The sequence below is a fragment of the Megasphaera sp. DISK 18 genome (genome assembly GCF_001682955.1).
Lineage (GTDB): Bacteria > Bacillota > Negativicutes > Veillonellales > Megasphaeraceae > Megasphaera > Megasphaera massiliensis.
The window spans coordinates 1-57,671 of the sequence record NZ_LUGJ01000034.1 but is presented as its reverse complement, the minus strand read 5'-3'; the positions used below and the strand labels follow the sequence as shown (position 1 = coordinate 57,671).

Genomic DNA, 57,671 nt, shown 5'->3' with positions numbered 1-57,671 from the left:
GTTCGTCTTTGTCTTGGTCTTTGCCGTCTTGCTCACGATGAACCGCAAGCGATTGGCCTTGGGACGAGATTTATAAAAGGGAGGCCTGTCATGAAATATATTCGACTGCTCCTCATGGGACTCTTTTGTGTCTTGGCCTTATCAGGCTGCGGGTTCCTGGAAGGGGAGGAAGACGGAGATAACGTCGTCTACGTCTATAACTGGGGGGACTATGTCGACCCCGATACGATTACACAGTTTGAAGAAGAAACGGGCATCCGTGTCGTCATGGATGAATTCGATACCAACGAAAGCATGTATCCCCTGGTAGCCGCTGGGGCCGAACGCTATGACGTCATTTGCCCGTCGGACTATATGATTCAAAAGATGATTCACAACGGGTTGCTGCAGCCTCTCGACTATTCGCAGCTGCCCAATGCGCGGCAGTATGTGGGCCAGCAGTTCTGGCAGCAGTCGGAGTTTTTTGATCCGGGCAACCGCTATTCCGTTCCGTACTGTTGGGGCACTGTCGGCATCGTCTATAATAAGACCATGGTCGATGACCCTGTCGACAGCTGGTCCATTTTGTGGAATGAAAAGTATAAGAACGAAATCATCATGCAGGATTCGCCCCGCGATTCCTTCATGGTCGCCTTGAAACTCCTCGGCTATTCCCTCAATACGACGGATCCGGCCCAAATTGCACAGGCCAGAGACCTGCTCATTGCGCAGAAGCCGTTGGTTCAGGCTTACGGCATCGACGATGTGAAAGATAAACTCGTCTCCGGTGAAGCGGCCATGGGTGTCGTCTTTTCCGGCGAAGCCCTGCGGATGATCTTGGCCAATCGGAATTTGGAATACGTCATTCCTAAGGAAGGAACTAACCTTTGGATCGATTCCTGGGTCATTCCTAAAAATGCGGCCCACGTCGAAAATGCCCATAAATTCATCGACTTTATGAGCCGTCCCGACATCGCCTTGAAGAACTTTGAATACCTGACCTATTCGACGCCGAATATCGCCGTTCCGGAGATGGAAGAAGATGAAGATTATAAGGATAATCCCGTCGTCTTCCCGCCGAAAGAAGCCTATGCCGGTCAGGAAACGTACCGCTACTTAGGGGAACGGGAAGATAAGTATTACAACGATCAATGGATTCAGGTAAAAGTTTGGTAGACAATCAAAAAGGACTGTCACCCGATGGGTGCAGTCCTTTTTTGATGCCTGGATGGGATTAGATTTTTTTGCCTGTCAGCATTTCATAGGCTTCTTCGTATTTTTCAATCGTCTTGTCGATGACGTCCTGAGGCAGGAGGTAGTCGCTGTCCGGGTTGGCCTTGAGCCAGTCACGGACGAACTGTTTGTCATACGACGGCTGGCTTTGCCCGGCTTTATAGCCTTCGAGGGGCCAGAAGCGGGAGCTGTCCGGCGTAAGCATTTCGTCGCCTAAGACGATGGTGCCGTTTTCATCGAGGCCGAATTCGAATTTCGTGTCGGCAATGATGATGCCTTTGGAGAGGGCGTATTCGGCACATTTTTTATAGAGAGCAATGGTGTAGTCGCGAATCTTTTCAGCGTATTCCATGCCCTTTCCCGGGAAGACTTTGTCGATGTAAGCGGCGCCTACTTCGAGGGAGACGTTTTCATCGTGGTCACCGAGTTCAGCCTTGGTGCTCGGCGTGAAAATCGGTTCCGGGAGTTTTTCTGATTCTGTGAGGCCTGCCGGTAATTTAATGCCGCAAACCGTACCGTTCTGCTGGTAGCTTTCCCAGCCGCTGCCGGTGATATAACCGCGGACGATGCATTCCATGGGAATCATCGTCAGTTTCTGGCATTTCATGCTGTTGCCGACGAACTGTTCCTGCTGGAAGAATTCCGGCATGTCAGCATTGTCGACAGAGATCATGTGGTTCGGGATGATGTCGGACGTCATATCGAACCAAAATTTGGACATCTGCGTCAGGATGGCGCCCTTTTTGGTGATCTTGTTTTTCAGGATATGGTCGAAAGCGGAAATGCGGTCCGTTGCAACCATGATAATGCTGTCACCTGCGTCATAGACTTCACGTACTTTACCGGATTTAAAAGGGGTGTATTCTTTCATCTTGTCTGGCCTCCATGATTCAGAACTATTCAATTATTTTTTGAACACTAATATCATAGCATATTTTAAGGAAATAAAAAAGAAGCCCGAAGGCTCCTTTTTATTTCGTTCCCACAAGGGATGCGTTTTATTTCAGATAATAGGTGATGTTGACTGTCTGGCTCAGGGTGTTGGTACCGGCTTCGACAGGTGTAGATTCAGCATCTTCCATCTTAGCGGACAACATTCTTACGTTGCTGTAAGCGCGGCTGTAGGACGGGCTGTTTCCGGAAATGTTGATTTCCTTTACGGCGCCGAGCTGGGTGCCGGAGGCGGAAGCGGCTGCCTGAGCGGCACGCTGGCCGTTGTGGACAGCTTCTTTAATGAGGTTGTCTTTAATCTGATCGGAATGTTCGTTGGTGAAACGAATGTTATCGATCTGGTTGGCCCCGAGGCTGCCGGCTTTGCTGATGACCTGCGAAATCAGGCTGAGATCGCTGACTTTGACGGTCAGGCTGTTGGTTACCGTGTAGGAGGTGACCTTAGAGCCTTTTACATCATAGTTGGGCGACATGTAGAAGCCAGTGGTCTTCAGGTTGTCTGCCGGGATGCCCATCGCTTTGATGGCGTTGGTGACGTTGTTCATGACTTGATTGTTCTTGGTCCGAGCCTGCTGGGCGTCGGCATCGGTGCTGGATGTACCGATGGTAATATATGCCGTGTCAGGAGCGACTTCCTGCTGGGCATAGCCGGTGACGGTGACGACGGACGGCTGGGGGCCTTCAGCGAAAGCCTGAGGGGCAGTAACAAAGAGAGAGGATGCGAGCATAGCGGCCACGACGAGGCCTTTTAAAGACATTTTTTTCATGTAAATAACCTCCTTTGTAATGATTGTATCGATTATATCATATCTGACAGAACATATCCACTCCCAAAAAGAAAATCAGGACATTTGTCTACTTAGAATGTTACAGAAGTATTGCATTTTTTGGCTGGGCATACTATAATATTTGGAGATACATAAAAGAAGCTAGGGGAGCCTTCGGGCTGAGAAAAGTGCTGGATTACACTTGACCCTTTACCTGATGCGGATAATGCCGCCGGAGGGAAGCTTTACGGGATTATAAAGCTCACCTGCGGGGCCGCACGGTGGGCTTTTTTTGTGGCAATCGTCATTTTCTATATAGGAGGATTTTATAATGGATTACACAACACAAATGGATGCGGCCCGCAAGGGAATCGTCACGCCGCAGATGAAGGTCGTCGCTGAAAAGGAAAAGATGGCTATTGAAAAACTGATGGCCCTCGTCGCCAGCGGCAAGGTCGCCATTCCGGCCAATAAGATGCATGAAAGCCTGTCGGCTGAAGCCGTCGGACAAGACTGCCGCACCAAGATCAACGTCAATTTAGGCGTTTCGCCGGAACACAACAACCACGAAGAAGAACTGCAGAAGGTGCAGAACGCCATCGATATGAAGGCCGAAGCCATCATGGACTTGTCGAACTTCGGCAAGACCCGGGACTTCCGCCGCAAATTAGTCAAAATGTCGACGGCTATGATCGGGACCGTTCCCATGTATGATGCTGTCGGCATGCTCGATAAAGACCTGAAAGACATCAGCGTCGACGAATTCTTTTCTGTTGTCGAACAGCACGCCGAAGACGGCGTCGACTTCATGACCATCCACTGCGGCATGAACCGCAAGACGGCGCAGCGCATCAAAGACAATCCGCGCCTGACTAACATCGTCTCCCGCGGCGGCTCGCTCCTCTTTGCCTGGATGGAAATGAACGACCAGGAAAATCCTTTCTATGAATATTACGATCGCCTCCTCGACATCTGTGAAAAATATGACGTCACCTTGAGCCTCGGCGATGCCTGCCGTCCCGGCTGTACCCATGATGCGACCGATGCCGCTCAGATCGAAGAACTCATTACCCTCGGCGAACTGACGAAACGGGCTTGGGACCACAATGTCCAGGTCATGATCGAAGGCCCGGGCCATATGGTGCTCAACGAAATCGCTGCCAACATGAAGCTTGAAAAACGACTCTGCCACGGGGCTCCGTTCTACGTCCTCGGGCCTTTGGTTACCGATATCGCTCCGGGCTATGACCATATTACCAGTGCCATCGGCGGTGCCATTGCGGCATCGAGCGGTGCCGACTTCCTGTGCTACGTTACGCCGGCAGAACACCTGCGCCTGCCGACCGTTGAAGACGTTAAGGAAGGTATCATCGCTGCCCGCATTGCAGCTCACGCCGCCGACCTCGTCAAAGGTATTCCCGGCGCCCAGGAATGGGACGACGCTATGAGCAAGGCCCGCGTCGAAGTCGACTTTGACACCATGATTGCCCTGTCTATCGATCCGGAAAAATCCCGCCGGTATTATGAATCGAGCAAGCCCGAATGCGAAGGGACCTGCACGATGTGCGGCAAGATGTGCCCGGCTCGTACCATGAAACGCATCCTGGCCGGTGAAGACGTATCGATTCGCTAATTACATAAAATCACCCATTATAAAAGGGGCTGTCCGTGAATGAAGTTCACAGACAGCCCCTTTGGCATGTATAAGTTCTTATCGCCAGACCAATAACAGGGAGGCGCCAAATTCTTTTTTAAATTGCTTGTTCAGTTGCTTCATTTCGTAATCGGCGGCGTTATATGTCGAGTCGGGCTTGGTGGACAAGATGACGACGGCGACGTTTTCGGCCATGGTGACGTCGACATCGGTGACGATTTGTTCGTACGTGAGGTCCGAGGCTTCGGCCAAGGCTAAAATGGTCGACAGCTTGCGGATCATGACCCAGTCTTCGGCCGAGGCCATGTGGTCATAGCGGTACGCCCGGAGAATTTTGCGGCTGATGCCGTGGTGGAAGCCGGCGATGAAACCGGTCAGGATCTGTTCGATTTGCGTGAGGCCGTAAAGCGGGGCTTGGGAAATCATGAAGGCCGAATGGCGGGCATGGTCGTAAAAGTTAACAATTTTGCCGACGTCGTGGAGCCGGGCCGCTGTCTGCAGCAGCAGCCGTTCGCGTTCGCCGTAGCCATGGAGGGGCTGGAGCTCGTCGAAAAGCTGGGTGGCAATGCGCGTGACCTGCTCATAGTGTCCCTTGTTTAAAATAAAGCCGTTAAGGGTGCCGATAAAATTCTTGACGCTGAAGTCGAGGATGTCGTCGAAACGGGGTGACGGCAGGTTGCAGTACGACGCATAGTATTCAAAGAATAAGCCTTCGCGGAGACCGCAGCCGCTGACGACCATTTCCGAACTGCCGGTTACATCGAAGATGGCTTTGATGACGGCAGCGCCGGCGACGATGAGATCTGAGCGGTCGCTGGAAAGACCGGGAATCTTCTTACGGTTGGCACTGGAATGGGTCGAGAGGGTTTCAAAGATGTTTTCAAAGTGTTCTAAGGGCATAATGTAATTGTGGAGTTTCGATAACTCATAATTCGTAGCCCGCTGGTCCATTTTGGCAATGTTACGTGCCGTGCCGCCGATTCCGATAATGGGCAGGTTGATATGGGGGAGCCATTCGACTTCATTCATCTTTTTGCGGATATATTTCAAGCAGGCCGCAATCGCTTCCTCGTCGGGGTTGCCCTGGGTATTGAATTTTTCCGTCAAGGTAACGGCCCCGATGGGGAGGGAGATGGAATGAATGTTTTCGCCGTCCTGGACTAAGGTCATTTCGACGCTGGCACCGCCTAAGTCGAAGAGGAGAAAGTCCTTCATGGCAATGGTATTGATGACGCCTAAATAGCCGAGGTAGGCTTCGCGCTCACCGGTGATGATGTTCATGGTGATGCCCGTTTCGTCATTGACGCGCTTTAGAAATTCTTCGCCGTTGCTGGCATTGCGGACGGCCGCCGTGGCGACGGCTCGACATTCCTTGATGCCGAGAACGGTCATAATATGTTTATAGACATGGAGACAAGTCAAAGCCCGCTGAATCCCTTCTTCACTGAGTGCGCCGGTTTGGTTCAGACCGTGTCCTAAGCGGATGGCTTCTTTTTCTTGATACAGCAGGGAATAGGACTGGTTGTCTGTGATTTGCATGACGACGAAACGTATGGAGTTGGAGCCCAAGTCGATAATGGCTAATTTTTCCATGATATACCTCATTTCTCTATATGTTTACCGGAATCGGTTATCCGTTCTATTATACTACAAATAAATTAGTAAAAAAAAGAAAATTTCCTTCACACTAACTTTTTTGTCCGCATTATGCGGATATCTGCTTTTTTTGTTTTATGGCACCCTGGTTATAACAAGGCGTTTATCCATTGGCCAATTTGAGAAAAAACTGGGATAAATACGCATTGACAGCGAATCGAATCACTTCCTTTCGGCGGAAAAGCAGGCGTTTTTTTATGTCCTTATACAGGAAACAATGAAAGATAAATGTAAAGAAAAACGATGATTTTTTACAAAAAATATACATAACCAAACTAACTTTCATGTATAATAGAAGTAGCCTCCGCGTAACTGCGAGGATATTGTTTAGAAAAGTGGGGAGAATAATGGAAAAAAAGACCCGGAATGTTTTGGGTATCATCCATCTCGGTACGGTCAATATGACGATGAAAATCATCTCTTATTCATCGCTCGACGATATGGAGATCATCGAAAACGTAGCTCAAGAAGTAAAATATGGCGAAATGGTATTTCAGAGCCGCCACGTCAGCTTTCAATCACTGAATGAAATTTGCCAGGTCTTACTGGGATTCCGACAGCTGCTTCGCGACTATGATGTAAAGGACGTTCGCGTTTTATCGACGACGGCTATCAGCGAGGCCGATAATTTGATTAATGTCCTCGACCAGATTCGTATCCGCACAGGGTTCCACGTTGAAGTAACCCACATGACCAAGGAGATTTTCTACAAGTTCTTTGGTCTTTATTATAATGTGCTGAAAGGGAAATTCAACTTTGCCGACAAGGCTGTTATGCTGCTCGACATTACATCCGGCGGCGTTGGCCTGACGGGCTGGAAGAAAGACCACCTCTTGTTCCAGCAGAATATCAACATCGGTTCTCTGCGCATCTTGGAAAACTTTACCGAAAAGCAGCGCAACGAGCTGACCTTCCCGACGGCGGTCCGCGAATATATTTACGGTACCTTGTACCCCTTGTGGAAGGGAGTCCAGCAGTACGATATCAAGTATATCGTCCTCTCCGGCCGCGGCGGCAGCCTTATCGCACGGATCATGGGTAAGGCCAGTGACGACGGCTTGTTCCTGATTACGGCGCAGGAACTGCGCCAATTCATCTATTCTTTAAAAGGCGTTACCCCTTTTAAACTCATGAAGCGTTTCGGCTTGTCGCAGAACCTGGCCAACGTCATCATGCCGACGATTCTCTTGTACTATGAACTCCTTCGGCTGGTGGACATCGACATGCTGGTCGTCATGCCGACGACCTTTACCGAAGGCTATACGATGTACTATGTGGCTCAAAAAACGAAGCATCCTTACATAGAAAAACTACAGGCCCTGCGCCTCGATATGATGCGCCGCATGGCGAATAAATACTTGTACGATTCCATCCATTCGACACGAATCGAAGGCTACTGCAACGTTCTCTTTGAGGCCCTGTACAAATTCATCGGTCTTCGTTACGAAACGAAATACTTGTTGCAGATGGCTGCGATTTTTCATGAAACGGGTAAATTTATCAATATCCGCAAACACAATCTCTGTACGTATAACCTCATCGGAGAGACGGATATCTTCGGCTTGGCCGACGATGAAAAACAGATCCTGGCCGCCGTCTTGTATTACGCCTTCGATGGGACTTTGCAGGAGTCATCGGCCGTCTATCACGAGTTGACACCCCGTCAGAAAGTCATTACCGCAAAATTAACGGCTATTTTCCGACTGGCTGACTCTTTGGATAAGAGCCATTTAGGCAAAATCAGTGATCTTCGGGCCGAACTCGGTGAAGATGAATTGATCGTCTATTATACGGCCGATTCCGATATTTCTTTGGAACGCTGGACCTATATGAAGATGGCTGTCAACTTTTCCGAAGTCTTTGGCATTTCGACGAAATTAGTGAAAGGATAAGATAATTATGCCAGATTTTACAGATGCTCAATATTATTTAAATCGCGAATGTACGTGGATCAAATTCAACAAACGGGTTTTGCGCGAAGCTATCGTGCCGTCAAACCCTTTGCTGGAACAGCTGAATTTCATCGCCATTGCTTCTTCGAACTTGGATGAATTCTTCATGATTCGCGTCGCCGGTGTCAAACACCTCGTCGAAAGTGGTGTCAGACATATCGATATTGCCGGCATGACCCCGGCGGAACAGTTCGATGCCATCCAGTCCATGGTCCACGAACTCGTCGCCGACCAGTACCGCTATTACGATGGTATTCAGCAGAAATTACAGGATCACGGCATTCACTTTATCGGTGTCGACGACCTCAACGAAGACCAGCATATGTGGCTCGACGAGTTCTTCGGCCGCGAAATCTATCCCGTCGTTACGCCCATGGCCGTCGACTCCAGCCATCCTTTCCCGTTCTTGTCCAGCCTGAATCTGGACTTGGCCGTCCTCCTTCGCCGCAAGCACGGGGATCCGTCGGTCAAGACGGCCATCCTGCCGGTGCCGTCGTCGGTCATCAACCGCATCATCGAAGTTCCCCAGAGCGTGTCGCCTGTGGGAGAGCAGGCCGAAGGCCATCAGTTCCTCTTTTTGGAAGACATCATCGCGGCCTATGCCGATCGGTTCTTCCTCGGTTGTGAGATCTTAGAAGTGGCTCCCTTCCGGATTACCCGTGATGCTGACCTGGCTATCGACGACGACGTAGAAGATCTGTTGGTCGAAGTAGAAAAGAGTTTGAAAAAACGGCGTAAGGGGGCAGCTGTTCGCCTCGAGCTGGCAGCTTCCTCGAGCCGCATGATCCGCGAATTCCTGCGCGACGAATTGCAGCTGGAAGAACGGGATATCTATTATATCCCCGGGCCCCTTGACTGCAAGGTATTCTTCTCCTTCGTCGGCATCGAAGGTTTCGACGGACTGCGCTATCCGCCGGTAAAACCACAGCCGTCGTCGGAACTGGCAGCCATGGGCAGTACCGATATCTGGTCGGCTATCGCCGAACGGGATATCATGGTGCACCATCCGTATGAAACCTTTGAAACGGTAGAATATTTCATCCATCAGGCAGCTATCGATCCCGACGTTTTGGCCATTAAACAGACCCTGTACCGCGTCAGCAGTCAGTCGCCGATCATCGCAGCCCTGGCTCAGGCGGCCGAAAACGGCAAGCAGGTCACGGTCCTGATGGAAGTCAAGGCTCGCTTTGACGAAGAAAACAACATTCTCATGGCCCGGAAGCTGGAAAAAGCCGGCTGCCACGTCATTTACGGTATTATGGGTCTCAAGACACACTCGAAGATCACCCTCGTCGTCCGCCGGGAAGAGGACGGTATCCGCCGCTACGTCCACCTGGCAACGGGCAACTATAACGGCAAGACGGCCCGCATCTATACTGACGTCGGTATCTTGACGTCTAATACCCTCATCGGAGTCGACGCGTCGGCCTTCTTTAACCTCTTGTCAGGCTATTCCGATCCTCCGGAATGGAATAAACTGGCTGTGGCACCGTTGAACCTGCGGGAAACCATTTATCAGGAAATCGACCAGGAAATTGCCTGGGCCAAAGCCGGGAAAAAAGCGCTCATCGTCGCTAAGATGAACTCGCTCCTCGATAAAGAAGTCATTGCTAAACTCTATGAAGCCTCGGCAGCCGGTGTCAAGATCCACCTCATCGTCCGCGGTATCTGCGTCCTTCGTCCGGGCCTTCCCGGCATCAGTGACAACATTGAAGTCCACAGTATCGTCGGCCGCTTCCTGGAACACAGCCGCTTATTCTACTTCTATAACGGCGGCAGTGAAGACGTCTTCATTTCCTCGGCTGACTGGATGCCGCGAAACCTGAATGAACGCGTCGAATTGATGACGCCTGTTGAGTTTGCACCTCATAAAGAACAGATTAAACATATCCTGAAACTGTATTTCGACGACAACGTCAAAGCCTACGCCATGAATCAAGACGGTTCGTACCGTTATCTGGCTGACGAACGAACAGGAAAAGCGGTTAATGCCCAGGATACCTGCCAGCGTGAAGCGGAAAAACTTCCGGCCCACCGCAAACGTGAAGTGCGGAAGCTGCGCAATATCGTCCTTCGCCCGCGTCCGACGGATCCGATGGAACAGGGCGACAACTAAATTGACAATGCCTGCGGCCTTTGCTAAAATGGTAAGAAACGTTTTAGGAGGCATGGCATGGAGTGGAAAAAATTCAGTATACTGAGCTTTAAGCGAAGAGGACCGATTACGCAGATGTATGCGACCATGATTGCCTTATTGGTCCTCGTCTCGCTGACCGGCTTCATCGATAAAGGAAAGTCGGTAACCCTTGTGGCCGACGGGACGACCCGCCAGGTGTATACCCATGCCGTCAATGCAGATGCCTTGCTGCGTGAGTATAATATCGAGATGGGGAATCATGACGAAGTCACCCTGTCGACGGCGGAACTCGACGACGGCACTTACGTCAAAGTACGCCGGGCCATTCCCGTGACTCTTGTCTACAGGGGCCAATCGCAGACTGTGTATACGGCTAAGCGCAATACCCAGGAAGTAGCCGAGCAGTACGGTTATTCAAAAGAAAAATACCGCCCTTACGGCGACATTCAAAAGCCCCTCCAGGCCGGACAAAAAATCGTCATCGGCAATGTCTCGCGCAAGACGATTACGGAAGATGACGTCGTACCCTATGCTGTAGAAAGTATTCCCGATGAAAACTTAGGGCAGGGGGAAGAACAAGTTGTCCAGCAAGGGCAAAACGGCCGCAAGCGAGTGAAGTTGAACATCGTCAGCGTCGACGGTCAGGTTGCCGATAAAGAGACGATTTCAACAGAGCTCATTTCAGAAATGCAGCCTATGGTCCGCAAAGTGGGCACCAAGGCAACGGTTGAAATCAACACCGGTTCCATTTCGCATTACCAAAAAGTCATCGCCATGGAAGCGACGGCTTATTTGCCTACCGATGGAGACGGATTGGGGATTACCCGCATGGGGACCCGTGCCCGCTATGGCGTCGTTGCCGTAGACCCCAACGTCATACCCTTAGGCTCGACGGTATACATTCCCGGTTACGGCGTAGCCCGTGCCGAAGATACAGGCGGTGCCATCCTCGGCAACCGCATCGATCTCTGCATGGAAGACTACGATGTTTGCATGGCCTTTGGCCGCCGCATGGTACCGGTCTATATTTTACAATAATATGTGCCAGGAAAGGGGCCTGCTGCGGCAGGTCTCTTTTTGCGCATCTTGCAGGCAGGGAAGCGGTATTTCACCTCTTGCCCTCCATGGGGAGATGTGATATAATATTCAAGGTTTGAATACCAAGATTCAAAATACACACGCTTGGCGAGTCCAGCACTGTGCCCGTTTCTTAGGAATACGGGTGAAGATGGGCGATGACCGGGCGGAGGAAAAAACAGGAGGAATCACACATTATGGCAGTAGTATCTATGAAACAATTATTGGAAGCCGGCGTTCATTTTGGTCACCAGACCCGCCGTTGGAACCCGAAGATGGCTCGTTTCATCTTCACCGAACGTAACGGTATCTACATCATCGACTTGCAGAAAACCGTTAAGAAAATGGACGAAGCTTACAATTTTGTCCGCGATTTGGCAGCTGAAGGCGGCAAAATCGTATTCGTAGGCACGAAAAAACAGGCTCAGGAATCGATTAAGAGCGAAGCAGAACGCTGCAACCAGTACTTCGTCAACGAACGTTGGCTCGGCGGTATGCTCACCAACTTCCAGACGATTGAAAAACGCGTAAAACGCTTGAAAACGTTGGAAAAACAGGCTGAAGACGGCACTTTCGAAGTATTGCCGAAGAAAGAAGTTACGCTCCTCAAACATGAAATGGAAAAACTTCAGAAATACCTCGGCGGTATTAAAGATATGAAGAAGCTCCCCGATGCTTTGTTCATCATCGACCCGAAAAAAGAAGAAATCGCCGTTGCAGAAGCTCGCAAACTCAACATCCCTATCATCGCTACGGTTGACACCAACTGCGATCCTGACGTTATCGACTACCCGATTCCGGCCAACGATGACGCTATCCGCGCCGTAAAACTCTTGACCGGCAAAATTGCTGACGCTGTCCTCGAAGGCAACCAGGGCAACCAGACTGAAGCCGGTGCAGCTGAAGAAACGACGGAAGAAGCAGCTGCAGAATAAGACAACTTATTCTCTGAGAATTAAATGGTTATACATAAAGGTAAGGAGCCTTCGCTTCTTACCTTTATTCAAACGGTATATTAAACTTACTTTTAGGAGGAATACTCATGGCTATTACAGCAGCAATGGTAAAAGAATTGAGAGAAAAAACAGGGGCAGGCATGATGGACTGCAAAAAAGCACTGACCGAAAGCAACGGCGATATGGACAAAGCCGTCGACTTGCTTCGCGAACACGGCTTAGCTGCAGCTGCTAAAAAAGCAGACCGCATCGCTGCTGAAGGTTTGGTTTATTCTTACATCCATGGCAACGGCCGCATCGGTGTTCTCGTCGAAGTCAACTGTGAAACGGACTTCGTCGCTCAGACCGACAATTTCAAAGCACTCTGCAAAGATATTGCCATGCAGATCGCTGCTGCAAAACCGGCATACCTCAAACGTGAAGAAGTTCCGGCTGACGTTTTGGAACATGAAAAAGACGTCCTTCGCCAGCAGGCTCTGAATGAAGGCAAACCGGAAAAGATTGTCGAAAAGATGATCGTCGGCCGTATCGAAAAATTCTACAAAGAAAATTGCCTCCTCGATCAGGAATTCATCAAAGATTCTGACAAGACGGTCCAGCAGGTCGTTACCGAAGCCGTTGCTAAGATCGGCGAAAAAATCGATATCCGCCGCTACACCCGTTACGAATTAGGTGAAGGCCTTGAAAAACGGAATGATGATTTCGTTTCTGAAGTAATGGCACAAGCTAAATAAGATTTCATAAGAGAACACCCAACCCGTGTTCTCTTATTTTCTAATTGAACATTTGCCAACATACAGAGGAGGCCCTTCTTTTATGGAACCGAAAAAATATAATCGTATCGTATTGAAACTGAGCGGCGAAGCATTGGCCGGCAAACAAGGCTACGGCATCGACCCGGAAACGGTAGAAACGATTGCCAAACAGATCGTCGAAGTCAATAAGCTCAATATTCAAGTCGCCATCGTCGTCGGCGGCGGCAATATCTGGCGCGGCCTGTCCGGTTCTGCCAAAGGCATGGATCGGGTATCGGCTGACTACATGGGCATGCTGGCCACGGTGATGAACTCGTTGGCACTCCAGGATGCCATGGAAAAGAACGGTGTCGCTACCCGCGTTCAAACGGCGATTAATATGCAGCAGGTTGCAGAACCCTATATCCGCCGCAGAGCGATCCGCCATATGGAAAAAGGCCGGGTCGTCATCTTTGGTGCCGGTACGGGCAATCCTTATTTTTCGACGGATACGACGGCAGCCCTGCGTGCTGCTGAAATCGAAGCCGATGCCATCCTCATGGCTAAAAACGGCGTAGACGGCGTCTATGACAGTGATCCCAAGCTCAATCCCGATGCCAAGATGTACAAGCGTTTGACCTATCTTGACGTCATTAATAAGGATCTCAAGGTTATGGATGCGACGGCAACGACTTTGTGCCGCAACAATAATATTCCTATCGTCGTCTTTAATATCGACAAGCCCGGGAATATTGTCGCCGCTGCCAGCGGAAAAGATTTAGGTACTTTGGTCGACAAAGAAGACTAAACGCTGTATGATATACTTATAAAAATAAAATAAGGAAGTGATTGATGTGGAAGTAAAAGAACTGCTCGCTCAGCACGAAGCCAAGATGGACAAGACGATTGAAGCGTTGAAACGGGAACTGACCTCCATCCGTACGGGCCGTGCCAGCACGTCCCTCTTAGACCGGGTCATGGTCGATTACTACGGGACGCCGACGCCGGTGAACCAGGTGGCTAACGTATCGGCTCCGGAGCCGCGGATGCTGACCATCGTTCCTTGGGAAGTAAAGATGCTCGGTGAAATCGAAAAAGCTATCTTAAAGTCCGATTTAGGCCTCAATCCCAATAATGACGGGAAAATGATTCGCTTGGAAATTCCTCAATTGACGGAAGAACGCCGTAAGGAATTGAGCAAGAAAGTCAGCAAGGTCGCCGAAGACTCGAAAGTTGTCGTCCGCAATATCCGCCGTGACGCCAACGAACTCATCAAGAAGATGGAAAAGAAAAAGGAAATCTCGGAAGATGACAGCAAGGAAGGTCAGGACAATATCCAGAAACTGACCGATAAAAAAATCAAGGCCATCGACGAAATCAAGGCAAAAAAAGAAAAAGAAGTCATGGCTGTATGATGGATATACGGATTTTTATTGGCATGCCGTTACGGTATGCCAAATCTGTATTACAGGAGAAAAATATTCCTTACGTCGTAGAACGGACGGTGTCGCGGTCCCGCTTTTTCCGCTGCGACCCGGAGCAGACCTACGTCATCCGTGCTAAAGCCGGTGATGACGGTGTCATATCGCTTTTGGTCAATGACAGCCTCGAGATGAGCGAATCCGTGGCCGACGCACTGTCCAAGGGAGACATGCAAGATGATTAACTTTTTTGGCAATAAAACAGAACCTGCTGAAACGGCAGGGAATCATGGCCTTGATATGAATAACATTCCTCGTCACGTAGCCATCATCATGGACGGCAACGGCCGCTGGGCCAAACGCAAGGGGATGCCGCGCAGTTACGGCCATCGTGCCGGTGCCGATACGCTGAAGCGGATCGTCATCGCTGCAGATGAACTGGGTATTAAAGTCCTGACGGTCTATGCCTTTTCGACGGAAAACTGGAAGCGGCCGGAAGAGGAAGTTTCGTATATTATGAAGTTGATGAAAAATTATCTCAGCCATAATTTACTCCAGCTTAAGGAACATAACGTACAGCTGCACATCATCGGCGACAAGTCACGTCTTCATCCGGAACTGCAGGAGGCCTTCGCTCAGGCGGAAGCCGATATGGCGGTCAATACGGGCCTTATCCTGAATGTCGCCGTCAATTACGGCGGTCGTTTGGAAATGGTTCAGGCTGTCCGCCGCCTGGCTGACGATGTCAAGGCCGGTCGCTGTGACGTCGGCGATATTGATGAAGACCGGTTGTCGAGCTATCTTTATACGGCACCGGACAATGACGTTGATTTGCTTATTCGTCCCGGCGATGACAAAAGGGTCAGCAACTTTCTCCTTTGGCAGATGGCTTATGCCGAATTTTGGTTTACGCCTCTTTGCTGGCCTGATTTTACGAAAGAAACGCTTGTCGAAGCTATCTCATCCTTTCAAGGCCGAGAACGTCGCTTTGGCGGTTTAAAATAAGGCAGGAAGGGTAGTTATATATGTTGGCAAAACGAATTTTAACGGGCATCGTCGGTGGTGCCTTTACCATCTTTGTGGTCTATGAAGGCAATTGGCTGTTCTTCCTGATGATGGCTCTCTTGGCTGTTGTCGCTTGGTATGAATACGGCAACATGGTTCGCAAGCTTCAGGTCGTTACGGCCGATACCGGCGGAGCCGTATGGCTTTTAGCTATGCTGGGAGCTTACTGGTTTGGCAGTACGAAACTGATGTTTCTCTTGGGGCTGGTCCTCTTGGTCTGGCTCATGCTGCGGACGGTCTTTTTCCACGATAAGGTAAAGCCCGTCGACAGTGCGTATGCCTTGTACGGTCTCTTGTACATCGGCAGCGGCTTTTTGGCCCTCCTGGCCCTGCGCAGCGGTTCCGCCGTCTCCTTTATGAGTGACAGTTTCAGTACGGTCATGGTAGAACCGGCACGATTCTTCGTCTTTCTGTTGATCTTCTCGACCTGGGCCAGCGATACGGCGGCCTTTGCCGTCGGCAAGATGATGGGCAAGGTAAAGTTGTGCCCGTCTATCAGTCCCGGTAAGACTCGGGAAGGGGCCATCGGTGGCTTTATCGGGACCTTGGTCGTGGCAGTCATTTTTTCACTGATTTTTCAGTTTTCCATTCTCCACGCCTTAGCCCTGGGCGTCATCATCGGCATCATGGCACCTCTCGGCGATTTGGCAGAATCCATTTTAAAGCGGGTTTCGGGTGTCAAGGATTCGGGCAATATCATTCCCGGTCACGGCGGCGTCTTGGACCGTTTCGACAGTCTCCTCTTTGCGGCGCCTGCCATGTATGTCTATTTAATGCTGGTCATTTAAAAGAAGGGACGATATGAAAAAAATCTTGATTCTCGGCAGTACCGGTTCCATCGGGACCCAGGCTGTCGACGTTATCGAAGCACATCCGGAGGTATTTAAACTGGTCGGCGTGGCGGCTTACGGACACTTTAAGGACGTGGCCGCTCAGATAAGACGCCATCACCTCAACTTGGCTTGTATGGTCGAGGAAGGGGCCGCCGAAAAGGTGAGAGATGCTGTCGGCCCGTCGTGCCGCGTCTTTTCCGGAAGCCAGGGCTTGCTGAAGCTCATCGATGAATGTCAGGCAGACATCGTCCTCACGTCCCTCGTGGGAGCTGCCGGTATTGAACCGACTTTGCGGGCCATTGACCGGGGAATGGATATTGCCCTGGCCAACAAAGAAACGCTCGTGGCTGCCGGCGAACTGGTCATGAAGGAAGCGGCCCGTAAGGGTGTCCGCATCCTCCCCGTCGACAGTGAACACGGCGCCATATTCCAATGTCTCGACGGCCGCAAGGCCGACGAAGTCGAAAAACTTTTGATTACGGCGTCAGGCGGCCCCCATTTTCACCGTCCTTTGGCAGACTTTCCGTCCATTACTGTCGAACAGTGTTTAAAGCACCCGACGTGGAATATGGGCGGCAAGATTACCATCGATTCGGCGACGATGTTCAATAAGGGCCTTGAAGTCATCGAAGCTCACTGGTTGTTTGGTATGGACTTTGATAGGATTGAAGTCGTCATCCAGCCGCAGAGTATCGTCCACTCTATGATTGAGTTCATCGACGGCTCGGTACTGGCACAGCTTGGTATGCCCGATATGCGTCTGCCGATTCAGTATGCCTTTACCTATCCGGACAGACTTTCTGTCCGAGGGGCCAAAGCTATCGATTGGAAGACCTTGGGCAGTTTGGAATTTTTCCCGCCTGACGATGAAAAATTCCCCTCCATCGGCCTGGCTTATGAAGCCGGCCGGATAGGGGGGACGATGCCCTGCGTTTTGAACGGGGCCAATGAAGTGGCAGTTTATGCTTTTTTGCGTAAGGAAATTTCTTTTACGCGTATCTTTGAAATTGTCCATACGGTTATGGAGCGGCACGATGTCAAGGGCGAGGTAAGCCTCGAGACGATCCGCCAGGCAGATACCTGGGCTCGCCGCTGTGCTGCTTCTTTATTATAGAAAGGTGAATTCTGTGGGTATTACTATTTTAGCGACCATTTTTGTGTTCAGCATCATCGTCTTCATCCATGAATTAGGCCATTTTGCCACGGCAAAATGGGCCGGCATGCAAGTCGATGAATTCGCTATCGGCTTCGGACCTAAAATATACAGTACACGCCGCGGCGATACGGAATACTCTCTGCGGGCCATTCCCCTCGGCGGGTTTAACCGCATTGCCGGCATGTCTGAAGAAGAGCCGCTCAATGAAAAATCCTTCTTGAATAAATCCGTTCCGGCTCGGCTGGTGGTCATCGCCGCCGGCGGAATCATGAATTTTGTGCTGGCCATCGTCCTTTTTTGGGGCTTGTTCTTTGCCATCGGTACGGTGACCGTGTCGCCGGAAGCCGTCGTCGGCTCGACGATCTCCGGTTCGCCGGCTGAACAGTCCGGCCTTACGGAAGGGGACCGCATCGTTCGCATCGGCAATAAAGACATTTCCCAATGGAGCGATATTTCGGAAGCCGTAGCACCTTACAGTCACGCCGTCGTCACCGTTCAAATCGAGCGGGATGGGAAGCGTCAGGATGTCGAAATGATACCGGAAGTCGACAGCGCGTCTCAAAAAGTCATGCTCGGCGTCATGCCTATGACCACGGAAGAACGCCACGGATTCCTTGATTCGGGCATCATGGCGGTCAAGCGGACGGGAGAAATCTGCCGGCTCATGCTGGTTGGAATTTATCAGATGATAACCGGTCAGGAAAAGGCGGAAGTGGCAGGTCCCATCGGCGTTGCCCAGCTTGCAGGACAAGTCGCGGCCTCGGGATTTTCTAACCTGCTCATGTTTACGGCCTTCCTCAGCATCAACCTGGGGATTTTAAATCTTCTGCCCGTACCGCTCCTCGACGGCGGCTATATCATCTTGTTGATTCTCGAAGGGATTATGCGCCGGCGCATGCCAGGGAAAGCCCTGTACTACATTCAGGTTGTCGGGATGGTACTCTTAGGATCGCTGTTCCTCTTTGCCATGTTCCAGGATATCAGCCGTTTTTAGAAAGGGAGGTCATCGATGAAACGCAGACAATCGATTCCGGTAAAGGCCGGAAACGTTACCATTGGCGGCAGTGCGCCTATCTCGATTCAGACCATGTCGACGGTAAGCCCGGCTCATAGGGAAGAAGCCATTGCCGATGCCAGAAGGCTGGCCTCTTATGGTGCTGAAATCCTGCGCTTTGCCGTCCCCGATATGGAAGCGGCCAAAGGGCTGTCAGCCGTCGTAGAGGCCGTCGATATTCCTATCGTAGCCGACATCCACTTTGATTATCGATTGGCCTTGGCTGCCGTTGACAGCGGTGTCCAGGCCCTGCGCATCAATCCCGGCAATATCGGTGCCGATGACAACGTCGTCCGCGTCGTCGAAAAAGTAAGACCCAAGGGAATTCCCATCCGCATCGGCATCAATACGGGATCCCTTCCGGCCGATATCCTGGAGGCCCATGGCGGCCATCCGACGGCAGCGGCCATGGTAGAGGGAGCCTTGCGCCATATTCGTATTTTAGAGCGCCTCGATTACCGAAATATGGTCATTTCCCTCAAGGCTTCCGACGTGCCGCTCATGATTGAATCGTATCAGGAACTGGCCGATAAAGTGCCCTATGCCTTTCATTTAGGCGTCACTGAAGCCGGCCTCGTCCGGGATGGAAGCATCAAGTCCGCCATCGGTATCGGGACTTTATTATATCAAGGTATCGGGGATACGATTCGCGTATCCCTTACGGAGGATCCGGCGGAAGAAATCAAGGTCGCTCAGACCATTTTAAGCTCCCTCGGGCTGCGTCGTTTCGGACCGACCCTCATTTCCTGTCCGACCTGCGGCCGCACGCAGGTACAGCTCATCGAGCTTGCCAAAGAAGTCGAGGCGGCCATTTCTCACTTGACCGTTCCCATTAAGGTCGCCGTCATGGGCTGCGTCGTAAACGGCCCGGGAGAGGCGAAAGAAGCCGATTTCGGCATTGCCGGCGGAAAGGGGAGCGGTATCGTCTTTGCCCATGGCAAGGTCCTTCGTACGGCACCGGAAGATCAGCTCGTCGCTGCTCTTTTGGAAGAAATAGAAAAATCAATCGCAAAGGAGTCTTAACTCATGTTAGCATCCAAACTGTACAGCCCGACCCTTCGGGAAATTCCGGCCGACGCCGAAATTGTCAGCCATCAGTACATGCTGAAAGCCGGCCTCATTCGTAAAAGTGGCGGTGGTTTATACTCATTCCTGCCTCTTGGCCGCCGCGTCGAACTCAAGATCGAAGCCATTATCCGCGAAGAAATGAATAATATCGGCGCCCAGGAAATCATGATGCCCATCGTTCAGCCGGCTGAAATCTGGCACGAATCGGGACGGTGGAATGCCTATGGTCCGGAAATGTTCAAACTGGAAGACCGTCACGGCAGCCAGTTCTGTCTCGGGCCGACTCACGAAGAATTGATCACGACACTGGTGCGCAACGAACTGCGTTCGTACAAGCAGATGCCGGTTACCCTTTGGCAGATGCAGAATAAATACCGCGATGAAATTCGCCCGCGTTTCGGCCTCATGCGCAGCCGGGAATTCGTCATGAAAGACGGTTATTCGTTCGACGTCGACGAAGAAGGGCTCCATAAGAGTTATCAAGACGAATACGACGCCTATACCCGCGTCTTTACCCGCTGCGGTCTGGAATTCAAACAGGTTGAAGCCGACAGCGGTCAGATCGGCGGTAATCACAGCCATGAATTCATGGCCTTGGCCCAGGCCGGGGAAGCAGAAATCGTATCGTGCTCCCAGTGTGACTATGCAGCCGATATCGAAAAAGCAACTGCACCGACCCTTGAAATGGCAGCTGAAACGGCCAAAGATGTCGAATTGATTGAAACGCCGAACTGCGCCACCATTGAAGATTTAGCTCAGTTCCTGTCCATTCCTCTCGAAAAGACGATCAAGGCGGTTGCTTTCACGATCGATGGTGAAAAGACGGTTCTCTGCATGGTTCGCGGCGACCATTCGGTCAACGACGTAGCCGTCCAGAATTTTGTCGGCGGCAATGCCATCGAACCGGCAACGGAAGACGAATTAAAGGCTCACGGTCTCCAGCCGGGCTATATGAGTCCTATCGATGCCGATAAGCCGGATAATGAAACTTTCTTTATCCTCGTCGATCCGTCGGCCATGGCCGTTCCCAACGGCGTTACCGGCGCCAACAAGGCCGGCTATCATTATCAGAATGTCAATCCGTCCCGCGACTTTAAGGACGTCTCCATCGTTTCTATCCGCACCATGGTCGAAGGCGACGCCTGCCCCCAATGCGGAGCTCCGATTCACGTCGTCCGCGGCATTGAAGTCGGCCAGGTCTTTGAATTAGGTACCAAGTATTCCGAAGCCCTCCATGCGACCTTCCTCGACCAGAACGGTAAAGCTAAGCCTTATGTCATGGGCTGCTACGGCATCGGTGTTACTCGGACGATTGCAGCGGCCATCGAACAGTTCCACGACGAACACGGTATTATGTGGCCGGTGGCTATTGCTCCCTTTGAAGTCGCCGTCGTCCCGGTCAGCACGAAAGACCAGGATCAGGTTCGCATCGCCGAAGAACTCTACAAAGGACTTCAGGATACGAAGACCGACGTCCTCCTCGATGACAGAAACGAACGGGCCGGTGTCAAATTCAACGACGCCGACCTCATCGGCTATCCCGTACGGGTTACGGTCGGCAAGAAGAGCGCCTCTGACGGCACGGTAGAAATCAAAGTTCGCCGTACCGGTCAGGAAGAAGTCGTCCCTGTCGACAACGCTGTCGCCCGTGTTCAGGAAATTTTAGCTGATTTACGAAGCAAAAACATGTAATTTATTAAAACAGATGTAAAATAAGACGGAGAAAACTTGTATTCCTCTCCGTTTTATTTTATACTTTTAATTAGTACACTAATTAGAAGAGGAGGGTGCGCTTATGGGTTTTGATGTATTTCCTACGCGGAAAGAATTGGAAAAATATGCAGAGAAGATTCCTGAAATTGAACCGTCGGCCGTATTGGCCATGCTCCGCATTTCTCAGGCCGCAGAATATGTCCGCGCTGCCATCAATGATGTATTGGCCAGCCAATACCATTTGTCGCGGGGCAAGCTTCGGGTCATGTTCGTTCTATACCAGATGACCGACGGCATTGCGCCGTCTCAGCTCGCCGACCGGGCCGGTGTCACTCGGGCGACGATTACGACTATGGTCAAGCGCATGGTTCGCGACGGACTGACGGAAGTGGCCATCGATCAGACCGATAAAAGGGGCAAGAAAGTTCGCCTGACGGCCCAAGGACGGGAGTTTATGGACGATGTGCTGCCAGATCATTATCTCCGCATTTCCATGCTCATGAGCCGCCTCAGTGAAGCCGAACAGACGCAGCTTATCTTCTTGCTGACTAAGTTGAGCGGCTGATCCCCATATCATCATTCGAAAGCTGAAAGGGTATCCTTTTCAGCTTTTTTCATAGCCTGCGTGCGGTAAAGCAGGCTTTGCCGCTGGCCGCGACAAATGGGGCAGGCCGTGGTATAATGACAGGCGTAAGCCATTTTGACAGAAATGAGGGAACCTTTCATGGAAATTAAAATCATCGCTTTAGGGAAAGATGACCGTCCCCTCGATACCTACGGGCAGGACGGGAAAAGCTTTGCTGAAACGTATGCACCCATCGTCGACCTCTTGTTGAAAGAGAGCCGCCTTCATGCCGTCGTTCACACTGTTCCCGGTGGACCGGATATGGCTGAAGCCGTGCGCCGCCTCATCGATCAGAAGCGGCAGGAAGAAGGAATGGCCAAGGAACAACTGCCTTTTGATTTGATGCCCCTTACGGAAGTTACGGCCAGACTTCGCCGCGAAGACGGCTGTCCTTGGGACCGGTCCCAGACGCATCGGACACTGCGGCGATATCTCATCGAAGAAGTCTATGAAATGCTCGATGCCATTGACAGTGACGATATAGACGGCATCCGCGAAGAACTGGGGGATATCCTTTATCAGGTGGCCATTCATGCCCGAATTGCCGAAGAAAAAGGGTTTTTCTCGGCCCAGGATGTCGTAAAAGATATCACAAATAAGATGATTCGGCGTCATCCCTATGTTTTTAGCCAAAAAAGCCTTGAAAATATAGGGACGAGTATGTTAAACTGGGATAGATTAAAGCAAGGAGAACAACGCCAGCAGCACGCTCATCTGCTGGACGGAGTCGTTCCCGGCCTGCCGTCACTTCTGACTGCCGACAAGCTTCAGGAGAAAGCGGCCAAAGTCGGATTCGACTGGCCCGATGTCGAAGGTGTCTGGGAAAAGTTCCAAGAAGAGTGGACTGAATTCCGTCAGGCCCTTGATGAAGGCGATCCTGTCCATGCGGAAGAAGAAGCTGGGGATGTCTTGTTCGTATTTGCTGATTTATGCCGACGCTATCATATAGAGCCGGAATGTGCGTTACATCGGGCTAACAGTAAATTCCGTCGCCGTTTTGCTCATGTCGAGGATCGGGTCAACCGGTCGGGCCGGCCATGGGAGGCATTTTCACTGGATGAGTTGGACTCATTCTGGCAGGAAGCCAAGCGGATAGAACGGCAGGAAAAACTCTAGACTGTTAGTGTTAGGAAGATGTGACGATCCAAAGGAGGACCTAGTAACATGAACAAAACAGAATTAATCGCTGCAGTAGCACAGAAATCCGATTTGACGAAAAAAGACGCTGAAAAGGCCGTAAAAGCCGTATTCGAAGCCATTAGCGACAGCCTCACCCAGGGTGATAAAGTCCAGATCATCGGCTTTGGTACGTTTGAAGTCCGCCAGCGTAAAGCCCGCGAAGGCCGCAACCCTCGCAACAATGAACCTATCCAGATCGAAGCTTCCAAGACTCCCGCTTTCAAAGCAGGCAAACAGCTTAAAGATTTGGTTAATAACAAATAAGTACGATCCCGAAGGGCCGCATGAAAAACGGCCCTTTTCTTTTCATACAAGTTATCGTACTATATAGTGGAAGGTGCAACGAAGGCTGTTTATAAAAGAAGGGATCCTATATGGCAAAGAAAAAAGTCCTGATCCTGTCGGCCTCGATCGGTACAGGCCATACACAGGCAGCACGGGCTATAGAAGAATATGTCAAGACCATTCCTGAAGAATGTGATGTCGAACACGTAGATTTTCTGTCCAATGATATCTTGTCCATCGACAACATCGTCAAAGAGACGTACATTAAGATTCTCGATGTCTTTCCGCTGTTATACGATTTGATGTATTACTCGTCGCAAGGATATAAAAAAGGCCTGGCCGTCAAGACCCTCTTTGCGTGGGGCCTTAAACGGCGGCTGCTCAAGGTCTTAGCAGATCGAAAGCCGGATGTCCTGGTCTTTACCCACCCTTTTCCGGCTGGGGCGGCAGCATTGTTAAAACGACAGCATCGCCTGAATATTCCTTTAGTCGGCGTCATTACTGATTTTGCTATCCATCAACTGTGGGTGTACCCGCAAATCGACGTCTACTGCGTCGCAGCTACACAGATTAAAGACCTGCTCGTCGAACAGGGCGTCGCTGCTGATAAAATTGTCGTGTCGGGCATTCCCGTGCGGAAGGCTTTTGACCAAGAACGCTGGCACTGGGATGAGGAACATCAGAATAATAAGAATATCCTTATCATGGGCGGCGGTCTGGGAATGGGGTCTATCCGACAATCCCTGGCACTGCTGGACCGGTTATCCGTCGTCGACAGCTTTACCGTTGTAACCGGTTATAATGCCGATCTTTACGATGAACTGTCGAAGATGCGCGGCGAACTCGATCATGATGTGGAAATCCTCGGTTATACGAACCAGATTTCAAAACTCATGTGCCGAGCGTCCCTGCTCTTAACCAAGCCCGGAGCACTTACTTGTACGGAAGGCGCTGCCATCCAAGTGCCCATGGTCCTATACAGCCCGATTCCGGGGCAGGAAGAGGCCAATGCCAAGTATATGCAGGCCAAGGGCTGTGCAGCTTGGGTGAAGAAACAAGAAGAACTGGTTTCCATCGTATCGGACTTATTTACCCATCCGGAAAAATTGGAAGCGATGTCGAAAGCCAGCCTCGACTGTCATCGTGACGGCGCACGGATCATCGGCAAGGAAATCGTCCGCCTCTTGCAGCCGGCGACAGATGCGGCCGTGCCGTCATCTTTGATATACGAACCATAAAGAAAAGGGCCTCCTCGGTTTCGCTTTGCGAAACAAGAGGAGTTTTTTTCTAAAAGGAGTCTTGTTTGTGGAAGTTCAACTTTTTCATACGACCTTATCTTTGGGCGTATTGATTTTTATCATGGCCGGCGGTTTCTTAGCCGGTTTTGTCGATTCTATTGCCGGCGGCGGGGGACTCGTTTCGCTCCCCGTCCTGATGGCTGCGGGTCTTCCGCCGCACCTGGCTCTGGGGACCAATAAGTTTTCAGCCACCTTTGGGGCCGTCATGAGTGCTTGGCAATTCTTTAAGGCCGGCAAGGTCGACCGGCACTTGATGAAACGGGCGTTGCCCTGCACCTTTGCAGGGGCCGTTTTGGGTTGTCTGGTCATGCTGCACATGAGTGCCGAATGGCTTCAGCCGTTGATTATCCTGTCGCTCATGGCGGCTGCCGTCGTCGTCTTTACGCGGCGTAACCTGGGCTCGGTCAATACCTATGCCGGTGAGACGGGGAGAAATTTGCTCTTTACGGCTCTCTTTGCCGGGGCTATCGGATTTTATGACGGCTTTTCCGGCCCCGGCACGGGGACCTTTCTCATCGTCGCCTTTGCAGCCCTGGGCTTTGATTTCGTTACGGCTGCCGGCAATGCCAAGATGCTCAATCTCATGAGCAACGTGACGGCCTTCGTCATCTTGGTCTGGTCCGGGACGATCCTCTATGTCTACGGCATCGTCATGGCCCTGTGCATCTTTACGGGCGCCTTTTTCGGTTCACGATTGGCCATCCGCCGGGGAACCGGTTTTGTTCGGGTCGTCATGCTCGTCGTGACGGCAGCGCTTATCGGAAAGCTGGGCCTTTCTTATCTTGGCGTTCTATGAGGAGGTTATCATGAATACGGCACTTATCAGCGGCGGCACGTCGGGTATAGGTCTTGCGACGGCTGCCGTCCTTTTGGACCGGGGGTGGCAGGTCGCTGTCAGCGGCAGAAATCGGGAAAGGGGACAGGCTGCCTTGCAGGAGTTGGAGGGAAAGGGGGCCATCCATTATATAGAAGGTGATGTCAGCCGGGATGAAGACTGCCGGAATATGGTGATCGAGACGGTCCGCCGCTTTGGTGGTCTGGACGGCTTGGTGACGTCAGCCGGCATCTACGAACAAGGCCTTCTTGAAAATGTGACGCCTGACGACGTGCAGCAGCTCTTTGCCGTCAATGTCTACGGGACCATTTCCCTTTGCAAATACGCCCTGCCGCATCTGCGCCGCCGGCCGGGCAGTATCGTAACCGTCAGCAGCGATGCCGGACTTCAGGGGAACATAGCCTGCTCCGTCTATGGGGCGACCAAGGGCGCTGTTGTCGCTTTTACCAAGTCCCTGGCCCTGGAAGCGGCACCGCACCAGATACGGGTCAACTGCGTCTGTCCCGGTGACGTCGAAACGCCGATGCTCGAAAAACAGCTCCGGGATCATCCCGATATGGAGCGGGAGACCATGAAGGAACAATACCCGTTATACCGATTGGCCCGGGCCGATGAAGTGGCTAAGGCCATTGCCTTTTTACTCAGTGAAGATTCCTCCTTTATTACGGCTGCGGCACTTCCCGTAGACGGGGGTTTGACAAGCTGGTAGAAACATGGGAAAATATAAAATATAGTGTTTATTTCGTCAAAGAATGGGGTGTTAAGTATGGCAAATGAAGAAAATGCAAAAACCGTAGAACAGTTGCAGGAAGAGATTGCCGCTTTGAAACAGGAACTGGCTGATTTCAAACAGAGCCATTCTCAGCCGATTGAAGATGCTGCCAACAGTGTTGTCAAAGCCATGGAACAGACGACGGAAGACAAAGACGTCCAAGTCGAAATGCTGTGCCGCTGGGCTGCTGCCCGTGCCGGTGCCATCGTCATTGCGCCGCTTATCGGAACAGCAGCACTCATGGCCAATGAAGTGTACCTGGTCAGCCGTATTGCCAAAGTCTATGACGTTAAATTGAGTGAACGGGCCCTGATCGCCTTCTTAGGGGCTGTCGGCAGCCGCGTGGCCGGTACGCTGTTGACGACGCTCATTCCTTTCAGTATCATCCAGGTCCCCGTTGCTGTCGGTATCACCTACAGCCTGGGCCGGGTCACCCAGCGCTGGCTCAAAGACGGCATGCCTACCGACATGGGTCCGTATATCGAAATGATGGGCGAATGGAAGGACAAAGCTCGTGAACAAGCCGATAAGCTCAAAGAAAACCCGCTGAAGAACGTTCCCCTCGGCGATGAAACGATTGATTTCATGAAAAAATGGGGCGGTGCGGCCAAAGACTGCATTCAGGACGTCAAAGAAAAAGGGGAAGAACTGTATAACTCTGTCGTTCATAAGGACGACTTAGTCGATGAAATCGTCGATGAAAAAGCGGAAGATTTGAAAGATGCCGCCGGCGATGCCAAAGATGCCTTCGATGATACCGTCGATAAGGTCGTTGACTCCGACGCCATGGACAAGGCCAAGGACGTTGCCAGAGATGCTAAGGATGCCGCGGAAGATGTTAAAGATGCTGCTAAGGACGTTGCGAAAGACGCTAAGGACGCTAAGGACGCCGCCAAGGATGTATCTGACATGGATGCCGACGATGTCGAAAAAAAGGTCAAAGAAGCTGTAGAAGAGGCTAAAAAGTCTTTGGAAGACCTGAAGTAAGGTGAAAGCCGATGTGGAAAATACTGAGCTTTTTCGCCCAATTTTATACACCGGGCCGATTCATCCTATTTATTCGCACAGCAGGAAGAAAAATTAAATTTTTACCGAAAATCCTGACGATTTTTTATTGTATGCAAGATAAAGACACGCCGAAGTTTATTAAATTGGCTCTCATGGGGGCTATTGGCTACGTTATCTTGCCCTTTGATCTGGTGCCGGACGTCTTTGCCGGATTTGGCTGGCTGGACGATGCCGCTGTCGTCGCTGCAGCCCTGCACTTAGCCGGGACTTATGTCAAACCGGAACACCGGGAAAAGGTACGCCGCATGTTCCCGTTCCTGAAAAGTACGTGAGTGACCGGAGCATGATTGATAAAGGGACTGTTGCATGAGGACAGTCCCTTTATCGTTCGTATTTCAGACTTTTCCTTTGACAAACATAGGTCATCATCGTAAAATAATATGAGCGTGTATAAAGTTAGGAGTTAAGAATTTATGATTACTGTTGTTGAAAAAGTGCGGTTCTATGAAACGGACATGATGGGCATTGCCCACCATTCCAACCACATCCGTTGGTTTGAATGCGGCCGCTGTGAATATTTCGCCGCTGCCGGTCTCGACTTATTCGACCTCCTCGATCAAGGGATTACCTATCCCATTAAGAGTGTGTCCTGCGAATATATCAGCCCCATAAACTATGCCGATATCATCGATATCGAGACCCGCCTGGTAAAGCTCAGCCGGGCACAGATGGTCTTTTCCTACCGTATCGTCCGTCATGATGACCGCCGCCTGTTGGCGACAGGAACGACGCAGAACGTATTTGTCCACAAAGAAAGTGGGAAAGTAGCCCGCCTCTCTGATGAAGATTACAAGAAACTACAGGCCATGTATGCTGCCGAACAGGCAGATACAGACGTCGAAGGAGCCGTTCATGGAAGGTAATTCACGGCCGATCGGTGTGTTTGATTCCGGTGTCGGCGGACTGACTGTCGTCGCAAAACTGCGGATGCTCCTGCCTCATGAAGACATCATCTACGTCGGCGATACCAAGCGGAACCCTTACGGGACGCGGACGTCGGCCGAAGTCATCGATTATACCCGGGATATTCTGCGTTTCATGACCGAGCAAAAAGTCAAGGTCGTCGCCATCGCCTGCAACACCGTTACGGCCGTTGCCTATGATACCGTCGTAAAGGAAGTCGACTATCCCTTGATCGGCATGAGTCGGGGCCTCAAGACGGCTAAGCAAATCAGTGCGACCCAAAAGATTGCCGTCTTCGCTACGCCGTTAACCATTGCCAACCACAGTCATCGCAAGGTCGCCGCCGATATGGACGGCAATATTGAAATCGTTGAACAGTCCTGCCCGGCCCTGGCGAATCTCATCGAACGAGGCGTCCTCGACGGGCCGGAAATCCGCGGCCCCTTAAAGCAGTATACGGAGCCGGTCCTTCATTCCGGTGCCGATACAGCCATTTTCGGCTGCACGCATTTCCCCTTCATCCAGCCTCTCTTTGAAGAGTTTTGCGGCGATTCCATTGCCTTCGTCGATCCGGCCCATGAAATGGCCCTGGAAACACTGGATGTCTTAAAGAAAGACGGGTTGCTTAACCAGAACCAAGAAAACGGCTATTTACGCCTTTGCTTTACGGCCGAAAAGGAGCGAGGTGCCCATTTGGCAGAACACCTCATCCCGGCCAATGAATTTACCGCTGAAGAAATCACCCTCATTTAATCGTATCTATATTTTACATAAAGGAGTCTTGCGCCGTGTTTTTCTATGTCTTATTCAATGTTATCATTGCCGTCATCGGCATTGCTGCTGTCCTGTACCTGTTGTTCCGCTTCTTTGCCTGGCGGCAGGGGGACGCACGCTTTGTTATCGATGCCCGGCATCGGAAACCTTTTGAAATGAAGGAAATTACCCAGAACCGGGCCGTCTTCGAAACAGAAGTGCCTATCCACAATGCTGGCCGGCAGCTGGGAACCATCATGGATTTTTATCCTCGGACCCTCCTTCCGCGTGAACAGTACGACAAGGTTACGGTCCAGTCCGAACTTGCCAATAAGGCAGCCGAACGCGATGACAACTACTGGGAATCTGTTATTTTTAACCCCCGCGATCGGGGCATGATCCGCGTCACCATTACCCTGACCAGTAAAGAAGGCAACATCCGCGAAGACTTGAAGACCTTCCCTGATATGCCGATTGATCTCGTCTATCAAGTCGTATCCCGCAGCGAATGGTACATCCATAAGGCCCGCATTACCTTGAAGGCAACGGAAGTACAGCACGCATTGGAATTGAATTAGGAGGTCTCATACAATGGCAGAAATCGAAGTACCGGTAGAATTAGTCCCTGTAAAAACAAGAATCCTTACGGATAAAGATGATATCGTCGATGTTATCGAAGAATATGCAAAACACGTCGTCGGTCCCGATGACTTGGTCTGCACGGCCGAAAGTGTCGTCGCCATTACTCAGCACCGCTATACGCGGCCGGAAGAACTGACGCCGTCCTGGCAGGCCCGCCTCATGCGGCGCTTCGTTCCCGGTGAAGGCAGTATGGCCAGTCTCTACGGCATGCAGGCAGCCATGAACCTTGAAGGGGAATGGAAGATGATGTTCTGGTTCATCGTCGGCTTTTTTGCAAAACTGGCCGGCAAGAACGGCGTCTGGTATGCCAAATGCCGTCAGGCGTCCTTAACCGATGACGTTACGGGCACCATGCCGCCCTTTGATAAATGCATCGTCTACGGGCCGGCTGAACCGGATAAGGTTGCTGAAAAAATCAAACAGCGCATGGGCTGCTACGGCGCCGTCGTTGCCGACGTCAACGACCTCAAGCGCTCGGCCGTCCTCGGTCACAGCAAGGGTATCAATCCGAAAGAAATCGCCCGGATCCTCATCGACAATCCCTTTGGCAATGCGTCCCAAAAGACGCCGATTGTCGTCATCAAGAATTACGCAAAAATGCTTAAAAAATAACAGCCGGACAAGGGGGATGTGCCGTGGCAGAAAAAATTGTACTGGCAACACATAATGCCGGGAAGATACGGGAATTCAAAAGTATTTTAGAGCCTTTGGGCTATGAAGCCGTTTCGGTGCACGATGTCCTGCCGACGGTTACCGAGCCGGAAGAAATGGGAACGACCTTTGCCGAAAATGCCCTGCTGAAAGCCTCGTATTATATGAAGGCTACGGGCCTTCCGTGCCTGGCCGATGATTCGGGGATTGCAGCCGATGCCCTTGGCGGCCGTCCCGGCGTCTACTCGGCCCGCTATGCCGGTCCCGACTGCGACGATGAAGCCAACAATCAAAAGCTCATAGCGGAACTGGCAGCTTTTCCGCCGGAAGAACGGACGGTTCACTACATTTGCTCTCTGGTCCTGATCTGGCCCGACGGCCGCACTGTACAGGCTGAAGGCAGCTGTGACGGAGTCCTGCAGGACGTCTATGCCGGCCATAACGGCTTTGGCTATGATCCCTTATTCTACGTTCCGGAAAAGGGGAAGACCATGGCCGAACTGTCGATGGATGAAAAAAATGAAATCAGCCATCGGGGCAAGGCTTTAAAGAAACTCGTCGAGGCCCTGTCATGAGTACCGTCCGGGTAGGCTTGGTCAGTGACAGCCACGGCCGTTTTGAATGCCTGTCTCGCATGGCTGACAGTGCTCCCGATGTGGCTGCCTGGATTCACGGTGGTGACTACTGCGACGACGGCGAGGATTTGGCCATATATACGGGCGTGCCAGTCTATGCCGTCTTGGGCAATAATGACTATCTGAACCATACCAACGATCCGGAATGCCGCTGCGTTACCGTCGGCGGCATTCGTATTGTCGCCATTCATGGCAGCCAATGGTACGGGGAACGGCGGCTGCAAAAGCTCGTCGAATTAGGAAACGAACAGCATGCCGACCTCGTCGTCTTCGGCCATACCCACCGCCGCTTCATCAAGCGTGAGGCTGACCTGTGGATCGTCAATCCCGGCAGCATCGGCCTGCCCCGCGACGGGCGAAAAGGGACCTATGCCGTCGTGACCATTGACGACGGGGTCATTACGGATATTGCCTTTCACGAGATTGACCGAAAATAAGCCCATTGGGGAAGGAAATGGATTACCATTCATGAAAACGAAAAAACTCAAGCTCTACGGGTTCAATAACCTGACGAAGACTCTGAGCTTTAATATTTATGACATCTGCTATGCCGTCAGTGACGAATCTCGGCGCCAATATATCGAATATATTGACGAGCAGTATAATGCCGAACGATTGACCAATATCCTGCGCAACGTGTCGGATATCATCGGCGCTCATATCTTAAACGTCGCCAGCCAGGACTACGATCCCCAAGGGGCGAGCGTTACCATCCTCATTTCCGAGGATGAGGTTCACGATGCCGACGTCGTATGCCATCTCGACAAGAGCCACCTGACGGTCCATACCTATCCCGAAAGCCATCCTCAAAAGGGTATCATGACCTTTCGGGCCGATATCGACGTGTCGACGTGCGGCCGCATTTCGCCGCTCAATGCGCTCAATTACCTCCTGGACAGCTTCGATTCCGACATCGTTACTCTCGACTACCGCGTTCGCGGCTTTACGCGGGATATGAACGGCAAGAAGCTGTTTATCGATCACCGCATCAATTCCATTCAAAATTATATTGCGCCGGCGACGCGGCATCGCTATGATATGATTGATGTCAACGTCTATCAGGAGAATATTTTTCATACCAAGATGGTCCTCCACGACTTCGATTTAAATAACTACCTGTTCAATATTACCAAAGACGATTTGAGTGAACGGGAACAGCAGCAAATCCGCCGCCAAGTCCGGCAGGAAATGTTGGAAATATACAACGGCCGCAATATGCCGTCTATGCGCTAAGGAGGACGAATGTTGGATAATAAGAAAACACTCTGTGCCATCGGAAAGGCCATGAAGAAGGGCGGATTGGTAGCTGCCTGTGACGGCAATATCAGTTATCGCCGTGACGACGGCCTTATCGTCATTACCCCGTCGGGCCTTCCAAAGGGCGAGCTCCATCCGAAGGACCTCCTGGTCGTCAATCTAGACGGCATCGTTTTCGAGGGAATGGGGAAACCGTCCTCGGAAACGGCCCTCCATCTCAACATCTATCGGAAGCGGCAAGATGTTCATGCCATCATCCATGCTCATCCCGTTACGGCGACGGCCCTGACCGTAGCCGGTATTCCTTTTGCAGCCGACATCGTGACCGAAGGGGCCATGGTCTTAGGCGAAGTGCCGACTGTGCCCTATGCGCCTCCCGGATCGTTGGAACTGGCTGAAGGATGCGGTGCTGCCGCTGAAACAGCCTCCGTATTCCTCATGGAACGGCACGGTGCCGTTACCTTGGGAACCGATCTTAAAGAAGCTTTCTACCGCCTGGATACGCTGGAAGCGGTAGCGAAGATGTATCGTGATTCCCTGATCTTTTCGTTGGCCGGCGCAGATAAGGGCCATACGACGACGAAGGCCAAGCCTTTGAGCTGGTATTTGAAACAGAAATAAGAAAAGCTCTCGCAGTTGCGAGAGCTTTTTGTCGTCCTGATTTCGATGCGGCTATTCTTTCTTGGGCTCGACGATGTACGTCGTCTGGTTGGTGAATATGACGTAGCCCGGGACGGCGTGGGCCGGTTTCTTTACATGGCGTACGAGGGTGCAGTCGACTTCGACTTTAGAGCTGTCCCGGCCCTTACTGTAATAGGCGGCCAGTTGTGCTGCCCGTTCGATTTGGGCATCCGTCGGATCGGCGTTGTGCGAGGCTAAGATGACGTGGGAACCGGGTTGGTCCTTGACGTGGAACCACAGGTCGTAGGGATGGGCTTTCTTCAAGGTCAAGAAGTTATTTTGCCGATTGTTGCGGCCGACCCAGATGGTCAGGCCGTCGGCGTCGATGGTTAAGATGTCCTGAGCCGATTCTTTCTTTTGCCTATCTTTATTATGGCCGCTGATGAGGTTCATCTGCTTCATTTCGTCCTTGATGTCCGTGATTTCATCTTTCGTCGTCGTGTTTTCCAAGGCATATTCGAGGGAGTAGAGATAGTCTAAATGCTGTTGGTTTTCCTCGTGGAGCTGAGCCGATATCTGTTTGCGGTTGCGCAGCTTCGTATAGCGCTTGTAATAGCGGTTGGCATTGTCGGTCATGGAGTAGGCCGGGTCGAGGGCGATGGTGACGTCTTCCTGGTTTTCGGATAATAGGTTTTTGACGGTTACTTGTTTTTCATGGTCGTGCTTTTCATAAGCGTAAATCATGAGCAAGTCGCCGTACAATTTATAGGTGTCGATTTTCTTGGTTTCTTTCATTTCATCGGCAATGCGCTTGATTTTTCGTTTTTGCTTTTCAATGAGCTTGGCGACCTTCTTTTGCAGCTGTTCCTGTTCGCCGTTCAGGCTGCGGTGCGTCGCCTGGTATTCGCTGAGATACGTTTCGATGAGGGGGAAGTGACGCCGCGGATACTGAGAGAGGCTGTTTAGTTCCAAGGGGAAGATGACTTCCTTGCCTTTGACGGTATAGACGTAGGCGCCGGAAATCCCGGCGAGGCGCTTGCCAAAGGCTTCGACCGTACGGCACCAAGCAAAGCGGTCAGCCGGGGACAGATCCTGTACGAGGGTGGCCGTGTCGATGCCGGAGTCGTGGGATAATTCGGTCAAGACGACGGTGCTCATGCCGTTGAAGCGCTTGAGCATCCAGGTCTTTAAGGGTTCGTCGCCGCCGGTTTCCATCATATCCGTCAGTTCTTGGGCAGAGAAGGAAAAGGGATCCATGCGCATGAAATTCGGCGGAAAATCATAGGGCTCCTTGGGAGCAATGGTGCGGACGGCCTGTTTGTTTTTACCGGTCTTAATGAGGGCTTCGATGATGACGCCGTCTTCCGTGAAAATGACGTTGCTGTATTTTCCCATGAGTTCGACATGGATCTTACGGGTGACGACCTTGCCGGAGATATCGAGGACATCGACGGCGATTTCGATAAGTCGGTCTAAATGGAGTTGGGCAATGGAAGCGATGCGTCCGTTTTCATAATACTTGCGGAGAAACATGCAGAGCCCCGTCGGGATATCCGGCGTCGGCGGGACCGTGTCGGCAATGTAAAGGCGCGGAGAATCATCGAGAGTAATGACCAAATGGTGAAGGCCTGTATCATTAAAGATGCGGAAGTACAGGGACCGGGCGTCGAGCTGATAGATTTTAGATATCTGGCCGCCTTGGAGAATGTCTGCCAGTTCGTTGGTAATGCAGTGTAATGTGATACCGTCTAAGTTCATAGAAGTACCTCCTTATCTGGTACACTAAAAAATTCAATCCTTTTTATCATACCATGTTTGTAAAGGTCCTGTGAAGGGATATAAAAAATCCCCTTCAGAAAAGAAGGGGCGGATGAGGGAAAATCACTATTCATCTAAATGTGGGCAGGATACTCCGACCTCTTAGGTCGGGGAGGAATGCCCGCTTCACCTCACTTTCTTAAAATACTAGAGTTTTAGTAACATATATGATATGGTGGTCTTAAGGGAAGCCATATATTTTCAGAAAGGCAGGTGAGAGAAAGTGTCCGACCTAACCAAAACTATAAAACTTCGCATCCATGTTTCTCCGGAACAAGAGATTCTGTTTCGCCAAATGACAGAACATTATCGTCAGGCTTGTAATTTTGTGTCGCAATACATTTTCGACAATCAATTCAAATTGGCTTATCAAAGCCTTAACAAAGAGCTATATAGAGACCTTCGTGCGTTGTTTGGCTTAAAGTCGCAACTTGCACAATCGTCCATCAAGACGACTATGGCTCGCTATAAGACGGTCAGTAAGCAGTTATTCCACAAGCCATACAAATACAAGGACCAAGATGGCAGCTGGAAATACATAACGAAAACGCTCGAATGGCTTTGGAAGCCCATCTTCTTCAAGCGCCCGCAAGCAGATTTGGTCCGCAATCGAGATTACAGCTTCGTGGATAACGGCCAAAGCTTGTCTATCAACACTCTTGGCAAACGAACCCGGTGTACCTTTGAAAGCCAGCCATTTTCGGAATATCTGGACGGCTCATGGAATCTTGGCACAGCAAAGTTAATTGAACTCAAAGGCCTGTGGTATCTGCATATTCCCGTCACCAAAGCGGTTGAGTGCTTCCAGAAGGAGAATGTCCGCCATGTTGTCGGTATTGACCGTGGTTTGCGATTCCTGACGGTCAGTTACGATGAACAAGGTAAAACCGAATTTGTTTCCGGGCGAAAGATTACAGCCAAACGACATAAGTTCCTCAAAGTCAGACAGCAGCTCCAATCCAAAGGCACAAAATCTGCAAAGCGCAGACTCAAAGCCCTTTCCGGACGAGAGAACCGTTGGATGTCCGATGTAAATCATCGGATTTCTAAGACACTCGTTACGAAATACGGCAAGGATACATTGTTTGTACTGGAAGATTTGACGGGTGTCAGCTTTGAAAAATCGAATCTCTCCCAAACTGCAAAGCAGAACTATGACCTGCGGAGCTGGACTTTCTATCAGCTTGAGCAATTTCTGACCTACAAGGCTCACGAAAATCGCTCGGAAGTATTGAAAGTATCGGCCAAATACACCTCTCAGCGTTGCCCGAAGTGCGCCACTATCCATAAGGAAAACCGTAAGCCTCACAAACATCTGTATAGTTGCCAGTGCGGATACCAATCCAACGATGACCGTATCGGAGCTATGAATATCCAGCTTCTTGGTACGATGTGGATTTCTGGAGACAATCACCCTCGTTACGAGAGAAAAACAACTGCCTCGGAGTACATCTCCTTGGCAAAACGGGCATCGTCAACTGCCCGATGATGTAGGCAGAATTAGGGAGATGTTGTTCTCAGCATCGCTACCACCTATGTTTCTCTGACTTACAAGCTCCTGCTTCTATAAGTGGGAGTCGTTGACACCATGCGGAAAGAGCTGTTATGAATAGACAGAGTATTGTGCCGGCCGCTGTGATGGGAAACACCCAGTCTGTCGGGCACAGCAGGGAAGAACAAAGATAGATGATGACACCTACGATGGGGACGGCCAGGAGAAGGACCAAAATCAACAGGCAAATGGCGTATATCATTCCGAAGAAAGCGGCTATGCAGTCCAGCAAGGGGGAAAAATCCGGGTAATGTTTGCTCATAAGGCAGACCTCCTGATGCAAGGCAGGGAGATGAAAGGCAGAAATCAGCTCCGTCAGATAGAATGGTTCTTAACGAAAATCTGGGATAGGTCGAATTCACTCTTTTCTTTACTTCATTGTAGCAAACGGGCGGAGAAAGGCAAGGGGAGGTGCCGGAAAATAGGCTGTGTAGCAGCTTTCTGTAAGGGCGATGAAAGACGGGCATACGGTGGCATCGATATAAAAAATTTGCAATATGGACGCCGGATAGGCTATAATGAGATATTGAATAGGTTATTAAGGGGGTTCTAACATGCGAAGTATGACTGGTTTTGGCAGGGGAACCGGCAATGACGGCAAACTGGCTGTTACCATTGAAATGCGGGCAGTGAACCAACGTTTTTTGGAATTGAATATACGGATGCCCCATGCGTACCTGGCTTTGGAAGACCGCCTGCGCAGCGGCATTAAAGCCGTCTTGAAGCGGGGCAAGGTCGATGTCTTTGTGACCGTTCAAGACCTCTCGCCGGCAGCGCCGGAAATCCATATTGACGATGCTGCACTGGGCGCCGTTAAGACGGCCCTTGAAGGAGCCAAGCATCGCTTTTTTGACGGCAGTCCTGTCGGCTTGGGTGAGGTCATGGCCCTGACAAAAGATTGGTTCGTCCAAACGCCGCCGGCTATCGATGCCGATGCCAGCTGGCCGCCTTTTGAAGCGGCTTTGCAGGGCGCCTTAGACAGCATGGTTGCCATGCGCCTTCGCGAAGGGGCCAACATCGGTCGGGATTTGCTGGCCCGGGCGGCTGTTATGAAAGGCCTCGTCGAAGAAATTGCCGGTCGTAAGGATGCCATGACGGCGGCCTATCAAGAGCGGCTGGAAAAGAAAATCCGCCAGCTCATCGATAAGGCCCAGGCGCCCGTGCCCGACGAAGACCGACTCTTGCAGGAAGTGGCCATGTATTCTGATAAGGTCGACGTGACAGAAGAAGTAGTCCGTTTTGAAAGCCATTTGAATCAGCTTCACACCATGCTTCAAAGTGACGGTGAAGTCGGTCGAAAACTCGATTTCCTCATTCAGGAAATGAACCGCGAAGCCAATACCATCGGTTCCAAGGCCGGTGATTTAGCCGTCACGGAGTCGGTGCTGCAGCTTAAAAATGAAATTGAAAAAATCCGCGAACAGGTGCAGAATATCGAATGATGAACTTCAATTTATTAAATATCGGCTTCGGCAATGTCGTCATGGGGGATAAGGTCGTAGCCATGATCAGCCCGGAGTCGGCTCCAATCAAGCGCCTTATCCAAGATGCTCGAGACGGAAACAACCTCATCGATGCGACCTTTGGCCGCAAGACGCGGTCCGTCATCGTCATGGATAACGGCTGGATCATCTTGTCGGCTCTTCAGCCGGAAACCATTTCCCACCGTATCGTATCGGCAGGCAGTGATGCTGACGCCATCGATGCAGCGGAAGAAGAAAGGGAGTAATACTATGAATGATTCCGGACTGCTCATCGTTGTATCCGGCCCGTCCGGAGCCGGGAAGGGGACGATTTGCGCGGCCCTGCGCAAACAGTTTCCCAATATCCAATATTCTATTTCCATGACGACCCGTCAGCCTCGACCGGGAGAAGTCGACGGAGTCAATTATTATTTCTCAGACAATGCCCGTTTTGAACAGCTGCTCTCAGAAGATGCTTTTTTGGAGCACGCTAAGGTCTACGATCATTATTACGGTACGCCGAAAAAATACGTCTACCAAATGCTGGACGAAGGGCAGCACGTCATGCTGGAAATCGATATCCAAGGGGCCATGCAGGTCAAGGAACGCTACCCAAAAGGCGTCTTTATTTACATCGTGCCGCCCAGCCGTTCTGTCTTGGAACACCGACTGCGCAGCCGCCAGACCGACAGCGAGGAGGTTATTGACGGCCGCTTGTCCAAAGCTCGCGAAGAGCTCGACTGGATCGACCGCTATGACTATGTCATCGTCAATGACGATTTGGAAACCGCCATCGATGAAGCGGCATCGATCATAAAAGCCGAACAGTGTAAAGTCATGCGCAATGCTAAAAACATTGCCCATACGAAAGAATTGTATAAATGATTAGGAGAGATGAACTATGTTAATTAAACCGACCCTTGAATCTTTGATGCAGAAAGTAGACAGCAAATATACACTGGTTACCTTGGCTGCTAAACGGGCTCGTGAATTGACCGACCACGATGAAGCCCTGGTCAATGTCGATACGAACAAAGTCGTTTCCATCGCCATGGAAGAAATCGACCAGAATAAGATTACTTATGAAGCCCCTCGCGACGGCATTAAATGACACGGAGGTACTTGCCATGAGTTTGGAAGGGAAAAAGATTGTCCTTGGCATTACGGGCGGTATTGCAGCCTTTAAGGCCGCATCCGTTGCCAGTCAGCTTCGGAAGTCAGGAGCTGAAGTCAAGTGTATCATGACGGCCCATGCAACGGAGTTGATTACGCCGCTGACGTTGCGGGAAATCTCAGGAAATCCCGTTGCCGTTTCCATGTTTGAAGATGTTCCTGAATTCAACGTCGAACACATCGCCCTGGCCCGCTGGGCCGACGTCCTGGTCATTGCACCGGCGACGGCCAATATCATCGGTAAGATTGCCAATGGCATTGCCGACGATATGCTGACGACGACAGTCATGGCAACGACGGCGCCGGTTCTGATGGCTCCGGCTATGAACAGCAATATGTATTTGAACCCCATTACCCAGGATAATATGGCTAAGCTGAAAAAATTCGGCTATCATCTCATCGAACCGGACAGCGGATACCTGGCCTGCGGCATTACCGGCATCGGCCGCCTGCCCGACCCGGACGTCATCGTCGATTACATCGAACTGCTGGCCTGTAAAAATGACCTGCTCAAGGGGAAGAAGGTCATCGTTACGGCCGGCGGCACGCGGGAACCCATCGATCCGGTCCGCTTCATCGGCAATCATTCCAGCGGCCGCATGGGCTTTGCTATTGCCAAAGCGGCGGTTGCTGCCGGAGCCGAAGTTACCCTGGTTGCCGGTACGACGGACAACTTGAAGACTCCTGTCGGCCTTGCACGGCGCATCGACGTCGGCAGTACCAGGGACATGAAAGCGGCTGTCGAATCGTATTATGACGACTGCGACTTGGTCATTAAAGCCGCGGCCGTTGCCGATTATCGTTCGGCTCATCCGGCGGAAAATAAGATCAAGAAAAATGACGATGTCTTGACCCTTGAAATGGCTAAGAATCCTGACATCCTCTATGGTCTTGGCCAGCGTAAAACCCATCAGGTCCTGGTCGGTTTTGCCGCTGAGACGACGAATGTCATCGAATACGGTACCAAGAAACTTCAGAAAAAGAATCTCGATATGCTCGTAGCCAACGATGTCAGCGCCGAAGGTGCCGGCTTCCAGGGGACGACTAATATTGCCACCTTGCTGTTTCCCGACGGCTCTTCAGAGACCTTGGAAAAGATGGCAAAAGATGAACTGGCTTCCATCATCGTAGCTCGGGCAGCTGCGATTATCAAAGCTAAAACTTCCAAACAAAAGGCATAACGAAAGGCCATCCCGACCGGTTGTTGGGATGGTCTTTCTTTTTGACAGTATAAAAAATATACCCAGATCAGTTTATCCGTAGTAAATATATAAAAAGTGCGTTCTTTTCGTTTTGAGAATCTTATGGTATACTTAAATCGTCAAGATTTAAATGATACAAATAATCAAGATAATGAAACATATACTATGACATGGAAAGGATGATTCCCATGAAGATTGCTGCAGCCGATATTTTAAAAGCCTTTAACTTCAGACACGCTACGAAGAGCTTCGATGCCTCGAAAAAGGTATCCGACGCCGACTTCAACACCATTTTGGAAGCCGGCCGTTTATCGCCGAGCTCCTTTGGCTTTGAACCGTGGAAGTTTTTAGTCATTGAACGTCAGGATATTAAGGATAAACTGTTCCCCATTGCCTGGGGAGCCCAGAACAGCTTGAAAGGGGCCAGCCACTTCGTAATCCTGCTGGCTCGCAAGAAAGTCGATACCTTGTACAGCTCTCCTTACATCACCCACATCATGCGCGATGTACAGCATTTGCCGGAAGATGCGGAGCAGGGGAGAAAAGCTGCTTTTGAGGCCTTCCAGAAAGACGATTTCAACTTACTGGAAAGCGATCGGGCCATCTTTGACTGGGCCAGCAAACAGACCTACCTGGCACTGGCTAATATGCTGACGACGGCAGCCATGCTCGGCGTCGATTCCTGCCCCATTGAAGGCTTTAATCGGAGCAAGGTAGAAGCCATGCTGGCCGATGAAGGCCTTCTCGACACGGAACACTTCGGCGTTTCGGTTATGGCCGGCTTTGGCTATCGCAACGAAGAACCCCATGCCAAGACGCGGCAGGCCATGGAAGATGTCGTTACCTGGGTAAAATAAGGTAACCCATTCCTCAAAGGCATAAAAAAACGGCAAGAAATGCAGACGATATCTGTCATTTCTTGCCGTTTTTGGTTATGCTTTTTTTGCATATTCTACGACGGCTTTGGCAAAGCCGTTTAAATTTGTCGTCTTGATGGGAAGGCAGGGGCAGCCCATGTCTCTGGCGGCGGCCATGGCCCATTTGACCAGATCGGTCTGGCCTTCACTCAAGTTGATGACTAAGAGGGTGGAAGCCCGCAGGATTCGGTCGTCGCCGGTATAGCCGCTGAGGACGGCAGCCGTCGGGAAGCGGCGCTTTATCCGGCCCTGCCATTCCGGCGTACCGCCGGCCAAGGCGATTTGGCGTCCGGCCAGGAAGCGGTCCAAGCTGTGTGTATAGTCCCGCTGGGTCATGAAGGACGGCAGTTCGAGGCCGCGGTCTTCGGAAGGACGCTTGGCTTTTTTTTGTGTTGCAGCGGAAGTGTCCGTAGTCTGCGGGGCGGTTGCCGGTTCGGCCGTTTTCCCCGGCTTTTCTGTGGCGGTCCGTTCTGCTGTTTTTATCGGTTCCGCAGAGGTTGGCCCATCGCCGGATGCCGCGGGAGCCGGCGATGTTTCTGAAACTGATGGTTGTGTCGGCGCTGTCGGTTTTTCCGGTGATGCCGTTTTTTTCGTTTCCGTCGCCCGGGCCGGTGCCGTCGAGGCTGTCGGATCCGCTGCTTTCGAAGGTGACGGGGCGTCTGATTTCACCGGAGTCGAGGCGATTATCGGCGCTGACGGCTTTACGGCTGCATCGGCCTTCGGTACGGCTGCCGAGCTTGTCCTTTCGGGTGCTGAAGCAACTTTTTTTGCCAATTCAGGATTTGCCTCATATTTACGAAGGGTCTGACGCAGGGTCAACAGCTCCGATACCTGAATGGCGGCTTTTTCCTTGATCCGTTCCGTGTACTCTTCCTGTTGGCGGAGGGTCGCTTCGTAGTGCTGAAGATCTTCTTGGCGACCGTTTCGTTCATCTTCCAGTTCTTGACGCAGTCGTTCCAGTTCAGAAAGAACGGTTTTGCGGTTTTGCGATTCGAGACGAAGCTTCAGGAGTTCTTCCCGGTCGGCTTCCATTTGAGCTTTTTCCTGGCGCAGCCGGAGGAGTTCTTCTCGTTCTTCGCCGGCAATCATGGCCGGTGTCTTTTCGGCGTCCGCCCGGCTGTCATCGACCCAGGGGCCGTCGTAGATAGCCATTAAGTAGATGCCTAAGGATTGGGCGGCCATGTGTTTGGCTTGTTGGATATCTTCAAAGACATCGCTCAACCCGACGAGCTCATCGTCGGTCTTCAACATTAAGAGGTCGATCATGCCCATGTAGGAATCGTCGCCTGTCGTCTGGGCTGTGGCATAGCGTTCCAGACGAATCGTACCGGCATAGATTTCAGTGGCATTTCGTTTCGATGCGTAATAGGTATTGATGAGGAGACGGTCCGGTGTCCGTTCGTATATCCGCAGGATCATGGCTTCTTCCCGCTCCGTGCCGTTATAGCGGATGAAGGCCAGGCTTTCGCGCTGCAGTAAGGTATTTACCAATCCTTGGGTACGATACCATTTATCCCAGATTTCTACGCGCTTGGCCAAACGCAAATCTGCCGTTTTACAATGGGTGGCAAAGTCAAAATAAGGGTCGTTGAAAAATATATCTCTTGGCCGCAATTTGGTCATCATAATCATCCTTTCTTTCTATCTATTCATTATAACGTTTTCTGTAACGGATGTAAAAATATTCTTCAGGAAGTGTGGAGGTGAACGGGTACGTCGGAATTTTTTTAGAAGGACAGAACTCATGTTTGCTATACCAAAAAAGAACTTGCAAAATAGAGGGGTTTGAATTATAATGAACCAGTAAATCAAATAAAGAACCATCAAGAGACGACGGAGGGACTGGCCCTATGATGTCGCAGCAACCTTCATAAATGAAAAGGTGCTAATTCCAGCAGTCTTATACTGGCAGATGGGGATTGGAAGCCCCTCTCATGACAGTCATGAATGAGGGGAATTTTTTTTTAAGGAGGAAACCTCATGGTGAAAAATCGTGAATTCTTTACATCTGAATCCGTAACCGAAGGGCATCCGGATAAAATGGCTGACCAAATTTCTGACAGCATTTTGGATGCCATTCTTGCAAAAGATAAAAATGCCCGCGTTGCTTGTGAAACCTTAGTGACTACCGGGATGGTCCACGTCGTCGGTGAAATTTCGACGACGTGCTATGTCGATATTCCGCACATCGTTCGTGAAACCATTCGTTCCATCGGTTATACCCGTGCGAAATACGGCTTTGACTGCGATACTTGCGGCGTCTTGGTATCCCTCGATGAACAGTCGCCGGATATTGCTATGGGCGTCGACGATGCCCTCGAAAAGAAGGAAGGCAATACGGACCAGTTCGACACCATCGGTGCCGGTGACCAGGGGATGATGTTCGGCTATGCCACGAATGAAACGGATGACTACATGCCCCTGCCTGTTTCCTTAGCGCACCGTTTGGCACGCCGCCTGGCCAGTGTTCGTAAAGACGGAACGCTTTCTTATCTCCGTCCGGACGGCAAGACCCAAGTCACCGTCGAATATGAAGACGGCAAACCGGTTCGCATCGATACCATCGTCATTTCGGCGCAGCACAGCCCGGAAATCACGCGTGAACAGATTGAAAAGGACCTCCTCGAATTCGTCATCAAACCGGAACTCCCGCAGGGCTTATTCGATGATAAGACGAAGCTCTTCATCAATCCGACGGGCCGTTTCGTCATCGGCGGTCCTCAGGGTGACTCCGGTCTGACCGGTCGTAAGATCATCGTCGATACCTATGGCGGCATGGCTCGTCACGGCGGCGGTGCTTTCTCCGGGAAGGATCCTACAAAGGTCGACCGTTCGGCCGCTTATGCCGCTCGTTACGTCGCTAAGAACGTCGTCGCCGCCGGCCTTGCCGATAAGTGCGAAATCCAGTTGGCATACGCCATCGGCGTAGCTCGTCCCGTTTCAATCCACGTTGAAACGTTTGGTACGGGCAAAGTCGACAATGAAAAAATTGTCGGACTCATTGAAAAGAATTTTGACCTTCGTCCGGCTGGCATCATTGCCATGCTCGACTTACAGCGGCCGATTTACAAACAGACTGCTGCTTATGGCCACTTCGGCCGCAACGATCTCAACCTGCCTTGGGAACAGACCGATAAAGCGGATACGCTCCGTAAAGAAGCCGGCTTATAATTGAGATGCAGAGACTGCCGCAGGGACGGCAGTCTCTTTCTGTTTTTGGGCGTATGCCCTCGGACGGCAGCGACGAACTTCGGCTGCAGCCCTAATGAGGAGGTATGTCCGTGATTGCTGAAATTATCATTAATACGACGGCCAAACGGTTACAGCAGACCTTTTCGTATACCGTGCCGGATCACCTGGCCGTTCGCGTCGGAAGCCGCGTCATCGTTCCCTTTGGCTTTCGCCGGGAAGAGGGGATTGTCGTCGCCCTCCATGAGGCGCTGGACGAACCGGCCGACTTTACCTTAAAGCCCATTGAGGGCCTCCTGTCATCACAGACCGGATTTCGGGAGGAAATGATTGAAACGGCCCTTTGGATCCGCGACTACTATGTCTGTAATCTTTCCGATGCCCTGCGGTTGTTCATGATCGATAAACGCGGCCTCGTCCGCCAGGAGGTACTGTCCCTGGGGCCGACGCCGGCGACGACGGCAGAAGGCCGGTCGGTTCAGCTCTATGTCGCCGATAAGGGCAGGGTGGAAAAAGGAGCCCTCGGCCGTAAATTTGGTCGTGACCTCGTGTCTCGTCTCTTAGCCGAAAACGGTCTTTGCAGTGAGAGCTTTTTAAAGAATAAGATTGCCGATAAAATGGAGGACTGGCTGGCCTTTGAAAAGGATGACCTCGATGGTACCCTTCACGGCCGGCCGAAACAGCAGGCCTTATTGGCGGAACTGAAAGAAAAGAGAACGGCGCCGGCTGCTTTCTTTCAGTCGAAAGGCTATACGCGTGACCTCATGCGCCGCCTGGCTGCGACGGGCCTTGCCCGTTGGGAGCAGCATCCGGCAGGGACGACAAACATCCTGCCGACGCTTGAACCGGATGAAGCCCTGCCGCTGACGGCGGAACAAAAAGATGCCCTCCATGTGATCGAAGGCGATGAAGGCGGAAAAACCTACGTCCTCCATGGCATTACGGGCAGCGGCAAGACAGAAATCTACATGCAGCTTGCCGAGAAAGTACTGGCTAAGGGACAGCAGGTCATCGTCTTAGTGCCGGAAATCGCCTTGACCGGCCAAATCGTGCGCCGCTTCCTGCGCCGTTTCGGTGACGATGTCGTCGTCATGCACAGCCAATTGTCCCAAGGCGAAAAACGAAATAACTGGCTGCGCATGCAAAACGGGACCAGTCATATCTGTATCGGTGCCCGGTCGGCCGTCTTTTCGGCGGCCCGGTCCATCGGCCTGTTCATCGTCGACGAAGCCCACGACAGCTCGTATAAGCAGGATGAGGCACCTCGCTACCATGCCGTGGCCGTAGCCCGGAAACGGGCGGCTTACTATGGCTGTCCGGTCATCCTCGGCAGTGCGACGCCGGCCTTAGGCGATTATTATAAGGCCCTTCAAGGGGACTACGTCTTGGTGGAACTGAAGGAACGCGTCGGTCACCGCCCGTTGCCGGAAGTCACCGTTGTCGATATGAGGGAGGAATTGGCCCGCGGCAATTACCGCGTCGTGTCCGATTCCCTGTACGAACTTTTGAATGAAACACTGGCCGCCCGTCAGCAGGCAATCATCCTCCTCAACCGGCGGGGGTATTCGACATTCGTCATGTGCCGCAAATGCGGCTATGTCGTCAAATGCGATACCTGTGATGTGGCCATGGTCTATCACCGCCAGTCGTCCCATTTAAAGTGCCATTACTGTGATGCCGAAAAGCCGGTGCCGACGGTTTGCCCGTCCTGCGGCAGCAAATACATTAAATTTTTTGGCAGCGGCACGGAAAAGGTGGAGCAGCAGCTCCATGAGCTCTTCCCCGAGGCTCGTATCGTCCGCCTCGATCAGGATACGACGAGCCGCAAACACAGCGGCGACCGCATCATCGAAGCCTTCCGCCGCCATGAATACGATATCCTATTAGGGACGCAGATGGTCGCTAAAGGCCATGATTTTCCCGGAGTCAGTGCCGTCGGCATCTTGTCGGCCGACAGCCTGCTCAACCTGCCGGCTTACTGGGCCGGCGAGCGGACCTTTCAGCTCCTTACGCAGGCCGCCGGTCGGGCCGGTCGAGGCGACGTTCCCGGCCGCGTCGTCATGCAGACCTATGCGCCGGATCACTACGTCATCCAATGCGCAGCCCGCCAGGATTACCGCGCGTTCTACGATCAGGAAATCCAGTTTCGTAAAGAATTGGCCTATCCGCCCTTTCAGGAAATGACGAAGATCCTGGTCAGCGACAGCGACGAACAAGAAGTCTGGCGAAAGGCCAACGACGTGGCAGCGGCTCTTTCGAGCTGGAATAAGGATCACGGAGAGACGGTTATTATCATCGGTCCTTATGAAGACGTCATCAAAAAGATCCGCAATAAATATCGCTTGGTCTTGTCGCTGACGGCGGCAGACCTGGGACCGATAAAGAAAGGGATGCGTCAGCTTCCGGCCTGCTGGCAGACCGGTGTCGTCATCGATGTCGACCCGTCGATGTAGCAGATTTTTAACTTTTTTTAAACATTTTTGACATAAAAGCCTGTGTGATGCCACACAGGCTTCGCTTTTTGCAGGGCTTTGCCGGGTCTATAGAAAAGGGAAGTATCGCTGCCCCGGGCCTTGTATGAATCTGATATAATAGAAGTGTAAGGATTCTCTTTCTCACTCTTGGTGACGGTTAATTTGAATTCTTACAGTAGCCTTTTGGCTCTTTTTCCGCTATAATAAGACGGATAAGCGTTTTACTATAACAATGAGGTGAAAGATATATGGCATTACTCAAAATCATAAAAGCCGGAGATCCCGTCCTGAAAGCGACGGCAAAACCGGTTGCAAAAGTGAATAAACATATAAAGAAAATTCTCGATGACATGGCCGAAACGATGTATGCAGCCGACGGCGTCGGCTTGGCGGCGCCCCAGGTCAATGAATCGCTGCAGCTCATCGTCCTTGATGACGGCAACGGCTTGATTGAACTCATCAATCCGGAAATCCTTGAAATGTCGGAAGAAACGAACATCGATACGGAAGGCTGTCTGAGCGTTCCCGGCTACTACGGCAAAGTCCAGCGAGCTTCTAAAATCAAGGTCCGCTCCTTGACGCGCCACGGCAAGACGGTTATCTACGAACCGGAAGGTTTCTTGGCCCGCATTTTCCAGCATGAAATGGATCATCTCTACGGCCATTTATTTATTGAAAAAGCGACGGATTTACAGAAAGTAGGGGAATAATGGAGAGCTTACGCATCGTATTCATGGGAACACCCGATTTTTCAGTTCCGGCCTTAGCACGTTTGGCCCAATCGCAGCACGACGTAGTTGCCGTCTACTCTCAGCCGGATAAACAGCGGGGACGCGGGAAGAAGGTGACCTTTTCGCCGGTGAAGGAAAAAGCCGTCGAACTCGGGATTCCTGTGTTCCAACCCGATTCTATGCGAAGCGATGAAGTTATTTCTGAACTGAGAAGCCTTTCTCCGGACGTCATTATCGTCATTGCCTACGGCAAGATTTTGCCCAAGGCCGTTCTCGATATCCCAAAATACGGCTGCCTCAACGTTCACGGCTCACTCCTGCCGAAGTACCGCGGAGCGGCGCCCATCCAGTATGCCGTTAAGGACGGCGAAGGGGAAAGCGGCGTTACCATCATGCTCCTCGACGAAGGGATGGATACGGGGAAGATGCTGAAAAAAGCTGTCATCCCTTTAGACGCCAAGGAAACGACGGGCACCTTGTTTGATAAACTGGCCTCTCTGGGGGCCTCAACCTTGATGACCGTCGTCGACGACCTTGAAACTTATGAACGAAATGCCGTCACCCAGGATGAAAGTCAGGCCACGTATACGGCGAAGATTACAAAAGAAGAAGCGGCCCTCGATTGGAATACCGATGCCGTCGTCTTAGAACGGTTGATCCGGACCTTGGATCCTCACCCCGGCGCCTATACGGTGTGCCGCGACGGAAAACGGCTGAAAATATGGTCCGCCGACGTCGTCGAAGGGGCGGATGCCGTGCCGGGAACGGTCATTGCCGTGACTAAAAAATCCTTTACCGTCCAGACCGGAAAGGGCGCTCTTCGCATTACCGAAGTTCAGCCGGAAAGCCGCAAGCGTCTGATGGCGGCCCAGTATCTGCAAGGGGTTACGCTGACCGTCGGAGAACCGTTATAACCGGCATGCCGCATGCATGGCCATACGTTTTATTTAGGAGGATTCATGAACGTACGTGAAGTTGCCTTTCAAAGCCTGCTGACCATTTGCAGGGATGAAGGGTATAGTAATATCGTCGTCTCGAAGGCGATACAGGCCCATAAATTTTCTGATCGGGATCGGAGATTTTATACGGAACTTGTTTATGGGACCCTGCGCTGTCTTAATTATTTGGACTGGATCATTTCCCAGCTCAGTACGCGCAAATTAAATAAGCTCGATCCGGTTTGCCTGGCCATCGTCCGCTTGGGGCTCTATCAGATTTTTGGCATGGATAAGGTGCCTGAATCGGCAGCCTGCAACGAGTCGGTCAAGATGGCGACGAAGTTTGGCAATAAGGGCATGGCAAAATTCGTCAATGCCATGCTGCGAAACAGCATTCGCAACCGCAATTCCTTCGTCATTCCGGATAAGGAAAAGGATATGACAGCCTACTTGGCCTTGACCTATCATCAGCAGGACTGGCTCATTCGCCGTTGGCTGAAAGATTACGGCCCGGAGGAAACGGAAAAGCTTTGTCAGTATTTCGATACCATCCCGCCTCTGTGTCTTCGGGCCAATACGACCCGTACCAGTCGGGATGAGCTTCTTAAAGACCTCATCGAACAAGGGATTCAGGCTCGTCCGACGCCGGTTTCGCCGGACGGCATCTACATCGACGGCCACTTGGGGATTCACGAACTGGAGTGCCTTAAAGACGGGCGGGCCATCATTCAAGACGAACCGTCTCAGCTCGTCGCCCATATCGTCGACCCTCAGCCCCATGAACTGGTCCTCGATGTCTGCGCCGCTCCCGGCGGAAAGACGACCCATTTAGCGGCTATCGGCGGTCCGTCGTGTATCGTCTACGGCGGCGACATCCATGAACATAAATTGAAATTGATTGACTATAATGCCCAAAAATTAGGCCTTAAAAACGTCCGCACCCTCTTGCAGAATGCCTGCACCATCGGTCAGAAGTACGGCGGTCGGGCAGACCGCGTCTTGATCGATGCGCCTTGTTCCGGTCTCGGCGTCCTGCGCCACAAAATCGACCTTCGCTGGCGCAAGCAATTGAGCGATCTTCGTACTTTACCGGCCCTGCAGCGTCGCATTTTGGAAAGTGCGTCTCAGTGCGTGAAGCCCGGCGGCGTCTTGGTATACAGTACGTGTACTCTGAATGATGACGAAAACAGCGGCATCGTCAACGAATTTCTACAGAAGCATCCGGAGTTCCATGTTGAAAACGCTGCGGAGAAACTGGCCGTTCCGGGACATGAAGGCCCATTTATCCAGCTTCTTCCTCAGCGTGACGGCATGGACGGGTTCTTCATTGCTCGCATGAAGAAGGAGTCTTGATATGATGAATCTATTCGATATGACAAAAAAAGACCTGCAGGACTTCCTCGTCGCCCAAGGGATGAAAAAATTCCGGGCCGATCAGATTTTTCATTATATATATAAGCAATCGATTTTTTCCTGGGATGACATGGTGCTCCTTCCGCAAAAGGATCGGGACCTTTTAAAAGAAGTCCTGCCTATTCAGATGCCCGACGTCGTGTCGCGCCTTGATGCGCCGGACGGACGGACTGTTAAACTGCTCTTGCGCCTTAACGACGGGCAGACCGTTGAAACGGTGCTCATGATGCACGATTACGGAAATTCGATCTGCGTTTCGTCGCAGGTCGGCTGTGCCGTCAACTGTGCTTTCTGTGCTTCGGCGAAAAACGGTTTTGTCCGCAATCTGTCGGCCGGAGAGATGGTGGCGCAGTTATTGGCTTTCCGTCAACACGTGACACCGGAGCTGCACTCCATCGTCATCATGGGGACGGGAGAACCGCTGCTCAATTACGACAATGTCATCGCCTTCATGAAGCTCATCCACGAAAAGGATACCCTCTACTTAGGCTACCGCAACATGACCTTGTCGACGTCGGGCATCGTGCCTAAGATGTACCAATTGGCGAAAGAGGGGATGCCCATTACCCTGGCCGTATCCCTCCACGCTCCCAATGATGCTCTTCGTCGTCGTATCATGCCGATTACCGACAAGTATCCCCTCGATGCCGTCTTGACGGCGGCCCATCATTATTTTGAAGAGACAGGCCGGAAGGTTACCTATGAATATATTCTCATCAAAAATCTGACCTGCACCAATGCCTGTGCCAAAGAACTGGCCCGCCTTTTCAGTGGTAAAAATATTCTCATCAATGCCATTCCCATTAATGACAACTATGATGTCGGTCTCTATCGGCCCGATGATAAGTCAATCAGTGAATTCGTTACCTACCTCCAGCGCCACGGCGTGCCGGTCACGCTGCGCCGGGAAATGGGCAGCAAGATTCAGGCGGCCTGCGGCCAGCTGCGTATAAAACGTGAAAATATTTGACAGGTGACAGGGAATATGATATGAATTAATGTGTACCTATAACGAAACACCGTGAGAGGACGTGAGAATTTGGGCACATACGGTGAATCCAAAATCGGCCTGGTTCGGAAAGTAAATGAAGATTCTTTTTATATCAGCCATGAGCGAAACGTGCTGGCCGTAGCTGACGGTATGGGCGGCTACGTCGGCGGCGAAATCGCCAGTAAGACGGCGGTAGAAGCCATTGCTTACTATTTTAAGAACTTTAATTATGCGGCACCGGTGCAGCTGGAAAAGGCAATTCAGTATGCTAATTCCAGTATCATCAGCAAGACCTTGATCGACCCGTCCCTAAAGGGAATGGGGACGACCGTTTCCATGGTGACCCTGGCCCGGCATATGGCCTTTTGGGGCCACGTCGGAGACAGCCGCATCTATCTATACCGGGAAGGAGTCTTTTCACAGATTTCTGTCGATCATACGATTGTTCAGGTTTTACTCGATAAAGGTAAGATTACAGAAGAAGAAGCGCTGGATCATCCGCAGCGCCATGTACTGACCAGAGCGGTCGGTGTCGACTCCAATCTCATCGTCGATACCGGGGCTTTTGAAGTACAGCCGAATGACCGTATTCTGATTTGTTCCGACGGCTTGACCTCTTTCATTGGCAAGCCGGAACTTTGCGATGCCATCGGCGACTACAGCCGGACAGAACGGGAGATCATCAACGATCTCTTTGACCAGGTCTATGAAAATGGGGCCAAGGACAATGTCACGGCAATTTTAACAACCATATAATCGGGAACGACTATGAAAGTGGTGGAATAGTTAAAAATGATTGGTCATATCTTAGACAATAGATACAAGATATTGGAAAAAGTAGGCACAGGCGGCATGGCCAGCGTATATAAGGCCCAGGACATCCTCTTGGATCGTATCGTCGCAGTCAAGGTGCTTCATGCAAAATACGGCGACGACCACGATTTTGTCGTTCGTTTTCGGCAGGAAGCGCAAGCGGCTGCTAAATTGTCTCATCCCAATATCGTCAATATATACGACGTCGGCTACGATGAAAATGTCCATTACATCGTCATGGAGTTTGTACGCGGCGAGACGTTGAAAGAGTATATCGAAAAACACGGCCATTTGCCGATCAATACGTCGATACAGATTGCTTTCAATATCGGCGAAGCCCTTGAAAACGCACATGCTAACGGCATCGTCCACTGCGATATTAAGCCCCATAACATTCTGGTGACGGAAACGGGGCGTATTAAGGTCGCAGATTTTGGCATTGCCCGGGCTGTCAATTCCGTGGAAAACAGCGATCGCACCGTTCTCGGTTCGGTTCATTATTTTTCGCCGGAACAGGCCAGCGGCGGCCATATTGACGAGCGGACGGATATCTATTCCCTCGGCGTCGTCATGTATGAAATGATGACCGGCATCGTGCCTTTCGAAGGGGATACAGCTATCAGCATTGCCTTGAAGCACGTTCAGGACGATATTCCCCTGCCGACGAAGTACAATCGCCGCATTCCCCGGCTGGTCGAACAGGTAATCCTAAAGGCCATGTCCAAGAATCCCGACGACCGCTTCCAGTCGATTGGCGAGATGATGTCCGAACTTCGCCTGTCTCAGGGCTTTATCAACACCAATGGTGCCCGTCCGATCATCAGTAAGGGGACGTATAACTTTGGGACTCAAAAAATCCAGCCCATCAAGGAAAAAGAGCTGCCTGAAGAAGCGCCGAAAAAGAAGAAGAATATTTTTACTCGTTTCATGGATTCTATCAGTAATCATTCCCAAAAGACGATCATCATCGGTATGCTCGGTGTCTTTCTCGTCGCCTTCGTATGGGCCTTCTTTTCCTTTGGTAATTTTTGGAGCACTGAAGATATTACGGTTCCGAACGTAACGGGGAAACAGGTGGAAATAGCCCGAAAAATCCTCAAGGATAAAAAACTTGATGTATCGGTCAAGGAGGTAGAGAGAGAGGAAGTCCCTGTCGGCGAAGTCGTCGCCCAGACGCCGTCAGGCGGTGCCGTCGTCAAGGCCAACCGAACGATTTACCTGACCGTCAGTAAGGGCAATAAGGGTGAGCAGGTCTTAATGCCGGATCTGAGGAGCCTGACACTGGAAGAGGCTGAAAGCAAGTTGAAAGAAATCGGCTTGTCTGTCGGCAAAGTAACCTATAAAGAAAGTGCTCAGTATGCCGACGGGACGATTATCAGTCAGAGCCCGGCGTCGCCGAAGAAAGTTGACAAGGGGACGAAGGTCAACCTCGTCGTCTGCCGCAAGAGCGAGGCTGAAAAGGCGGCTGAAGCGGCTAACGAAGCGCCGAATACAAGCGGCATGACCCTCGAAGAAGCGGAAAAAGCCTTGGAAAGCGCCGGCTATTCCGTCGGATCCGTCGCCAATCTCGATGCTTCGAAAGACAGCTCTCAGGCCGTCGTTACGGCTCAGGCCGCAGGAGACGGCAAAGTGGTCAATCTGACCGTCGAATATCCCGGCAGCCAAAACTCGCAGTCGACCGGCTCGGACGGCAGCGCCAATAACCAGGAACCGGCCGGTACGCCGCACTACGGAACGGTCAATATCAGCGTTCCTGCCGGCGCTTCGAACCAGCACGTTCAAATCGTCGTGTCCGATGATAATGGTTCGCGCGTCGTCTACGACCGCAATCAATCCGGCGGCGACAACATTTCAAAGAGCGTCAGCGGGACCGGTAAGACCCGGGTCAAAGTCTATATCAATAATTCGCTCGTACAGGATCAATATATCTAAGGAGGAACATGACAAAAGGACGCGTCATCAAGAACTATAATGGCTATTATTACGTCGATGTCGGAAGAGAGAACCTCGTCGAATGCCGGCGTCGGGGCAAGCTGCTCAAGGCGAAAATCTTAGTCGGCGATGAACTGGAAATTACGGAACTGGAGAATGACAAGGGCGTCATCGAAGCTCAGCTGCCTCGGCGGAATCAAATCCGCCGGCCGGCGGTGGCTAACCTTGATCAATTGATGGTCATCATGGCAGCCCAGTCACCGGATCCGAATCGCTTTCTCATCGACAAGATGCTCATGACCTGTGAATACAGCGGCATTCGGCCCATACTCTGCTTCAATAAATGTGATCTCGACCGGAACTTGGCTGAAAGCTACCGGGATTTCTACGAGCGCTGCGGCTATGACGTCTGCCTCGTATCAGCTCGTACCGGAGAAGGTCTCGACGAGCTCTATGAACGGTTGCCGCAGAAGGTAACGGCCTTTGCCGGCCCGTCCGGTGTCGGTAAATCGAGCCTCCTATCCCAACTGTTGGGGCGGAAGGATTTATCCATCGGAGCCGTCAGTGAGAAAATCAAACGGGGCCGTCATACGACACGCCATTCAGAAATCATGCGCCTCGACAGCGACACCTATGTCGTCGATACGCCGGGGTTCAGCGCCCTTGATTTTGAACACCTTGATGCGCGGGATGTCCTGCCCTTATTTCCCGACATGGAGCCCTACAGCGCAGGCTGTAAGTTCTCGTCGTGCCTCCATCTGTCCGAACCGGAATGTGCCGTAAAAGAGGCCGTTGCCGACGGTCAGATTCAAAAAGAACGGTATGAAACGTACTGTAAAATCATCACCTCCATTGCAGAAAGGAAACGATAATCATGGTAACGATTTGTCCCTCTATATTGTCCGCTGATTTTTCGCGGTTAGCTGAAGAAATTAAAGACGTCGAACAGAAGGGGGCCGACTGTATCCATCTCGATTTGATGGACGGCCATTTTGTACCCAATCTCACCTTCGGCGTGCCCGTCATCAAGGCCTTGCGCCCGGTTACGAAACTTCCCTTCGATGCTCATTTGATGGTGACCAATCCCGAAGCGTATGTCGACGGCCTGGCCGATGCCGGCGTCCAATATATGACGGTTCATCAAGAAGCCTGTGTCCACTTAGACCGGGTTCTGCAGCAAATCCATGAAGCCGGGATGAAGGCCGGCGTAGCCCTCAATCCGGCGACGCCTGTATCGACGTTGTCCTGTGTTGCCGGACAATTGGACCTCATCCTTATCATGAGCGTCAATCCCGGTTTTGGCGGTCAAAAGTTCATTCCTTATAGCCTTGACAAAATCCGCCAGGCCAAGGAACTCCTCCGGAATGCAGGAAATACCGAAGCTGTCATCGAAGTCGACGGCGGCATCAACGATAAGACGGCTCAGATGGTCAAAGATGCCGGCGCCACCTTCCTCGTTGCCGGCAGTGCTGTATTTGGTGCGGCTGATCGAAAAGCAGCCATTGCGTCCTTGCGATAAGGACTTGTATTTCTCCTTTTCATGTGCTAAAATCGTACATGAAAAGAAGAATAGAAATAGTCTTTGAGGCAAGGTGAGAAAGCTGGGCTTTCAATTCCTGACCGGCGGTGACAGTCCGCTAACCCGCAAGGGTTGAACCGATGAAATTTCGGTACCGACAGTACAGTCTGGATGGGAAAAGACAGACGACAGTGTCTTTTTTTGTTGTGCTCAAAGGGCTATGGAGATTTTTCATCCATAGCCTTTTTTCGTTTTCCCGCCTGCAAATCCAAGAAGAAGGGAAGGAATATATTGGAACCGGCAGAGTATATGAGAAAAGCCCTGGAACTGGCAAAATCAGCTCTGGGTTATACGACACCAAATCCGGCCGTCGGCTGCGTCATCGTCAAAGATGGTGAAATAGTCGGCACCGGCTATCACCATAAGGCCGGCACCCCTCATGCCGAAGTGTGGGCGTTGAGAGAGGCCGGGGAAAAGGCCAAGGGAGCGACGGTTTATGTGACCCTCGAACCTTGCGCCCATTACGGCCGAACACCTCCGTGCGCGCGGACGTTGGCCGAAAAGGGCGTCGGCAAGGTCGTCATGGCCATGCTCGACCCCAATCCTCGCGTCTCCGGTAAGGGAGCGGCTATCCTGCGCAAGGCCGGTATTGCCGTTGAAGTGGGCCTGTTGTCGAAAGAAGCGGCCCAGCTCAACGAAGTATTTATCAAAAACATGATGGTCCAAAAACCTTTCATTGCCGTTAAACTGGCCCAAAGCCTCGATGGCCGCACGGCATCACGGACGGGCCATTCGAAATGGATTACCAACGAATGGGCCCGAAATTACGGCCACTATCTGCGCTCCATTTACGACGGCATTCTAGTCGGCATCAACACCGTCTTGGCGGATAACCCGCTGTTGACCTGCCGTATCGAACGAGAAGGTCAGGCGGCACCGCACCAGCCGGTGCGCATCGTCCTCGATGCTAAGGGACGGACGCCGCTGAAATCCTTGGTCGTAACCGATAAGACGACGCCGACCATCGTCATGACGACGTCGGCCTGCCCCGTTGAAAAGATGAAGGCTTTGAAAAATGCCGGCGTTCGGGTCATTTTGGCACCCTTACTTCAAGACAATCAGTCCATCAATCTTCCGGAAGCCTTGAAACGCCTCCATGAAGAAGGGCTGACCAGTATCCTTGTCGAAGGGGGAAGCACCGTTCAGGGCAGTTTCTTTGATGCCCGCCTCGTCGATAAAGTCTATGCCTTCATGGGCGATAAGATTATCGGCGGTGTCGGAGCCCTGCCGTCGGTCGGCGGTTATGGCGTCGATGAGCTCGATGAATGCCTGCCGCTTATCTACGATTCTGTAGAGATGCATGAAAATAACGTATTGCTTACGGCATATAATGCCAATAGGGAGGGTGCCTATGTTCACTGGCATCATTGAAGAATTAGGGGCTATTGCCCATATGGACCGCCGTCCCGACTCCATTCGGCTGACGATTGCGGCTCATAAAGTATTAGAAGGAACACAGCTCGGCGACAGTATTGCCGTCAACGGCGTCTGCCTGACCGTGACCGATTTGACGGATTCGACCTTTTCGGCTGACGTCATGCATGAAACGATGCGCCGTTCGTCGTTCAGCACGATCAAGAGCGGTTCTAAGGTTAACCTGGAACGAGCCATGCAGGTCGGAGGACGACTCGGCGGCCACATCGTCAGCGGCCACATCGACGGCATCGGTCACGTAGCCCGCATTGCCAATGACGGCATTGCCCGGGTCATCACCATTTCCATTCCGAAAGATATGGAAATCTTCATCGTCGAAAAAGGGTCGATCACCATCGACGGCATCAGTTTGACCGTCGTTTCCGTCGGGAACAGTCAGTTCTCTGTTTCCATCATTCCCCATACGATGGCCAATACGACCCTTATGGATAAACATCCGGGAGCTATCGTCAATTTGGAAACAGATGTCATTGGGAAATATGTCCATCGCTTCACAGTCGGTTCGCCTCAGTCCTCATCAGGCCTGACGTTGGACAAACTGCTGGAAAATGGATTTTAACTTTCAATATATAATTTAGAATAGGAGTGTTGTTATTATGGCACACATTAAAGAAGGTCAATTAATCGGTTCTGGTGCGAAGTTTGGTATTGTCGTCGCTCGTTTCAATGAATTTATTTGCAGCAAACTGCTCGGCGGCGCCTACGATGCCCTCCATCGTCACGGTGTCAACGATGATGATATTACGACGGCTTGGGTTCCGGGTGCTTTTGAAATCCCTTTGATCGCTCAGAAAATGGCTGAATCGGGTAAATACGACGCCGTTATTTGCCTCGGTGCCGTCATCCGCGGTGCTACCAGCCACTACGACCTCGTTTGCGGCGAATCGGCTAAAGGCATTGCTCAGGCATCGCTGAAGACGGGCGTGCCCATCATGTTCGGCGTCATTACGACGGAAAACATCGAACAGGCTATCGAACGGGCCGGCACAAAGGCCGGGAACAAAGGCTTCGACGTTGCCACCGGTGCCATTGAAATGGTCAACCTCATCAAACAGTTATAAAAAGCCGGGAACATCCCGGATTGGAAAGGCTGTCCCGCCAATCTGAACTGCTACCCGTCAA

General features: G+C 51.5%; 58 protein-coding genes and 3 riboswitches (1 of these 61 running past the window's edge). Of the genes, 53 read left to right on the top strand and 5 right to left on the bottom strand.

Annotated elements, in window-relative coordinates:
- A protein-coding gene (locus tag A0U42_RS07875) for an ABC transporter permease (protein WP_225069670.1) crosses the window boundary here: on the top strand, positions 1 to 76 show its 3' end. The gene continues 707 nt to the left of window position 1, outside the view; only the last 76 of its 783 coding nucleotides appear in the window; its start codon lies beyond the left edge, outside the window; the stop codon is at positions 74 to 76.
- Between the two features lie 14 nt (positions 77 to 90).
- Positions 91 to 1,155, top strand: coding sequence for an ABC transporter substrate-binding protein (locus tag A0U42_RS07870; protein WP_065360536.1), 1,065 nt, complete (start codon positions 91 to 93; stop codon positions 1,153 to 1,155).
- Between the two features lie 58 nt (positions 1,156 to 1,213).
- Here the strand turns inward: A0U42_RS07870 and A0U42_RS07865 are convergent, their stop codons facing one another.
- Positions 1,214 to 2,083, bottom strand: a complete 870-nt coding sequence (locus tag A0U42_RS07865) for a phosphoribosylaminoimidazolesuccinocarboxamide synthase (RefSeq protein ID WP_065360535.1) — start codon at positions 2,081 to 2,083, stop codon at positions 1,214 to 1,216.
- Between the two features lie 127 nt (positions 2,084 to 2,210).
- Positions 2,211 to 2,930, bottom strand: a complete 720-nt coding sequence (locus A0U42_RS07860; RefSeq protein ID WP_065360534.1) for an SIMPL domain-containing protein — start codon at positions 2,928 to 2,930, stop codon at positions 2,211 to 2,213.
- A gap of 154 nt (positions 2,931 to 3,084) precedes the next feature.
- Positions 3,085 to 3,188, top strand: a riboswitch (TPP riboswitch).
- Positions 3,189 to 3,261: 73 nt separating this feature from the next.
- Between A0U42_RS07860 and thiC the strand changes: the two genes are divergently transcribed.
- Complete coding sequence (thiC, locus tag A0U42_RS07855) at positions 3,262 to 4,563, top strand: phosphomethylpyrimidine synthase ThiC (protein ID WP_044504100.1); 1,302 nt, start codon at positions 3,262 to 3,264, stop codon at positions 4,561 to 4,563.
- 78 nt (positions 4,564 to 4,641) lie between these two features.
- Here thiC and ppx read toward each other — a convergent pair whose 3' ends face one another.
- On the bottom strand, positions 4,642 to 6,177 hold the full coding sequence (gene ppx, locus A0U42_RS07850; RefSeq protein WP_065360533.1) for an exopolyphosphatase: 1,536 nt from the start codon (positions 6,175 to 6,177) through the stop codon (positions 4,642 to 4,644).
- A gap of 410 nt (positions 6,178 to 6,587) precedes the next feature.
- Here ppx and A0U42_RS07845 point away from each other — a divergent pair, with 410 nt between their 5' ends.
- The 30 genes from A0U42_RS07845 to A0U42_RS07700 all read left to right on the top strand — a co-directional run bounded on the left by A0U42_RS07845 (position 6,588) and on the right by A0U42_RS07700 (position 32,930).
- Positions 6,588 to 8,132: a Ppx/GppA phosphatase family protein gene (locus A0U42_RS07845; protein ID WP_044504098.1), complete on the top strand. Its 1,545-nt coding sequence runs from the start codon at positions 6,588 to 6,590 to the stop codon at positions 8,130 to 8,132.
- A gap of 7 nt (positions 8,133 to 8,139) precedes the next feature.
- Positions 8,140 to 10,308 (top strand): polyphosphate kinase 1, encoded by a 2,169-nt coding sequence (ppk1, locus tag A0U42_RS07840; protein ID WP_065360532.1) that lies wholly within the window; start codon positions 8,140 to 8,142, stop codon positions 10,306 to 10,308.
- A gap of 57 nt (positions 10,309 to 10,365) precedes the next feature.
- Positions 10,366 to 11,367, top strand: a complete 1,002-nt coding sequence (locus A0U42_RS07835; protein ID WP_065360531.1) for a G5 domain-containing protein — start codon at positions 10,366 to 10,368, stop codon at positions 11,365 to 11,367.
- 236 nt (positions 11,368 to 11,603) lie between these two features.
- Positions 11,604 to 12,341, top strand: coding sequence for a 30S ribosomal protein S2 (gene rpsB / locus A0U42_RS07830; protein ID WP_044504095.1), 738 nt, complete (start codon positions 11,604 to 11,606; stop codon positions 12,339 to 12,341).
- A gap of 107 nt (positions 12,342 to 12,448) precedes the next feature.
- The gene (gene tsf / locus A0U42_RS07825; RefSeq protein WP_065360530.1) at positions 12,449 to 13,096 is read left to right on the top strand and encodes a translation elongation factor Ts; all 648 of its coding nucleotides are present in this window, start codon (positions 12,449 to 12,451) and stop codon (positions 13,094 to 13,096) included.
- Between the two features lie 82 nt (positions 13,097 to 13,178).
- On the top strand, positions 13,179 to 13,904 hold the full coding sequence (gene pyrH / locus A0U42_RS07820; RefSeq protein ID WP_044504093.1) for a UMP kinase: 726 nt from the start codon (positions 13,179 to 13,181) through the stop codon (positions 13,902 to 13,904).
- A 46-nt stretch (positions 13,905 to 13,950) separates the two neighbouring features.
- Positions 13,951 to 14,511, top strand: coding sequence for a ribosome recycling factor (gene frr, locus A0U42_RS07815; protein ID WP_065360529.1), 561 nt, complete (start codon positions 13,951 to 13,953; stop codon positions 14,509 to 14,511).
- The gene (locus A0U42_RS07810; RefSeq protein WP_083122463.1) at positions 14,508 to 14,762 is read left to right on the top strand and encodes a hypothetical protein; all 255 of its coding nucleotides are present in this window, start codon (positions 14,508 to 14,510) and stop codon (positions 14,760 to 14,762) included. Before frr ends, A0U42_RS07810 begins: the two co-directional genes overlap by 4 nt.
- On the top strand, positions 14,755 to 15,522 hold the full coding sequence (locus tag A0U42_RS07805; RefSeq protein WP_044504092.1) for an isoprenyl transferase: 768 nt from the start codon (positions 14,755 to 14,757) through the stop codon (positions 15,520 to 15,522). Before A0U42_RS07810 ends, A0U42_RS07805 begins: the two co-directional genes overlap by 8 nt.
- A gap of 20 nt (positions 15,523 to 15,542) precedes the next feature.
- Positions 15,543 to 16,370 carry a phosphatidate cytidylyltransferase gene (locus tag A0U42_RS07800; protein ID WP_065360528.1) on the top strand — a complete coding sequence of 276 codons (828 nt, stop codon included), beginning with the start codon at positions 15,543 to 15,545 and terminating at the stop codon, positions 16,368 to 16,370.
- Positions 16,371 to 16,383: 13 nt separating this feature from the next.
- Positions 16,384 to 17,529 (top strand): 1-deoxy-D-xylulose-5-phosphate reductoisomerase, encoded by a 1,146-nt coding sequence (locus A0U42_RS07795; RefSeq protein ID WP_065360527.1) that lies wholly within the window; start codon positions 16,384 to 16,386, stop codon positions 17,527 to 17,529.
- A 13-nt stretch (positions 17,530 to 17,542) separates the two neighbouring features.
- The gene (gene rseP, locus A0U42_RS07790; protein WP_044504089.1) at positions 17,543 to 18,565 is read left to right on the top strand and encodes an RIP metalloprotease RseP; all 1,023 of its coding nucleotides are present in this window, start codon (positions 17,543 to 17,545) and stop codon (positions 18,563 to 18,565) included.
- Positions 18,566 to 18,580: 15 nt separating this feature from the next.
- Positions 18,581 to 19,648: a flavodoxin-dependent (E)-4-hydroxy-3-methylbut-2-enyl-diphosphate synthase gene (gene ispG, locus A0U42_RS07785; RefSeq protein WP_065360526.1), complete on the top strand. Its 1,068-nt coding sequence runs from the start codon at positions 18,581 to 18,583 to the stop codon at positions 19,646 to 19,648.
- Between the two features lie 3 nt (positions 19,649 to 19,651).
- Positions 19,652 to 21,385, top strand: a complete 1,734-nt coding sequence (locus A0U42_RS07780; RefSeq protein ID WP_065360525.1) for a proline--tRNA ligase — start codon at positions 19,652 to 19,654, stop codon at positions 21,383 to 21,385.
- Positions 21,386 to 21,488: 103 nt separating this feature from the next.
- Positions 21,489 to 21,971 (top strand): MarR family winged helix-turn-helix transcriptional regulator, encoded by a 483-nt coding sequence (locus A0U42_RS07775; protein WP_044504086.1) that lies wholly within the window; start codon positions 21,489 to 21,491, stop codon positions 21,969 to 21,971.
- A 159-nt stretch (positions 21,972 to 22,130) separates the two neighbouring features.
- Complete coding sequence (mazG, locus tag A0U42_RS07770) at positions 22,131 to 23,147, top strand: nucleoside triphosphate pyrophosphohydrolase (RefSeq protein WP_044504085.1); 1,017 nt, start codon at positions 22,131 to 22,133, stop codon at positions 23,145 to 23,147.
- Positions 23,148 to 23,195: 48 nt separating this feature from the next.
- On the top strand, positions 23,196 to 23,474 hold the full coding sequence (locus A0U42_RS07765; protein WP_044504084.1) for an HU family DNA-binding protein: 279 nt from the start codon (positions 23,196 to 23,198) through the stop codon (positions 23,472 to 23,474).
- A gap of 110 nt (positions 23,475 to 23,584) precedes the next feature.
- Positions 23,585 to 24,733: a glycosyltransferase gene (locus tag A0U42_RS07760; RefSeq protein WP_044504083.1), complete on the top strand. Its 1,149-nt coding sequence runs from the start codon at positions 23,585 to 23,587 to the stop codon at positions 24,731 to 24,733.
- A 67-nt stretch (positions 24,734 to 24,800) separates the two neighbouring features.
- A complete protein-coding gene (locus A0U42_RS07755) occupies positions 24,801 to 25,589 on the top strand; it encodes a TSUP family transporter (protein ID WP_083122459.1) in 789 nt (262 codons plus the stop codon).
- Positions 25,590 to 25,599: 10 nt separating this feature from the next.
- Positions 25,600 to 26,337, top strand: coding sequence for an SDR family NAD(P)-dependent oxidoreductase (locus A0U42_RS07750; protein WP_065360524.1), 738 nt, complete (start codon positions 25,600 to 25,602; stop codon positions 26,335 to 26,337).
- A gap of 57 nt (positions 26,338 to 26,394) precedes the next feature.
- Positions 26,395 to 27,387: a hypothetical protein gene (locus A0U42_RS07745; protein WP_065360523.1), complete on the top strand. Its 993-nt coding sequence runs from the start codon at positions 26,395 to 26,397 to the stop codon at positions 27,385 to 27,387.
- A 131-nt stretch (positions 27,388 to 27,518) separates the two neighbouring features.
- Complete coding sequence (locus A0U42_RS11820) at positions 27,519 to 27,740, top strand: YkvA family protein (protein ID WP_225069656.1); 222 nt, start codon at positions 27,519 to 27,521, stop codon at positions 27,738 to 27,740.
- A gap of 141 nt (positions 27,741 to 27,881) precedes the next feature.
- Positions 27,882 to 28,331 (top strand): thioesterase family protein, encoded by a 450-nt coding sequence (locus tag A0U42_RS07735; protein WP_065360522.1) that lies wholly within the window; start codon positions 27,882 to 27,884, stop codon positions 28,329 to 28,331.
- Positions 28,321 to 29,124, top strand: coding sequence for a glutamate racemase (gene murI / locus A0U42_RS07730; protein ID WP_065360521.1), 804 nt, complete (start codon positions 28,321 to 28,323; stop codon positions 29,122 to 29,124). Before A0U42_RS07735 ends, murI begins: the two co-directional genes overlap by 11 nt.
- A gap of 35 nt (positions 29,125 to 29,159) precedes the next feature.
- Positions 29,160 to 29,702, top strand: a complete 543-nt coding sequence (locus A0U42_RS07725; protein ID WP_044504077.1) for a hypothetical protein — start codon at positions 29,160 to 29,162, stop codon at positions 29,700 to 29,702.
- A 13-nt stretch (positions 29,703 to 29,715) separates the two neighbouring features.
- Positions 29,716 to 30,378 (top strand): coenzyme F420-0:L-glutamate ligase, encoded by a 663-nt coding sequence (locus tag A0U42_RS07720; RefSeq protein WP_044504076.1) that lies wholly within the window; start codon positions 29,716 to 29,718, stop codon positions 30,376 to 30,378.
- Between the two features lie 23 nt (positions 30,379 to 30,401).
- A complete protein-coding gene (locus A0U42_RS07715; RefSeq protein WP_065360520.1) occupies positions 30,402 to 30,992 on the top strand; it encodes an XTP/dITP diphosphatase in 591 nt (196 codons plus the stop codon).
- Entirely contained in the window at positions 30,989 to 31,489 is a 501-nt protein-coding gene (locus A0U42_RS07710) for a metallophosphoesterase (RefSeq protein WP_044504074.1), read from the top strand. The genes A0U42_RS07715 and A0U42_RS07710 overlap by 4 nt, the downstream gene beginning before the upstream one ends.
- A gap of 31 nt (positions 31,490 to 31,520) precedes the next feature.
- On the top strand, positions 31,521 to 32,285 hold the full coding sequence (gene speD, locus A0U42_RS07705; RefSeq protein ID WP_044504073.1) for an adenosylmethionine decarboxylase: 765 nt from the start codon (positions 31,521 to 31,523) through the stop codon (positions 32,283 to 32,285).
- 9 nt (positions 32,286 to 32,294) lie between these two features.
- A complete protein-coding gene (locus A0U42_RS07700; RefSeq protein ID WP_065360519.1) occupies positions 32,295 to 32,930 on the top strand; it encodes a class II aldolase/adducin family protein in 636 nt (211 codons plus the stop codon).
- Between the two features lie 51 nt (positions 32,931 to 32,981).
- Here A0U42_RS07700 and A0U42_RS07695 read toward each other — a convergent pair whose 3' ends face one another.
- Positions 32,982 to 34,688: an NFACT family protein gene (locus A0U42_RS07695; RefSeq protein WP_065360518.1), complete on the bottom strand. Its 1,707-nt coding sequence runs from the start codon at positions 34,686 to 34,688 to the stop codon at positions 32,982 to 32,984.
- Between the two features lie 283 nt (positions 34,689 to 34,971).
- Between A0U42_RS07695 and A0U42_RS07690 the strand changes: the two genes are divergently transcribed.
- The 7 genes from A0U42_RS07690 (at position 34,972) to A0U42_RS07650 (ending at position 40,995) form a co-directional block, all read left to right on the top strand.
- Entirely contained in the window at positions 34,972 to 36,237 is a 1,266-nt protein-coding gene (locus A0U42_RS07690; protein WP_065360517.1) for an RNA-guided endonuclease TnpB family protein, read from the top strand.
- Between the two features lie 617 nt (positions 36,238 to 36,854).
- On the top strand, positions 36,855 to 37,742 hold the full coding sequence (locus A0U42_RS07675; RefSeq protein ID WP_065360514.1) for a YicC/YloC family endoribonuclease: 888 nt from the start codon (positions 36,855 to 36,857) through the stop codon (positions 37,740 to 37,742).
- Entirely contained in the window at positions 37,742 to 38,029 is a 288-nt protein-coding gene (remA, locus tag A0U42_RS07670) for an extracellular matrix/biofilm regulator RemA (RefSeq protein ID WP_044504858.1), read from the top strand. The genes A0U42_RS07675 and remA overlap by 1 nt, the downstream gene beginning before the upstream one ends.
- Before the next feature lie 4 nt (positions 38,030 to 38,033).
- Positions 38,034 to 38,648: a guanylate kinase gene (gene gmk / locus A0U42_RS07665; protein WP_065360513.1), complete on the top strand. Its 615-nt coding sequence runs from the start codon at positions 38,034 to 38,036 to the stop codon at positions 38,646 to 38,648.
- A 16-nt stretch (positions 38,649 to 38,664) separates the two neighbouring features.
- The gene (gene rpoZ, locus A0U42_RS07660; protein WP_044504066.1) at positions 38,665 to 38,874 is read left to right on the top strand and encodes a DNA-directed RNA polymerase subunit omega; all 210 of its coding nucleotides are present in this window, start codon (positions 38,665 to 38,667) and stop codon (positions 38,872 to 38,874) included.
- A 16-nt stretch (positions 38,875 to 38,890) separates the two neighbouring features.
- On the top strand, positions 38,891 to 40,117 hold the full coding sequence (gene coaBC, locus A0U42_RS07655) for a bifunctional phosphopantothenoylcysteine decarboxylase/phosphopantothenate--cysteine ligase CoaBC (RefSeq protein WP_044504065.1): 1,227 nt from the start codon (positions 38,891 to 38,893) through the stop codon (positions 40,115 to 40,117).
- 209 nt (positions 40,118 to 40,326) lie between these two features.
- Entirely contained in the window at positions 40,327 to 40,995 is a 669-nt protein-coding gene (locus A0U42_RS07650; protein ID WP_065360512.1) for an NAD(P)H-dependent oxidoreductase, read from the top strand.
- A 75-nt stretch (positions 40,996 to 41,070) separates the two neighbouring features.
- On the opposite strand, the gene A0U42_RS07645 is transcribed toward A0U42_RS07650, so the two are convergent.
- Positions 41,071 to 42,681 (bottom strand): hypothetical protein, encoded by a 1,611-nt coding sequence (locus tag A0U42_RS07645; protein WP_141669509.1) that lies wholly within the window; start codon positions 42,679 to 42,681, stop codon positions 41,071 to 41,073.
- A gap of 191 nt (positions 42,682 to 42,872) precedes the next feature.
- Positions 42,873 to 42,974: riboswitch (SAM riboswitch) on the top strand.
- Positions 42,975 to 43,035: 61 nt separating this feature from the next.
- Between A0U42_RS07645 and metK the strand changes: the two genes are divergently transcribed.
- From metK to ribE, 13 genes are all read left to right on the top strand, one after another.
- Positions 43,036 to 44,226 carry a methionine adenosyltransferase gene (gene metK, locus A0U42_RS07640; RefSeq protein ID WP_065360510.1) on the top strand — a complete coding sequence of 397 codons (1,191 nt, stop codon included), beginning with the start codon at positions 43,036 to 43,038 and terminating at the stop codon, positions 44,224 to 44,226.
- A gap of 110 nt (positions 44,227 to 44,336) precedes the next feature.
- The gene (priA, locus tag A0U42_RS07635) at positions 44,337 to 46,697 is read left to right on the top strand and encodes a primosomal protein N' (RefSeq protein WP_083122455.1); all 2,361 of its coding nucleotides are present in this window, start codon (positions 44,337 to 44,339) and stop codon (positions 46,695 to 46,697) included.
- A 269-nt stretch (positions 46,698 to 46,966) separates the two neighbouring features.
- On the top strand, positions 46,967 to 47,428 hold the full coding sequence (gene def, locus A0U42_RS07630) for a peptide deformylase (protein WP_044504061.1): 462 nt from the start codon (positions 46,967 to 46,969) through the stop codon (positions 47,426 to 47,428).
- Complete coding sequence (gene fmt, locus A0U42_RS07625) at positions 47,428 to 48,363, top strand: methionyl-tRNA formyltransferase (RefSeq protein ID WP_065360508.1); 936 nt, start codon at positions 47,428 to 47,430, stop codon at positions 48,361 to 48,363. Before def ends, fmt begins: the two co-directional genes overlap by 1 nt.
- A gap of 45 nt (positions 48,364 to 48,408) precedes the next feature.
- Complete coding sequence (gene rsmB / locus A0U42_RS07620) at positions 48,409 to 49,740, top strand: 16S rRNA (cytosine(967)-C(5))-methyltransferase RsmB (protein ID WP_065360507.1); 1,332 nt, start codon at positions 48,409 to 48,411, stop codon at positions 49,738 to 49,740.
- A gap of 1 nt (position 49,741) precedes the next feature.
- Positions 49,742 to 50,770 carry a 23S rRNA (adenine(2503)-C(2))-methyltransferase RlmN gene (gene rlmN / locus A0U42_RS07615; protein ID WP_065360506.1) on the top strand — a complete coding sequence of 343 codons (1,029 nt, stop codon included), beginning with the start codon at positions 49,742 to 49,744 and terminating at the stop codon, positions 50,768 to 50,770.
- Positions 50,771 to 50,839: 69 nt separating this feature from the next.
- Complete coding sequence (locus A0U42_RS07610) at positions 50,840 to 51,547, top strand: Stp1/IreP family PP2C-type Ser/Thr phosphatase (protein ID WP_065360505.1); 708 nt, start codon at positions 50,840 to 50,842, stop codon at positions 51,545 to 51,547.
- A gap of 36 nt (positions 51,548 to 51,583) precedes the next feature.
- Positions 51,584 to 53,536 carry a Stk1 family PASTA domain-containing Ser/Thr kinase gene (gene pknB / locus A0U42_RS07605; protein WP_065360504.1) on the top strand — a complete coding sequence of 651 codons (1,953 nt, stop codon included), beginning with the start codon at positions 51,584 to 51,586 and terminating at the stop codon, positions 53,534 to 53,536.
- A gap of 8 nt (positions 53,537 to 53,544) precedes the next feature.
- A complete protein-coding gene (rsgA, locus tag A0U42_RS07600) occupies positions 53,545 to 54,408 on the top strand; it encodes a ribosome small subunit-dependent GTPase A (protein WP_065360503.1) in 864 nt (287 codons plus the stop codon).
- A 2-nt stretch (positions 54,409 to 54,410) separates the two neighbouring features.
- Entirely contained in the window at positions 54,411 to 55,055 is a 645-nt protein-coding gene (gene rpe / locus A0U42_RS07595; protein WP_065360502.1) for a ribulose-phosphate 3-epimerase, read from the top strand.
- Between the two features lie 55 nt (positions 55,056 to 55,110).
- Positions 55,111 to 55,242: riboswitch (FMN riboswitch) on the top strand.
- Positions 55,243 to 55,346: 104 nt separating this feature from the next.
- Positions 55,347 to 56,486 carry a bifunctional diaminohydroxyphosphoribosylaminopyrimidine deaminase/5-amino-6-(5-phosphoribosylamino)uracil reductase RibD gene (ribD, locus tag A0U42_RS07590; protein ID WP_065360501.1) on the top strand — a complete coding sequence of 380 codons (1,140 nt, stop codon included), beginning with the start codon at positions 55,347 to 55,349 and terminating at the stop codon, positions 56,484 to 56,486.
- Entirely contained in the window at positions 56,467 to 57,108 is a 642-nt protein-coding gene (locus A0U42_RS07585) for a riboflavin synthase (RefSeq protein WP_065360500.1), read from the top strand. Before ribD ends, A0U42_RS07585 begins: the two co-directional genes overlap by 20 nt.
- Positions 57,109 to 57,145: 37 nt before the next feature.
- Positions 57,146 to 57,610 (top strand): 6,7-dimethyl-8-ribityllumazine synthase, encoded by a 465-nt coding sequence (ribE, locus tag A0U42_RS07580; protein WP_044504051.1) that lies wholly within the window; start codon positions 57,146 to 57,148, stop codon positions 57,608 to 57,610.
- Positions 57,611 to 57,671 lie beyond the last annotated feature (61 nt).

Bases quoted from the DNA above. Each gene is read 5' to 3' on its own strand.
- A0U42_RS07870 (WP_065360536.1), top strand. From the start codon at position 91: ATGAAATATATTCGACTGCTCCTCATGGGACTCTTTTGTGTCTTGGCC.
- A0U42_RS07865 (WP_065360535.1), bottom strand. From the start codon at position 2,083: ATGAAAGAATACACCCCTTTTAAATCCGGTAAAGTACGTGAAGTCTAT.
- A0U42_RS07860 (WP_065360534.1), bottom strand. From the start codon at position 2,930: ATGAAAAAAATGTCTTTAAAAGGCCTCGTCGTGGCCGCTATGCTCGCA.
- thiC (WP_044504100.1), top strand. From the start codon at position 3,262: ATGGATTACACAACACAAATGGATGCGGCCCGCAAGGGAATCGTCACG.
- ppx (WP_065360533.1), bottom strand. From the start codon at position 6,177: ATGGAAAAATTAGCCATTATCGACTTGGGCTCCAACTCCATACGTTTC.
- A0U42_RS07845 (WP_044504098.1), top strand. From the start codon at position 6,588: ATGGAAAAAAAGACCCGGAATGTTTTGGGTATCATCCATCTCGGTACG.
- ppk1 (WP_065360532.1), top strand. From the start codon at position 8,140: ATGCCAGATTTTACAGATGCTCAATATTATTTAAATCGCGAATGTACG.
- A0U42_RS07835 (WP_065360531.1), top strand. From the start codon at position 10,366: ATGGAGTGGAAAAAATTCAGTATACTGAGCTTTAAGCGAAGAGGACCG.
- rpsB (WP_044504095.1), top strand. From the start codon at position 11,604: ATGGCAGTAGTATCTATGAAACAATTATTGGAAGCCGGCGTTCATTTT.
- tsf (WP_065360530.1), top strand. From the start codon at position 12,449: ATGGCTATTACAGCAGCAATGGTAAAAGAATTGAGAGAAAAAACAGGG.
- pyrH (WP_044504093.1), top strand. From the start codon at position 13,179: ATGGAACCGAAAAAATATAATCGTATCGTATTGAAACTGAGCGGCGAA.
- A0U42_RS07810 (WP_083122463.1), top strand. From the start codon at position 14,508: ATGATGGATATACGGATTTTTATTGGCATGCCGTTACGGTATGCCAAA.
- A0U42_RS07805 (WP_044504092.1), top strand. From the start codon at position 14,755: ATGATTAACTTTTTTGGCAATAAAACAGAACCTGCTGAAACGGCAGGG.
- A0U42_RS07800 (WP_065360528.1), top strand. From the start codon at position 15,543: ATGTTGGCAAAACGAATTTTAACGGGCATCGTCGGTGGTGCCTTTACC.
- A0U42_RS07795 (WP_065360527.1), top strand. From the start codon at position 16,384: ATGAAAAAAATCTTGATTCTCGGCAGTACCGGTTCCATCGGGACCCAG.
- ispG (WP_065360526.1), top strand. From the start codon at position 18,581: ATGAAACGCAGACAATCGATTCCGGTAAAGGCCGGAAACGTTACCATT.
- A0U42_RS07780 (WP_065360525.1), top strand. From the start codon at position 19,652: ATGTTAGCATCCAAACTGTACAGCCCGACCCTTCGGGAAATTCCGGCC.
- A0U42_RS07775 (WP_044504086.1), top strand. From the start codon at position 21,489: ATGGGTTTTGATGTATTTCCTACGCGGAAAGAATTGGAAAAATATGCA.
- mazG (WP_044504085.1), top strand. From the start codon at position 22,131: ATGGAAATTAAAATCATCGCTTTAGGGAAAGATGACCGTCCCCTCGAT.
- A0U42_RS07765 (WP_044504084.1), top strand. From the start codon at position 23,196: ATGAACAAAACAGAATTAATCGCTGCAGTAGCACAGAAATCCGATTTG.
- A0U42_RS07760 (WP_044504083.1), top strand. From the start codon at position 23,585: ATGGCAAAGAAAAAAGTCCTGATCCTGTCGGCCTCGATCGGTACAGGC.
- A0U42_RS07750 (WP_065360524.1), top strand. From the start codon at position 25,600: ATGAATACGGCACTTATCAGCGGCGGCACGTCGGGTATAGGTCTTGCG.
- A0U42_RS07745 (WP_065360523.1), top strand. From the start codon at position 26,395: ATGGCAAATGAAGAAAATGCAAAAACCGTAGAACAGTTGCAGGAAGAG.
- A0U42_RS11820 (WP_225069656.1), top strand. From the start codon at position 27,519: ATGCAAGATAAAGACACGCCGAAGTTTATTAAATTGGCTCTCATGGGG.
- A0U42_RS07735 (WP_065360522.1), top strand. From the start codon at position 27,882: ATGATTACTGTTGTTGAAAAAGTGCGGTTCTATGAAACGGACATGATG.
- murI (WP_065360521.1), top strand. From the start codon at position 28,321: ATGGAAGGTAATTCACGGCCGATCGGTGTGTTTGATTCCGGTGTCGGC.
- A0U42_RS07720 (WP_044504076.1), top strand. From the start codon at position 29,716: ATGGCAGAAATCGAAGTACCGGTAGAATTAGTCCCTGTAAAAACAAGA.
- A0U42_RS07710 (WP_044504074.1), top strand. From the start codon at position 30,989: ATGAGTACCGTCCGGGTAGGCTTGGTCAGTGACAGCCACGGCCGTTTT.
- speD (WP_044504073.1), top strand. From the start codon at position 31,521: ATGAAAACGAAAAAACTCAAGCTCTACGGGTTCAATAACCTGACGAAG.
- A0U42_RS07700 (WP_065360519.1), top strand. From the start codon at position 32,295: ATGTTGGATAATAAGAAAACACTCTGTGCCATCGGAAAGGCCATGAAG.
- A0U42_RS07695 (WP_065360518.1), bottom strand. From the start codon at position 34,688: ATGAACTTAGACGGTATCACATTACACTGCATTACCAACGAACTGGCA.
- A0U42_RS07675 (WP_065360514.1), top strand. From the start codon at position 36,855: ATGCGAAGTATGACTGGTTTTGGCAGGGGAACCGGCAATGACGGCAAA.
- remA (WP_044504858.1), top strand. From the start codon at position 37,742: ATGAACTTCAATTTATTAAATATCGGCTTCGGCAATGTCGTCATGGGG.
- gmk (WP_065360513.1), top strand. From the start codon at position 38,034: ATGAATGATTCCGGACTGCTCATCGTTGTATCCGGCCCGTCCGGAGCC.
- rpoZ (WP_044504066.1), top strand. From the start codon at position 38,665: ATGTTAATTAAACCGACCCTTGAATCTTTGATGCAGAAAGTAGACAGC.
- coaBC (WP_044504065.1), top strand. From the start codon at position 38,891: ATGAGTTTGGAAGGGAAAAAGATTGTCCTTGGCATTACGGGCGGTATT.
- A0U42_RS07650 (WP_065360512.1), top strand. From the start codon at position 40,327: ATGAAGATTGCTGCAGCCGATATTTTAAAAGCCTTTAACTTCAGACAC.
- A0U42_RS07645 (WP_141669509.1), bottom strand. From the start codon at position 42,681: ATGATGACCAAATTGCGGCCAAGAGATATATTTTTCAACGACCCTTAT.
- metK (WP_065360510.1), top strand. From the start codon at position 43,036: ATGGTGAAAAATCGTGAATTCTTTACATCTGAATCCGTAACCGAAGGG.
- def (WP_044504061.1), top strand. From the start codon at position 46,967: ATGGCATTACTCAAAATCATAAAAGCCGGAGATCCCGTCCTGAAAGCG.
- fmt (WP_065360508.1), top strand. From the start codon at position 47,428: ATGGAGAGCTTACGCATCGTATTCATGGGAACACCCGATTTTTCAGTT.
- rsmB (WP_065360507.1), top strand. From the start codon at position 48,409: ATGAACGTACGTGAAGTTGCCTTTCAAAGCCTGCTGACCATTTGCAGG.
- rlmN (WP_065360506.1), top strand. From the start codon at position 49,742: ATGATGAATCTATTCGATATGACAAAAAAAGACCTGCAGGACTTCCTC.
- pknB (WP_065360504.1), top strand. From the start codon at position 51,584: ATGATTGGTCATATCTTAGACAATAGATACAAGATATTGGAAAAAGTA.
- rsgA (WP_065360503.1), top strand. From the start codon at position 53,545: ATGACAAAAGGACGCGTCATCAAGAACTATAATGGCTATTATTACGTC.
- rpe (WP_065360502.1), top strand. From the start codon at position 54,411: ATGGTAACGATTTGTCCCTCTATATTGTCCGCTGATTTTTCGCGGTTA.
- A0U42_RS07585 (WP_065360500.1), top strand. From the start codon at position 56,467: ATGTTCACTGGCATCATTGAAGAATTAGGGGCTATTGCCCATATGGAC.
- ribE (WP_044504051.1), top strand. From the start codon at position 57,146: ATGGCACACATTAAAGAAGGTCAATTAATCGGTTCTGGTGCGAAGTTT.